We start from the raw sequence: 45669 nt of genomic DNA, 5'->3' as shown, positions 1-45669 counted from the left end.
CCTCCCGCGTCATCGGTGACGCTGTGCGCCAGTATCTTGCGGAGAGCAGCGGCGAGACGGCCTTCCGTGCGCCCATCGTGCGGTCTTTCACCCGGGCGATCCGGCTACGTGGGGCGGCCGACCTCGTCGCTGCCGGACTCCCCCGCCGCGCCGATGCGGCCGGTCAGCGAGGGGCAGCGCCGGCTGCCCGACGACGGCACCGACCGCACCTACATCCAGAGCCTGCACTGGCGCTGGCTCAACGACATCCTGCACAGCGAGCGGGCCGAGTGCTGGGCCACCCCGCTGGTCGATCTCGTCGCCGGCGAGGAGATGACCCCGGCACAGCGGTTGTTCGCCGTCGCCGACATCGCCAACGGCATGGGCAGCCGGCTCGACACCGACAGGTACACGTTCCTCAACACCGACCTGGCCGTGCACATCAATCGGCTGCCGGTGGGCCCGTGGATCGGTGTCCGGGCCGAGAACCATTACGGCGCCGACGGAGTGGGCGTGTCGCGGGGCATGTTGTTCGACGAGACCGGGCCCGTGGCGGCGGTTCAGCAGGCACAACTGGTGCGGCGGCGCCCGTAACACCTCACCGATATCCTCCGAAAGGACTCTCACCATGCACGACGTCGCGATCATCGGGGTCGGACTGCACCCGTTCGGCCGGTTCGAGGGCAAGACCGCGATGCAGATGGGTGTCGACGCGATCACCGCCGCGGTTTCCGACGCCGGCGTGTCGTGGAACGACATCCAGTTCGGGGTCGGCGGCAGCTGGACCGTGGCGAATCCCGACGCGATCGTCGGCATGGTCGGGTTGTCCGGCATCCCGTTCACCAACGTGTTCAACGCCTGCGCCACCGCGGCCAGCGCGACGAAGGCGTGTGCCGACGGAATCCGGTTGGGCGACTACGAGATCGGCATCGCCGTCGGCCTGGACAAGCATCCCCGTGGCGCGTTCACCGAAGACCCCGGCCTGGTCGGCATGCCGAGCTGGTACGCCGAGAACGGTCAGTACCTGACCACGCAGTTCTTCGGCATGAAGGCCAACCGCTATCTGCACGAACACGGCATCGGCCACCGGACGCTGGCCAAGGTGGTCAACAAGAACCTGCGCAACGGGGCGCTGAACCCCAACGCCTTCCGTCGCAAGCCGATGGACGAGGACGCGATCCTGAACTCACCGATGCTGAACTACCCGCTGACGCAGTACATGTTCTGCTCGCCCGACGAAGGCGCCGCCGCGGTGGTGATGTGCCGGGCCGACCTCGCGCACCGCTACACCGACAAACCGGTCTTCGTGCGCGCGGTGGAGGTCCGCACCCGCCGCTACGGCGCCTACGAGGTGAACACGACGTTCGCGCCGGTAGACGAGGACGTCGCCCCCACCGTGTACGCGTCGCGCGCGGCGTTCGAGAAGGCCGGCATCGAACCGGCCGACGTCGACGTGATCCAGTTGCAGGACACCGACGCCGGCGCCGAGATCATCCACATGGCCGAGGCCGGGTTCTGCGCCGACGGGGACCAGGAGAAGCTGATCGCCGACGGTGCGACCGAGATCGGTGGGGCGATGCCGGTCAACACCGACGGCGGGCTGCTGGCCAACGGCGAGCCGATCGGTGCGTCCGGGTTGCGCCAGATCCACGAGATCGTCCGCCAGTTGCGCGGCCAGGCCGGTGACCGGCAGATCCCCGGTGAACCGAAGGTCGGCTTCGCCCAGCTCTACGGAGCGCCGGGCACCGCGGGCGCCACCATCCTCACCACGTAGCGATTTCGGCGTAATTCGTCAACACCTGCGTGACCAACTACGCCGAAATCGCTAGGACTTCGGCGGCGAGTAGCTCGGTTTGCCGAGACCCAGCACGTACTGCGCGATCATGTTGCGGAACACCTCAAGGGTGCCGCCGTAGATGCCGACCAGCGGAGCGAACCGGTAGACGTACTCGGAGGCGCCGTCGTCGGCGGCGCCGTCGGTACCCAGCGGCAGCGCCGAGGCAGTGCCCATGATGTCCATCAGATCCGGCGAGATGTCGCGCATGGTCTGCGCGATCGCGACCCGGCCGAAGATCGACGGCGCCGAAAGCGACGCCTCCAGCCGGGCCACGCTGCGGCCCAGCCGGCAGCCGACCGATCCGTCGTCGATCAGCCTGTGCCCGTTGGGGTCCGGGATCGTCGACTTCTCCGCGGCCTTGTCCACCGCGGCCGCCATGAACATGGCCTGATGCGTCATGATCGCCACGTCGGCCAGTCCGTCGTCGGCTGCTTCGACCGCGCCGTGTTCGGCGTTGAGCGGTTCCCGCACCACCGTCCAACCGTCGTTGACCTCGCCGAGCCGATAGCGGTCGTCGACGCGGACGTCGCTGTAGTACACGATGTTGGTGCGGTCGCCGTCGACGGTGCGGATGCCCTGGATCTCGATGCCCGGGGAGTCCAGCGGCACCAGGAACATGGTGAGGCTCTTGTGTTTCGGCGCGCTCGGATCGGTGTTGGTGATCAGGAAGACGTACTGGCAGTTGTGCGCGCCCGTGGTGAACATCTTCGAGCCGTTGATGATCCAGCTCGACCCGTCCGCTTCCCGTACCGCCCTCGTCTTGCAGGTCGCGACGTCGGATCCGCCCTCGGGCTCGGTGTAACCGAGGCAGAGCCGCACGTGCCCGCTGTAGACCCGGGGCAGCACTTCCTCTTTGAGTTCCGGCGACCCGAACTTCGCGACCGACTTCGCGATCATCGCCGTCGTCCCCGACGTCACCCACGGCACGTGGGCGCGCCGCTTCTCCAGTTCCCAGATCCGTCGCTGCACCCGGGTGAACGCCCGCCCGGAATCGGGGTTCCAGTCCCGGTCCAGATAGCCGGCCGCGCCGAGCGCCAGATGCACGCCCTCGTCGAAGTTGTCACCGGTCTCGCGGTCGCGGCGGATGACGTCCTCGGTGACGATCTCGCCGAGGAACGTCCGGACCTCGTCGAGGAACTTCTGGTCCTCGTCGGACAGCTCCACCCGTGAGAAGTCCATGTTCAGTTCCGTCCTTCGCGGTCGGCGACGATCCCGGCGATGTACTTGGCGGTCGCGCCCGGGTCTCCGCCGGCGATCGCCCAGCCCCGGGCCCGCACCAGGTACGCCGTCGCGGCGGCCTCCGCCGACACCCCGAGCCCGCCCTGCACGTGGACGGCCATCGTGGCCGCCTTGGCCGCCTCCTCGGCCATGAACACGAACGCCGACGGCGCCAGCTCGCGGCGTTCGTCGGGCTCGTTGTCGAGAAACCAGGCTGCCCGGCGCGCCAGGTTACGACCACCCTGCACGGTGATCGCGATGTTGGCCAGCGGATGTGAGATCGCCTGCAACGTCGCGATCGGCACGCCCAGGGTGTAGCGGGTCTTGGAGAACTCGGCGGCGATCGTCATGGTCTCCTCGACCAGACCGACCAGCGCGGCCCCCGTCAACAGCCGCCACTCGTCGAGCGCGCGTTGATATTCCGCCAGTGCCGCGGCGCCGCCGGCCAGCACGGTGCGACTGTCCGCGGCCGCGGGGTCGACCCACGCCATCGGCAGCTTCCCGATGTTGTCCACCCGCGCCGGGCGCGTCGAGAACCCGAGCAGCACCACGTCGTCGCCGTCGCGGACGACGATGTGGTCGGCGACGGACCCCGCCGGGATCAACCTGACGCCGGAGGTGTCGTCCTGCTCGGGATCCAGCGCGACGACCTGTTGCCCGCTGACGATGTCGGCATCGATCGACCCGAGCCGGGCCAGCAACCGGGCGGCCACCACGTGGTCGATCCACGGCACCGGCGCCAGCGACCGGCCGATCTCCTCGGCGACGAGCGTCAGGTCGACCAGGGTCGCCCCGTCACCACCGACGGACTCGGGCAGCGCCATCGTCGTGGCCCCCATGGCGCACAACCGTTCCCACAGGTTCTTGTCGAACCCGGTCTCCTCGGCGGCGCGCACCGTCTCGATGGTGCAGCGCGTGGCGAAGAAGTCCTTGTAGGCGGCCTGCAGAGCCTGATGATCCTCGGACAGGCTGTAGTCCAGCCTGCGCAGTTCGTACCGGTCCACGGTCAGGTCTCCTGTTCTGCGGGTCCGAAGAAGAAGTCGTCGGCGTTGTTGTACAGGTAGTTGTCGAGTACGTCGGGTGGCAGATCCAGCGCCAGCGCCTCCGGCACAACCCGGCTCTGGCGCAGCACCGGCCAGTCCGACGCGAAGATCACCTTGTTCTTGCCGCGGGTGCGCATGAAGTGCAGCAGGCTGTCGGGCAGGCGTTTCGGTGACCAGGCCGACGTCATGATCCGCAGGTTGGCGTACTTGATCAACATCCGGATGGCGACGTCCCACCAGGGGTCGGCGCCGTGGATCATGCACAACTTCAGTTCGGGGAACCGGACGCAGACCCGGTCGAGGTGGATCGGGTTCTGCACTTCACCGGGGATCGGCGGGCCGGGCAGTCCGGTGTTGACACACAGCGGCAGGCCGAGTTCGGCGCACTTGGTGTAGAGCGGGTAGTAGACGGCGTCGCTGGGCGGATACATGCCGTCGCCCCAGAAGCTGGGCCCCACAGCGGCATAGGCGACGGGCAGGTCAGCGGTGACCGCGGCGAGTTCACGCAACGACGGCATCGGGCGAAGGAGGTTGACCCCGCCGATGGCGAGGGCGAACTTGTCCGGCCGTTCCTCGACGAACTTGCGGGCGGTGACCGACGGTTTGGCGAGGTTGTCCATCAGGATGGCCTTCTCGACACCGTGCTCGGCCATCTCGTCGAGCAGCGCCGGCAGCTCGACCTGGTCGTAGAGGGACTGCGGCCCCTTGAAGTAGTCGTCGCGGACCTTGAGCATGAATTCCGGTTGCTTGGCGGTCTCACCGAAGTGCACGTTGACCAGACAGTCGATGACTCGGTGGGTCACGGCTGACCCACCACGGTGTCGCGCTGTGTCGCTTGGCTTTTGGCCCACCGGTAATCCGCCTTGCCGTTACCCAGCCGACGTACCTTGTCGACGAACAGGAAGTCCTTGGGCGCCTTGAACCCGGCCAGCACAGCGGTGCACGCGAGCCGCAACGCCTCGGGACCGACGTCGGCATCGGGCGCCTTCTCGATCAACGCGACCACCTCCTGCCCCCAGCGCTCGCTGTCGCGGCCCACCACCAGCGCGTCGACGACACCGGGCTGGGCGCGCAGCACCTCCTCGACCTCCTCGACGAACACCTTCTCGCCGCCGGTGTTGATCACCAGCGAGTCCCGGCCGTGGAGACGCAGCGTGCCGTCGGCCTCCAGCGAGGCGCGGTCCCCGGAGATCACCACCCGCCGCCCGTCGACCTCGGGGAAGGTGCGCCGGGTGGCGTCGGCATCGTCGAAGTAGCCCAACGGGATCCGACCTTCGCGCGCCACCCAGCCGACCTCGTCGTCCCCGGGCTCCAGGAACCGGGTGCGGTCCGCGGACAGCAGCACCACCCCGTCGCGCCGCTCGAAGGTGTCTTTGCGGTCGTCGCGCAGGCTGCGGCCGAACGCCATGTTGCCGGTCTCCGACGACCCGTAGCCGTTGATCAGCGTGATCTGCGGCAGCAGCTCCAACAGCGCGTCCTGGTGGCGCTGGTTGGTCGCCGCCCCGCCGGTGCCGATCGCGAACAGCGACGACAGCTCGTAGGGCCGCCTCCGCAGCTCGGCGATCAACGGTCCGGCGTAGGCGTCGCCGACCATCGTCATCAGCCCGACCTTCTCCCGCTCGGCGGTCTCCAGCACCGCCGCCGCGTCGAGGGTCGGTTTGTCGTACAGAATCACGGTCTGCCCGTTGAGCAGCGCGGCGAACGCGGTCCACATGCCGGCCGCGTGCATCAGCGGGGACACCGCGAACCAGGGCGGCCCCGCATGCTGCACCTTGGCGTGGATCTCGGCGACGGACTCGTGGTCGGCGCCGTTCATCGACACCACGTACGTGTCGGACTGGCGCCACATCACACCTTTGGGTCGACCGGTGGTGCCGCCGGTGCAGATCATCATCACGTCGTCGGGCGACGGCGTGATCGGCTGGTCGACGTCACCTGCGGCAAGCGCGTCGTCCAGCGTGACGGCGCCCGTCAACTCCGGTACGTCACTGCCGTCGTCGATCGAGATCATCACGTCCACCCCGTCCCGGGGCAACACGTCGGCGAACTTCGCGCCGAGGCAGCGGTGGAAGACGACCGCCCGCGGCCGCAGGTAGGTCAGCAGTTCGTCGACCTCACGCGGTGTGTAGTTGAAATTCACGTTGACCGGCACCGCGCGTGCCTTCAGCGCGCCGATCACCATGTCCGGGTACAGATCGTTGTGCATGATCAGCGCGACCCTGTCCTGGCCGCACTCCCAGCCCTGCAGCGTGTCCCGCTCCCGGTGGGCGCCGATCCCGCCGGCGCACAGGAAGTTCGCCAGGCGCCGGGTGCGGTCGGCGGTCTGCGCGTAGGTGCTGCGGCGGTCCCCGCACACCGTCATCAGCCGGTCGGGTACGGCCTCGGCGATGGCGTCGACGACACCGCCGATGGTCCACTGCCCCATGTCAGGCCGAGACGCCGTGGACGAGGGTAAGAGCGTTGTCGCGCATCACCTTCCGGGTGTCCTCGTGGCTGAACTCGGGGAACTGCGGGATGTCGGCGGTGAACGACGTCGGATCGGCCAGGCCCTCACCGTGCGGCCAGTCGGAGCCGAACAGGATCTTGTCCACACCGATGGTCTCGGCCAGCTGCTTCACGTCGTCCTCGTAGTACGGCGCGATCCACACGTTGTCGCGCAGCTGCTCGACCGGATCCTGCTTGTAGTGGTACGGCGCGTTGTTGGCGGACTTCTTGAGCCGCTTGATCAGCCGGTACACGAAGTAGGAGCCGTTCTCGATGCTGGCGACCTTGAGCTTGGGGTGCCGGGTGAACACCTGGTGGACGATCATCGCGGCGATGGTGTCGTGGATGGCGCGGTCGTCCATGATCACCATGTCGAGCGGGTCGCGCTTCCCGAAGCCCTTGAACACTCCGCTGCCGCCCCACAGCGCGGGGATGGCCATGTAACCGGAGTCGGACAGGTGGAAGACCACCGGGACGCCGGCCTCGGCCAGCCGCGCCCACACGGGGTCGTGCGCCGGGTCGCCGAGCGAGCGGGGCCGGACCTCGCCGGGCACCGGCGCGGGCCGCACACACACGATCTTGGCGCCCCGGCTCAGGACAAAATCGACCTCCTCGACGGCCTTCTGCACGTCGGCGAGCGAGATGATCGGCGCGGCGAGGATGCGATGATCCGGCCGGTCGAACCCCCAGTCCTCGTCGAGCCACAGGTTGAAGGCGTGGACCGAGGCCATGGTGGCCGGGATGTCGTGCTTGAGCCCCTCCTCGACGCCGCAGGCGAAGGTGGGCAGCATGAACACCGTCTCCAGGTTCTGCTTGTCGAGGATCTTCACCCGGGCGTCGCGGTTCTGGTACTCGGGATGGTCGGCGAGCCGGTCGACCTTCATCAGCGACGCCGGGTCCACACCCTCGGGGATCTCCCCCCGGAACAGCAGGTCGAGGCAGCCGGGCTCGATGATCGGGTCGAACGTGGGATTCGGGATGAAGTGGTTGATCACCCCGCCGAACACCGCGTAGGTGCGCTTGCCGTCGGTGAGCATCTGCACCCCGCGGCTGCGGAACTCCTTGGGCAGATGCCGGGTGAACGCGTCCAGCGGCTCGTAGTAGTGGTTGTCGACGTCGATCGCCCGGTAGTCCAGGGGCTGTGGCGCAGTCCGCTGCACTTCATCCTGGATCGTCATGGCGTCTCCTCCTTCAGCGGCGGAAAGCTGGGCTGTCTCTTCTCGAAGAAGGCGGTGATGCCTTCGATGAAATCGGGCCGGAGCATGGACTCGTGCATCAGTTTCTCTGCTCCGGCGCTGGTGTCGGGCAGGTTTCGCAAAGCGTCCCGGTAGACCTGCTGCTTGATCACCGCGAGCGCACTGGGCGCACAGTTGCGGGCGATGTCCTCGGCGTAGGCCAGCGTGTGCGCCATCAGGTCCTCCGGGGCGAGGACGTCCTTGACCAGGCCCAGCTCCTTGGCCTCCTCGGCGTGGAAGGTGCGCCCGGACAGCAGCAGATCCAGCGCCGCGCCCCAGCCGACGACCCGTGGCAGGATCCACGAGATCCCGCACTCGGCGATCAGGCCGCGCCGGGCGAACGCGGTGGTGAACTTTGCACCGGCCGCGGCGAACCGGACGTCGCACATCAGCGCCTGCGTCAGCCCGATACCGGCGCACGCCCCGTTGATCGCCGCGATCAGCGGTTTGCGCAACTCGGTGACGAAGTGCGGATGCCGCTCCCCCACGAGCAGGGACACATCAGTGTCACCGGCGGATTCGTCGGCGCCGCTGATCGAGTCCAGGTCCCCCATGTCGGCGCCGGCGCAGAACGCCCGTCCGTTGCCGGTGAGCACGATGACGCGGACGTCCGGGTCGGCCTCGGCCCGGTCGATGCACCGGTAGAACGCGTGGGCCAGCCCTCCTCCCCACGAGTTCATCCGCTCGGGACGGTTCAGCGTCAGAACCGCGACGCCGCTGTCCCGCAGCTCGAACAGCACCGGCTCGGCGGTTTCGGCGGCCGGCTCCGCGGCGCGGTCGACAGCGCTCACCCACGGACCTCCTCGCTCAGTAGATGCACATACTGTACACCTATCGGTAGTGGCGTCCGCAACCGTCGGCGGGCCCCGTCAGCCGACCACCCCCGGGTTCTGGTACGCGGCGCGAATCTCGTTCTGCGACAAGGCTGGCCGCTCAGACCGAGGGCTTCGCGAGTGCGGATACGCGCCGATCGGGAGGCCCGGCACCGAGGCCCCGAACGTGAGGGCCCAGCCCCAGTGCGTCGCATGGCTGACCAGCTCCGGTGCGAGCTGGTGCAGCATCCGCCCGGCGGACCTCCGTCAGGTGAAGTCGCTACCGCCGTCGACGTTGATGTCGGCGCCGGTCATGTATGAGTTGCGCCGCGACGCCAAAAACGCGACGACAGGCCCGATCTCGGCCGGCAGGCCGGCGCGCGGCAGGTGTGCCGGATGTCCGAAATGCTCGTCGATGGCGGCCATCAACGCATAGGGGTCGGTGCCGTCGACACCGACCGACTCGGCCCACCCGACAAGCGCCTCGGACGCGATGCTGCCGGGCGAGACCACGTTGACCAGGATCTCGTCGCGGGCCAGCAGCAGCGACAGGTTCTTCGAGATGCTGGTGACCATCGCCTTGGCGGCGGTGTAGGCCGGCAGGATGACGCTCTGCCGCTGCGTCGAGTGCGCCGAGAAGTTCACGATGCGCGCCCACGGCGCCGCCCGCAGCATCGGCAACGCGGCGCGGACACACCGCACCATGCCCATCGCACCCTGGTCGACGGCCCGGCGCCAGTGGTCGTCGGTGAGTTCGTCGAACGTGCCACGCACGTCGGGTCCGACAGCGTTGACCAGGATGTTGAGCTCACCGTTCCACCGGTCACCCAACTCGGCGAAGGCGCGCCGGACGGCCGCCTCGTCGCCGGTGTCTGCGACCACCCCGACGGCGTCGGGGCTTCCCCGGTCCCGCAACCGGTCCGCGGCGGCGTCGAGCACGTCTCGGGTCCGGCCGATCAGCGCCACGCGCGCTCCGTCGTCGGCGAAGCAGTCTGCGGCGGCCCGCCCCATACCGCGGCCTCCGCCGACGACGACGGCGGTGGCGTCCCTCAGGCCCAGGTCCATTCGCGGGTGCCGGGCCCGGTCAGGTCCCCGTCCAGTTCGGCTTGCGCTTCTCGGCGAACGCGGTCGCGCCCTCCATCGCGTCCTTGGACGAGAACACCGGCATGACGAGTTCGCCCTGCTTCTTCCACATCTCGGCTTCGGTCCAGTCGGCGGATCTCATGATGACCTCTTTGGTCACCGCGACCGCGAGCGGACCGTTGGCGGTGATGCGTTCGGCCAGTGCCAGTGCACCCTCGAGCGCTCCGCCCGGTTCGGTCAGCACGTTGACGAAACCCCACTGTGAGGCTTCCTCAGCGGTGAAGCTGTCGCCGGTGAGCGCCAGCTCGAGTGCCTTCTGGTACGGGATGCGCTTCTGCAGGCGCAGCAGACCACCGCCGGCGGCGACGAGGCCGCGCTTGACCTCGGGGATGCCGAACTTCGCGTTCTTGGCGGCCACGATCAGATCGGTGGCCAGCACGATCTCTGTGCCGCCGGCCAGCGCGTAGCCCTCGACCGCGGCGATCACCGGCTTGCGCGGCGGCCGCTCGGTGAAGCCGACCCCGCGGCCTTCGATCGCGGGCACCTCACCGGCCATGAACGCCTTCAGGTCCATGCCCGCGCAGAAATTGCCGCCGGCACCGGTGATGATCGCCACGGACAACTCGGGAGTGCCGTCGAGTTCGTCCATCGCATCCGCCAGCCCCTGCGCCACCGCGAGGTTGAAGGCGTTGCGCGCCTCCGGACGGTTGATGGTGATGATCAGCACCCGGTCCCGGCGTTCCAGAAGAACCTCGTCAGCCACTTGTCGCCCTTCACCTTTCGAGTGGGATGTCGCCGCGTATCGCTGGAAAAGCTTACTATAGGACTTACAGTAATAAGGTGGAACAGCGGCGCCCGGCTGCGGTCCGGGCACAGGCGGTAAGGTCGCCCACACGGCGATACCGCTACCCGGCTGCAAAGACGCAGGCCAGCGTACCCACCGCCGGTGAATTCCCGACGACCGCCACGCTGTGAACACAGCATGGAAACGATGGAGGTGCCCTGAGTGGCCAAGCAGGCGACCGCGCAGAAACGTCAACGGCGCGAGCGCGGATCCATCAACCCCGACGACATCATCAAGGGCGCCTTCGAACTCGCCGAACAGGTCGGCATCGACAATCTGAGCATGCCGCTGCTCGGCAAGCACCTCGGCGTCGGCGTCACGAGCATCTACTGGTACTTCCGCAAGAAAGACGACCTGCTCAACGCGATGACCGATCGGGCGTTGCGCCAGTACGCGTTCGCCACTCCTTATGTGGAGGCCAAGGATTGGCGCGAGACGCTGGCCAACCATGCCCGCTCGATGCGGCAGACGTTCAACGGCAACCCGATCCTGTGTGATCTGATCCTGATCCGCTCGGCGTTGAGCCCGCGGGCGGCGAAGGTGGGTGTCCAGGAGGTGGAGCGCGCGATCGGCAGCCTCGTCGAGGCCGGCCTGTCCCCCGAGGACGCGTTCGACACCTACTCCGCGATGTCGGTCCACGTCCGCGGATCGGTGGTGCTGCAGCGTCTCCGCGAGAAGAACCTGGCCGGCGAGGACGGCCACGGCGACATCGACGACACGATGACCATCGATCCGGAAACCGCCCCGCTGCTGGCCGCCGTCACGCAGAAGGGCCATCACCTGAGCGCGTCAGACGACCGCAACTTCGAGTTCGGTCTGCAGTGCATCCTCGACCACGCCGAGCGGCTCATCGAGCAGAACGCCAAGCCGGCCCGCAAGGCGACGGCGACCAAGGCCACCACGCGCAAGCGCTGACCCGCACGCCATGCGCCGACCTCCCGCCGAAATGGCATTCCAGCAGGCCGCTACTCGCACTTTGCCTGCTGGAATGCAAGTTCGGCGGAGGGGTTGAAGAGGGTCAGACCTCGATGACGACGCCGCCACCCTGGCCGCCGCCGGCGCACATCGCCGCGACACCGATGCCGCCGCCGCGGCGCTGCAGCTCGTAGATCAGCGTGGTGACCATCCGCGCGCCCGAGGCCGCGATCGGATGTCCGAGGCTGCAGCCGCTGCCGGAGAAGTTGACCAGTTCCTCGTCGATGCCGTACTCGCGGACCGCGGCGATCGGCACGGACGCGAACGCCTCGTTGATCTCCCACAACGTCACGTCGGACGGCTTCAGCCCGGCCCGGTCCAGCACCTTGCCGATGACCCGGACCCCGCCCAGCCCGGTGTCGCGCGGGGCCACGCCGACCGCGCCCCAGGCCCTGACCTTGGCCATCACGGTGAGCCCGTTCGAGGCGGCGTAGTCGGCCTCGACGAGGGCCACGCCCGCGGCGGCGTCGTTGGTGCCGCTGCTGTTGCCCGCGGTGATCGAGAAGCCCTCGATCTCGGGGTGCAGCACCTTCAGCCCGGCCAGCTTCTCGACCGTGGTGTCGCGGCGCGGGTGCTCGTCGACGCTGAAGTCGATCACCGAACCGTCGAACTGCTCGACCTTCAGCGGCACGATCTCGTCGACGAACTTGCCGGCGTCGATCGCGGCGACGGCCCGCTGGTGCGACCGGGCGGCCCACGCGTCCATCTCCTCGCGGCTGATGCCCGCGGCCTGCGCGGTGTTCCATCCGACGGTGATCGACATGTCCTTGGTCGGGGCGTCGGGGGTCTCGACGTGCGTGGGCGGCATCCACCGTTCTTCGAACTTCAGCTCGGGGCCGGGGATGCGCCAGTTGGTCAGCGGGGTCATCGACAGGGACTGCACGCCGCCGGCGATCAGCACCCGTTCCATACCGGAACCGATCTGCGCCGACGCGTTGCCGATCGCGGTGAGGCTGCCCGCGCAGTGCCGGTTCACCGACTGACCGGGCACGTGCTGCAACCCGGCGGCATCAGCGGCATAGCGCGCGAGATCGCCACCGCCGTAGTGGGATTCAGCGAAGATGACGTCGTCGATGTCAGCGGGGTCGACGCCGGAGCGGCGAATGACCTCGGGCAGCACCGTGGTGATCAGCGTTTCGGGCGGGGTGTTGACGAGTGTGCCCTTGAACGAGCGGCCGATGGCCGTCCTGGCAGCACCGACGATGACGGGTGTTGGCATGCTCTCGACCTCGGTTCCGTGACAGACAGACGTTACAAAACTAGCAGATAGTGTAGCGCCGGAAGAAGGTGAGGCGGGTCACTCCGGTTCAGGGACGTGGAAATGCTCGTCACGCAGCCGGAACGCCTCCTTGGTGCCGTGCTGCGCGCGGGTCTTGACGAAGTTGAACTCGCCGTCGGCGAACTGCAGGTTCGTCCCGTACGCGTGGAACAGATAGCTGGCCACCTCTTCGCCCTGGTAGGCCTGGCTCTGCTCGACGAGCCGGAACGCCTCCTTGGCGATGACGACGCCGTCGGCGGGCATCTTCGCGGCCTTCTCCGCCCAGTACCGCGCCCTGGCCGGCACGGAGTCAGCGTCGCAGGTGTCGGTGAAGACACCCAGGTGCTCGACGTCGCCGGCCCGGATGATGTCCCCGGTCAGCAGCAGCCGCCTGGCCAGCACCGGACCGAGGCGGTGGAAGAACATGTGCAGGCTGCCCAGCGCCGGGCCCAGGAAACGGGTCGCGGGCATCCCGATCCGGGTGTCGCGGGCGATCACCGAGATGTCGGTCATCAGCGCCATCTCGAAGCCACCGCCGAGCGCGTAACCGCTGATCTCGCCCACGGTGACCTTCGGGAAACCCATCAGGTTGTGGTAGAAGCCGAACGACTTACGGTCGACGGTGAGCCGCCTGCGCTGGCTGGGCCTGCTCTTCGCCTGTGCTTTCTGGCCCGCCCCGTACCAGCCGTAGGCGTTGTTCATGTCCGCGCCGGTGCTGAACACCCCGTCGGCCCCCCGCAACACCACCACGGTGATGTCGTCGTCCTCGGCGACCTCGTCGAGGTAACGCGCCATCAGGTCCCGCATCGACGCGTCGTAGGAGTTGCGCTGCCCGGGATTGTTCAGCGTGATGGTGGCGATGCGCTTGTCGCGCTCGACCTCGAACAGCACGCGGTTGTCTTCGGTGGTGGTCATGGCGCTTTCCTGTCGGTTGCCGGGGGTGTCAACGATCGTGGTTGGTGATCAGCTTGGCTTCGATGGTTCTGTCCGAGCCCGCGGACAGGGTGTTGCGGCGCGCGGCGGCGAGGTGGTCGTGCGCCAATCGCATTGCACGCGTGGCGTTTCCGTCGGCGATGGCCTCGACGATACGGTGGTGGTCGCGCAGTGCGGCCCGCATCGTCCTCGGCCGCATCAGATCGTCGGGGTGGTACTCGTCGCTCCACACCGAGGACTCGTGGGCCGACCAGATGACCTCGAGCGACCCGATCAGCAGGATCATCGGCTCGTTGCCGCACCGGGACACGATCGCCTCGTGGAACCGGCGCGCGTCGGGGACGTAGCGCGACGGGGTGTCGAGCTGTTCGACCTGCGCATCGATCGCCGCCCGCAGGTGCGGCACCACCTCGGTCAGCCGGTCCTCGCGCGCCGCGCACATCCCGGCGCACACCGGTTCCAGATGCAGCAGCGCCTCGCTGACGTCGGCCGGGGTCGCCGACCGCGTCTGCAGCACCATCCCGATCATCTGCGCCGTGCGTTCGGCCGAGGGCAGGTGCACCACCGCGCCCCCGATGTTGCCGCGCCGCACCGAGATCAGGCCGTCGGACTCCAGGATGTGGATCGCCTCGCGCACCGCCGGCGGACTCACCCCGAACTCGGCGAAAAGGGTTTCCTGCGAAGGCAGTACATCCCCTTCCCGGAGGCGTCCGGTCAGGATGTCCTCGCGCAGCCGGGACGCCACGAGCTCTGCGACCCGCGGCTGACGAATGCGCTGTGCCGGCACTGTTCCCTCGACGGCCTTTCCTTGCTAAGTTGTACAGGATAGTAATCGTAGTGCCAACTGTATGGCTATCTGTATAGCCCTGTCCGCAGTGCCCGAAAGGACGGTGCCTGGTGCACGACGACGCCGGCGCGGTGCGAACCGATCGGGACGACGCCGTCCTGCGGATCACCTTGGATCGCCCGCAACGGCGGAACTCGTTGAGCCACCGGATGATCGACGACCTCATAGGCACCCTGACCAGCGCCGCGTCGGACGATTCGCTGCGCGCGATCCACCTCAGCGGTGCCGGTGACGACTTCTGCTCCGGCGCCGACTGGGTGGCCACCAACAGCAGCGACCGCAAACCCAGGCCCGGCAACCTCGTCCGGCGCGTCCCGCACGCCGCCAACCGGGTGGTCGAACTGATCGCGACGATCCAGCTGCCGGTCATCTGCACGGTGCGCGGCTGGGCGGTCGGACTCGGCGCCAACCTCGCGCTCGCCGCGGATTTCACCCTGGCCACCCCGGAGGCGAACCTGTGGGAGCCGTTCATCGACCGCGGGTTCAGCCCCGATTCCGGCTCCACGTGGCTGCTCCCCCGCCTGGCCGGGGTGGCGCGCGCCCGGCGCATGCTGCTGCTCGGCGAGAAGGTGACCGGCGCCGAAGCGGCGGACTGGGGACTGATCCATCAGGCCGTACCGGCCGACGCGATCGACGCGGCCGCCGACGAGTTGGTGACCAGACTGGCGGCCGGGCCGACCGTCGCGATCGGACTGGCCAAGCAGGCGATCGGCTACGGGCTGCACGCGACCCTGCCCCAGTCGATGGCCCACGAGTTGGCGAGCTTGGAACTGGCCTGCCGGACAACGGATTTCAAGGAGGGGCTGGCCGCGTTCCGGGCCCGCCGCGCCCCCGATTTCAAGGGCAGATGAGGAAAGAAGGCACGTGAGTTCCCACAGCTACGACACCATCGGCTACGACGTCGACGGGCACAAGGCCACCATCACGCTGAACCGGCCGGAAGCGCTCAACGCGCTGTCGCCGCACATGATCTCCGAACTGCGGGCCGCCTACGACGAGGCCGAGAACGACGACGACATCTGGCTGATGATCGTCACCGGGACCGGGCGGGCGTTCTGCACCGGCGCGGACGTCAAGGAGATCCCCGAGGACGGCAGGGTGATCTACGAGCGGCCCTACCTGTCGACCTACGACCAGTGGGAGGCGCCGCAGGAAGGCACTCCCCCGTTCCGCAGGATGGCCAAACCGGTGCTGGCCGCCGTCAACGGCATCTGCTGCGGCGCCGGCCTGGACTGGGTCACCACCGGGGACATCGTGATCGCCTCCGACAGGGCGACCTTCTTCGACCCCCACGTCAGCATCGGCCTGGTCGCCGCCCGCGAGATGGTGCGGCTGGCCCGCGCCCTGCCGCGGTCGGTCGCGCTGCGGATGGCGTTGACGGGCAAGCACGAACGGATGAGCGCCGAACGCGCCTACGAGCTCGGGATGGTGACCGAGGTGGTGCCGCACGACAAGCTCCTCGAGCGGGCCCACGAGATCGCCGACATCGTCAACTCCAACGCACCCCTGGCCGTGCGCGGTACCCGATTGGCCATCCACAAGACCCTCGATCTGCCGCTGCTCGAAGGCGAAATCCTCGCCGAGACGTTCCGCGAACGGGTGGTGCGCACCGAGGACGCCCAGGAGGGACCGCTGGCCTTCGTCGAGAAGCGCACCCCGAACTGGCAGTGCCGATGACCTTCGAGACGGTCCTGCTCGACCTCGACCACGTCGCCCGCGTCGCGACGGTCACCCTGAACCGGCCCGAGGCGCTGAACTCGTTCAACCGCCCGATGTGCGAGGAGATGCGGGACGTCTGGCGGCTGGTCAAGGCCGACGAGGGCATCAACGCGGTGGTGCTGCGCGCCGCGGGTGAGCGGGCCTTCAGCGCCGGGCTGGACGTCAAGTCCCGGTACGGTCAGCCCGAAATCGTGTGGAATCACGAGGATCCCGGCGAACTGCTGAGCCCGAAATGGCAGAAGATGTGGAAGCCTGTGGTGTGCGCCGTGCAGGGCATGTGCACCGCCGGGGCGTTGTACTTCGTCAACGAGGCCGACATCGTGATCTGCGCACAGGGTGCGACGTTCTTCGACTCGCACGTGAGCGCGGGGCTGGTGTCCGCGCTCGAGCCGGTCGGCCTGATGCGGCGCGTCGGTCTCGGGGACACGCTGCGGATGGCGTTGATGGGCAACGACGAACGCGTCGGCGCGCAGACCGCGCTGCGGATCGGACTGGTCACCGAGGTGGTCGACGAGGCCGAGTTGTGGGGCCGGGCGCACGAGATCGCCGCGACGATCGCCGCCAAGCCACCAACCGCCACCCAGGGCACGGTGAAGGCCATCTGGGAGTCACTGGACAAGCCCTACCGCGCCGCGATGGACCAGGGCCTGATCTACACCCGGCTCGGCAACCCGATCGCCAAGGCCGAGCTCGCCGAACGCCCCGTCCCGAAGAGCCCGCCGCGGATCCGGTGATGCGCCACCGGCTTTCGCAGCGGATCACCGACGTCCTCGACCTGGAGCCGTCGGCGCGGGCCGTCCAGTTCGACGGCCACTGGTACACCTGGGCACAGATCGGCACGGTCGCCCGCCACATCGGCGACCTGGTCGGCACCGGACGCGCCGGGATCATGCTGCGCAACCGGCCTGCGCACGTCGCCGCCCTGCTCGGCGTGCTGGCCGGCGGCGGCACCGTCGTGGCCATCAACCCGTCCCGGGGCGACGACCGCACCAGGGCGGACATCCGGGCACTCCGGTTGTCGACGCTCATCGGGTGCTCCGAAGACCTGGCGGCGCTCGCCCCGGACACGACGGCGACGACGGTGGCCGTCGACGGATTCGAGAAGCCGCCGGCGGTGCGGCTCGGCAGCGTTCCCGACGATGCAGGCCGACCGGGCGTGGCGGTGTGGATGCTGACCAGCGGCACCACCGGCCCGCCGAAGCGGGTCGACCTCACCTACGACATGCTGGCCCGCAGCGTGATGGGTCCCGACGACGACGCGGGCGCCCCGACCGAGGTGCGCAGCGGCGTCGCGATCGTGAACTCGCCCCTGGTTCACGTCGGCGGGGTGTACCGGGTGTTGCTGTGCGTGGCCGAGGCGCGGCCGTTCGTGCTGTTGCCGAAGTTCGACCTGAAGCAGTGGGCCGACGCCGTGCGCGCGCATCGGCCCCGCGCCGTGTCGCTGGTGCCCGCGGCACTGCGGATGGTGCTGCACTCCGACCTGACCCGGGAGGATCTCGCCGGCATCCGCGTCGTGACGTCCGGGACCGCGCCGCTGTCGGCCGATGACGCGGATGCGTTCACCGAGAAGTTCGGAATCCCGGTGCTGACCTCCTACGCCGCAACGGAATTCGGCGGCGGCGTGGCGGGCTGGACGCTGCAGGACCACCGGATGTTCTGGCGGGACAAACGCGGCAGCGTCGGTAGGGCCGATCCGGGCGCACAGCTGCGCGTCGTCGACGACGACGGCGCACCGGTGCCGCCCGGGCAGCCGGGTCTGCTGGAGGTCATCCCGGCCCAGATGCGGGGACAGACCGAGTGGATGCGGACCACCGATCTGGCCCGCATCGACGAAGACGGCTTCGTGTGGATCCTCGGGCGTGCCGACCAGGCGATCATCCGGGGCGGCTTCAAAGTGATCCCCGACGACGTCAGGACCGCGCTGGAGGGACATCCCGCGGTGGCCGGGGCCGCGGTGGTCGGCCTGCCGGATCCGCGGCTCGGCGAAACCCCGGTCGCGCTGGTCGAACTGCGCCCCGGCGTCAGCGCCGACCCCGGCGAGCTGCTGGCCCACCTGCAGAGCCGCCTGGCACGCTACGAGATGCCGAGCGAGCTGATGATCACCGACGCCATCCCCCGCACCCCGTCGGGCAAACCCGACCTGACCGCCGTCCGCTCCCACTTCACCCGGCCGTGAACACCGTCGCGGAAGTGCCTCACCGGCAACGCCGATGGGCCGGCAAGCCACTGCTGATCTGTGACCACACCCGGTTGGCCTACGCCGAGGCGGCCGAGAGGTCGGCCGTGGTGGCCCAGCGGCTCGTCGGGCTCGGCGCCGGCAAGGGCACCCACGTCGGGCTGCTGTATCCCAACGGCGCCGAGTTCGTCGTCGCGATGCTGGCCGCGACGCGGATCGGCGCAGTGGTGGTCCCGTTCTCGACGTTCAGCACCGCCCCCGAGCTGCGCCGGCAACTGGTCGACAGCGATGTCGGGGTGCTGTTGGCGGCCCGCGGCTTCCGGTCCCACGACTACGTGGCGGCGCTCACCGCGGCCGTCGGCGCACCCTGCGGGACACCGCGGTCTTCAGTGCCACCACGCCGGTACTGCGCCACGTCGTGTTCGACGACGAGCTGGGGACCGGGCCGGTCGACGACGCGCCGATCCGCGCCCTGGAGGACGATGTCGACGCCTGCGACCCGATCGCGATCATCTACACCTCCGGATCGACGAGTGAACCCAAAGGTGTGGTGCACACCCACGGGGCACTGCTGGGACATCAGCACAGCCTGAACGGGATTCGTGGGCTGACCGCCGACGATCGGCTGTTCTGCAACTCGCCGTTCTTCTGGATCGGCGGGTTCGCATTCGGTCTGCTCGCCACGCTGGTCGCCGGTGCCACGCTGATCTGCTCGAACGCCGCTGACGCCGCAACCACCCTCGACCTCCTCGAGGCGGAGAAGCCCACCGTCACCAACGGTTTCGTCGCCGGTATCGCGCACCTGACCCGTCATCCCAGCTTCGCCGGCCGCGACCTGTCGTCGATGCGCCGCGGCAACCTCTACCCCGTCATGGCGGCCGAGGCGCGGCCGGCCGATCCCGAACTGCGGCACAACATGCTCGGAATGACCGAGGCGGGCAGCGTCGTGCTGCTCAGCGGCGACGACACCGACCAGCCGGAACACCGCCGGGGCTCCTTCGGTTTCCTGGCACCCGGTTTCGAGGCCCGTGTCGTGGATCCCGACACGGGTCGCGACGCCGGAGTGGACGGTATCGGCAGGCTGCTGCTGCGCGGACGGTTCCTGATGCAGGGGTACCACGGTCGCCCCCGGGAGGAATGCTTCGACGACGACGGCTGGTTCGACACCGGAGACCTCGTGCGCCGCGACGGGGACGGCGTCTTCTACTTCATCGGCCGCGCCGGTGCGATGATCAAGACCGCCGGCGCCAACGTCGCCCCCGCCGAGGTGGAGAAGGCGATCACCGCGGTGATCGGGCGGACGGACACCGCAGTGCACGTCGTCGGACTCCCCGACGCCGACCGTGGCGAGGTCGTCGCCGCCGTGATCGCGACCGACGGCGACGCGCCGATCGACCTGCAGGGCCTGCGCAGCGCACTGCGTACGCGACTGTCGGCGTACAAGATCCCCCGGCGGATGATCGCCGTCAGGCACGCCGACATCCCGGTGTTGTCCAGCGGGAAGGTCGACCTCCCGGCGCTGCGGGGGCTGTTCGAATGACTGACACCGTCGACGCGCTGCTCCGCGAACAGGCGGCCCGGCACGGGGGCAAGGACGCGATCGTCGACCCCGCGGAGCGGGCGTCCTACGCCGACCTCGACAGCACGACACTCGAGCTCGCCGCCGCGTTCGTCGCCGCCGGCATCGGCATGGGGTCACGGGTCGGGCTGCTGATGCCCAACGGCGTGGCATGGGCACGAATCGGGTTGGCGCTGATGCGGATCGGCGTGGTGGTGGTTCCGCTGAGCACTTTGCTCACCGCCCGGGAACTGTCGGCGCAGTTGCAGACCGCGTCGGTGCAGCACCTGATCGCCGTCGAGGAGTTCCGGGGGCATCGCTACCTCGACGACCTGGCCGCACCGCCGGCACTGCGCACCGTGCGCACCCCCGCGCAGGTGTTCGCGCTACCGAGCCATCCGGCGGCGGCCGGGGTGGCCGAGGCGATGTCGCGGGGTGTGCGGCCCGCCGATCCGCTGACGATCGTGTTCACCTCGGGAAGCAGCGGCGCGCCCAAGGGCGTGCGCCACTCGCACGGCAACGCGATCCGCGCGGTGCGGGCCGGGCAGGTCGCGCGCTGCATCGACGCCGACACCCGCCTGTACCTGCCCATGCCGCTCTTCTGGATCGGCGGCCTCGGCGGCGGGTTGTTCTCCGCGCTGATCGCCGGCGCGACGCTGATCACCGAACCGGTGCCGCAACCCGATTCGACACTGCGCATGCTGGCCGACGAGCGGGTCACCCTGTTTCGGGGGTGGCCCGACCAGGCGGAGGCGCTGGCGCGTCACCTGCCGGCATCCGGTGTCGAGCTGACCGATCTGCGGCCCGGGAGCCTCGACGCGCTGCTGCCGCCGCAGTCACGATCCCGACCCGGCGCCCGCGCCAGATTGTTCGGCATGACCGAGTCGTTCGGTCCGTACTGCGGGTACCCGGCCGACACCGACATGCCCGAGACGGCGTGGGGCAGCTGCGGGCGACCGTTCGACGGAATGCAGGTCCGGATCGCCGACACCGATTCCGGCAGGGAGTTGCCCGCGGGTTCGCTCGGGATGATCCAGATCCGCGGCCCGCACGTGATGCGCGGCATCTGCCGCCGCGGCCGGGAGGACGTGTTCACCGCCGACGGCTGGTACCCGACAGGCGATCTCGGCCGCTTCGACGCGGACGGCTTCATGTACTACCACGGCCGTTCCGACGACATGTTCAAGGTCCGTGGTGCCACCGTGTATCCGTCGGAGGTGGAGCAGGCGCTGCGCGGGCTCGACGGGGTCGGCATGGCGTTCGTGACCAAGGTGCCGGGGCCCGGCGGTGATCGCGTCGGCGCGGCGGTGGTGTGCGCCCCCGAGTACACCGTCGACGGCCTCCGGTCGGCGGCGCGCGAGATCCTCAGCAGCTTCAAGGTGCCGACCGTGTGGAAGCTGCTCGACAGTGCGGACGACGTGCCCCGCGGCGCCACCGGCAAGGTCGACGTGGCGCGGCTTCGCGCTCTGCTCGAACAGCGGTGACGGGTCAGACCACCCGCTGCTCGCGTCACCGGGCGACCTGCTGCTCGGTGTATCCGATCTCGCCGAGGATCTCGTCGGTGTGTTCGCCGCGCAGCGGTGCGCGCCTGCGGATCTCACCGGGCGTGGCGGACAACCGGAACGGGGTCTCGATGATCGGCACGTCGCGTGGGGCACCGGGGAACGGCACCCGCTGCAGGAACCCCATCGCCTGCACATGCGGATTGTCGAGCACCTCCTGGGTCGAATGCATCGGCGCGGCGGGCAGTTTCGCATCCTCGAGCTTCTCGAGCACCTCGGCCTTGGTCTTGTCGGCGCACCACTGCGCCATGATGTCGTTGAGCACGTCTCCGTTGCGCCACCGCAGGTCGTCGTCGGCGAAGCGCGGGTCGTCGAACAGCTCGGGCCGGCCGACGAGCCGGCACCAGCGCTTGAACATCGGCGGGCCCGCGATCTGCAGCAGCACCCAGCCGTCGTCGCGCGTGCGGTAGAGGTCGCACGGGGCCACCGAGGTGCCCCGGTTACCCATGCGGGGCTTGTCGGCACCCAGCAGATCACGTTCGATGAGGAACGCGTTCGACAGCATCATCGCGGTCGGAAGCAGTGCGCCCTCGACGAGCTGGCCCTCCCCGGTGCGGTCGCGGTGGAACAGTGCCATCATCACGCCGATGGTCAGCGTCAGCGCCGTGCCGAAATCCGCGTACGGCACGACGGTCCGGATCGGCAGCTCGGGCAGCCCCTGCCGGTACACAGCGCCCGACATCACCTGCCCCGCACCGTCGAATCCGATGCGGTCACTGTAGGGACCGCCCTCGCCGTAGGCCGTGGCACTGGCCAGGATGATGTCGGGCCTGACCGCGCGCAGCGTGTCGTAATCAAGGCCGCTGGCCCGCATCCCGGCCGCGGGCATGTTGGCGACCACGATGTCTGCGCCTGCCACCAGCTTTCGGGTGATCTCCCTGCCCTCGTCGCTGGTCGAGTCGAGCGTGAGCGAGCGCTTGTTGCGGTTGCACTGCAGGAACGTGCCGCCTTCACCACCCTCGGTGACCGACTGGACCCAGCGGTCCTCCCCGCCCTCGCGCTTCTCCACGCGGATCACGTCGGCGCCCATGTCGGCCAGCAGGGCCGAGCACCAGGGCGCGGCGATGAAACGGCCATAGTCGAGTACCCGTACGCCGTCGAGGACGGCGGCCGAGCCGCCGATGGCACCGCTGCCCATGACCCGCCTTTGCAGAGAAGCAGACTGTAAGACTTACGGTATGCTACCCGTGCGGCCGGGGGCCCGACGAGCCGGCCGGTGCTCGACGCGCCACCCCCATGTTCTGGCCAGGAACGCGATCTGGTCGGTGACCGTCTTGTCGAACCAGTCGTTGCCGGGCCAGACGTCGAAATGGTCACACGGGTAGTGGTGCACCTGGGCTCTGCCGTGTGCGGCGGTGGCGGCGACCGCGGCCGCGGGCACGTACTGGTCGAAGTCGGCGATCTGCACCAGCAACGGGCAGCGCAGCTTCTTGGCCGCCGCCCTCGTGCGCACGCCGAGCACCTCCAGGCCGACGGAACAGTCGATCTCGTTGCGCCAGGTCGGTCCCGCCAGCGCGGTGTAACTCTCGTAGGCCCCGTCGAGGGCCAGCGCGCCCGGCTCTCCCACCGGCGAGACCAGCGGCATCAGGGTCGGCGCCCCGCCGCGCCGCACGGCGAACCGGCTCTTGACGCCGGTGAGGGTCCAGCGCAGTGACGTCAGCACATCCCGGGACGCGGCCGCGGCGCGACTCACCGCCAGCCCGCTCGTCAGCGGTGTCAACGCGATCACGGCACCGATGTCGTCCCGCTCGGCGGCCACGCGCAGCACGTGCCCGCCGGAGAACGACGCTCCCCACAACGCGACCCGGTCCGGGTCCACCCCGTCGAGCCCGCGCGCGGCCCCGACCGCGGCGTGGTAGTCGTCGATCTGCCGGCGCACCGAGAGCGATTGCCGCGGAACGCCTCCCGACGCACCGAAGCCGCGGTAGTCGAACGCGACCACGTCGATGCCGGCCGCGGCGAACCGTCGCGCGAACGGTTCCAATCCGGAGTCCTTCGTCCCGCCGAAACCGTGCGCCATTACGACGACCGGCCGGCGCGCGCCGTCGGCCGGGAAATGCCATGCGCTGCAGGCGTCCGCACCGCTGCGGAAGCTGATCTCGGTCCGCGTCATCGGGCCACCACCGGGACACGCCGTGCCCGTTTCATGCCCGCCGGGATCTCCCGCTTGAGCAGGTCGTGCTCGTAGACGAAGTAGTCGACCTGCTGGGTGTGCCGCGGCCGGTCGGTGCAATGGCCGGCGTGCAGCTGTTGATCGGCGTCGATGGTCCGCTCCATCTCCGCGACCGGCGGCAGTGCGTAGCGTCCGACGGCGTAGGCGGCGAGCAGCCGGGACTGGCACTCGACGAACGGGAACAGGGTGGGCACCGATTGGGCGAACCCGATGAAGACCAGGTTGTCGATTCCCGGCTTGAACATCCGCTTGTAGAGCCGGATGTGGTTGCCCGGAGCGCTGATGAAGTCGGGGTCGAAGAACGGGAAGGTGATGTTGTATCCGGTGGCGTAGATGATGACGTCGAAGTCGTCGCTGGTGCCGTCCACGAAGTGGACCGTGTGCCCGTCGAGGCGCGCGACGTTCGGTTTCGGCGTCACGTCGCCCGACCCCAGCCGCAGCGGCAGCTCCACGGACTGGGTCGGATGGGCCTCGAACAGTTTGTGGTCGGCGGGCGGCAACCCGTACATCGTCGGGTCGGTGCCCAGCATCGGCGCCACCAGCTGGACGGCCTTGCGCTGCCACGACAGCGGAAGGTGCGGCGACGTGCGCCAGAAGGTGTCCCCCGGCCGTCCCGCGATGTACTTGGGCACGATCCACGCCGAGGAGCGCGTCGACAGCGTCACCTCGTTGCGCAACGTCTTCGACGACAGCTCGACGGTGATGTCGGCGGCGCTGTTGCCGATCCCGACCACCAGGATGCGCTTGCCGGTCAGGTCCAACGGCGTCGACGGATCGATGTAGGAGTGCGAATGGATCGACGCGCCGGCGAAGGAGCCGGGGAAATCCGGCAGCCGGGGATCCCAGTGATGACCGTTGGCGACCACCAACAGGTCGAAACCGCGCTCGGCGCCGGCCTGGTCCCGGATCCGCCAACCGCCGTCCTCGCCTCTGGCCGCGCGCACCACCCCGTTGCCGAACTCGATGTGCTCGAGCAGCCCGAAGGCATCGGCGTACTTATCGAGATAGGCCTTGACCTGCGAATGGTGCGGGAACGACGGGTAGTCCTCGGGCATCGGGAAGTCCCGGAACGACAGCCGGTCCTTGGACGTGTCGATGTGCAGTGACCGGTAGGCGCTGCTGTGGCCGTTCGGGTTGCCGAAGGCCCAGTTGCCGCCGATGCGGTCACTCGTCTCGAAGGTGGTGTAGTCGACGCCGTAGTCCTTGAGCATCTTGCCTGCGGTCAGCCCGCTGATACCCGCACCGATCACCGCGACACGGGGGTGTCTCTGGTCCACCGCACTCCTCACGCCAACGGGCAAACCCACGTTTTTGACGTACGTCAGATCATTCTGACGCTTGTCTACCACGGTGACCGCCGCAGCGGCGGAGTTCAGCCGATGAAGCGCACGATCGACTCCGCGACCGCGGCGGGCTTGTCCGAGCCTTCGATCTCGACCGTCGTGCTCACCGTCGCCTGCACCGCGTTGTCGAGTTTCTTGACCGCGGTGAGCTCCGCCCGCGCCCGCAGCTTCGCGCCGACCCGCACCGGCGTGATGAAACGGACCTTGTTGTACCCGTAGTTGATGGCCATCGCGACGTTGTCGACGGAGTACAGCTGATGGGTGAAGTGCGGCAACAACGACAGCGTCAGAAGTCCGTGCGCGATGGTTCCGCCGAACGGCCCGGTGGCCGCACGCTCCGGATCGACGTGAATCCATTGGTGGTCTTCGGTGGCGTCAGCGAACAAATTGACCCGCTCCTGGGTGACCTGCAGCCATTCGGTCGGACCGAGCTGAGTGCCTTCCGCGGCGACGAACTCGGCGAGATCCTTGAACTTCTTCACTGTTGTCTCCTTTGACCCGGGTGCCGACAAAACCGACATCTGGTTGTGCCGCATGCAAGTTTTGCAGCACTCACAGTGCCACAGCGGGCGTATGCCGCCACAGCACTGCCGGCGCCCGCCGCCCGGGCCGACACCGTCGCCGATATCCGGCCGAGGTTGCACACCGCATGCCCAGCTAACAACTTGCGTTCGCAAATTCACCAACGCGCCGGTCCGCTTTCACCGAGCCGTAACATCCCGGTGAAACTTCACCCGGCCGGATTCGGTGTCCGGTCCCCGAGTTAGCGGGCGACCGGACGGAAACTGACCATCGTGCAGAAAAGACAGTTTGCGCGGCCGCAGATGTTCGCCAACTCTGAATTGTCACGGCGCCGGCCGGCCGAATCGACGGAATTCGTCTTGCCATTGGGGCTGCTGGGGTATCGGTTATGGCGATGTTTTTCATCCAGAAATCGAAAAGGAGAAAATACTTGCCGGCTAGCTAGAAATGGAGTGACCGGCAGCGACATACTTGATGTGCTCGCATTACCACCGACACCGGATCAGATAGTTGGCAGCCGGTGTCAACGATTTTCTACGTCGCCAACCCCACCGATAGGAATAGCTATGTCAATTGCTTCTCTCGAATCCCCTCGCGCGGACGATTTCGAACTCGCGAGTAACCACAGCTGGTGGGATGCCGACGCAGAATGCACGTTGGTGATGTCGCAGCCGCGTCTCGATCCCGACCTGTGGATGGAGTACCTGCGCGGCGCCGAGCGGAGCTACCGCAAGCACGGAGTCGAGCGCGCGCTCGACGTGGACGAGATCAGCGACGGACACGACACCGTGATGTTCTGGGCAGCGCTCGACGCGACGGGACGCGTGATCGGCGGGGTACGGGCCAAAGGGCCGCTGACCGGCGCCGATGACTCGCATGCGGTCGTGGAATGGGCCGGTCAACCGGGTCTGGCCGCGGTGCGGAAGATGATCGACGACCGCGCACCGTTCGGCATCCTGGAGATGAAGTCCGCCTTCGTGACCGACGATCCGGCGCGCAACAAAGGGGTCACGCGCGCGCTGGCGCGCAGCGGCTTCCATGCGCTGGCGGCGATGGACCTCCAGTTCTGCATGGCCACCTCGGCGCCGCACGTGCTCGACAAGTGGCGTTCGTCCGGAGGGGTCGTCGCGTCGATCCCTGCCACGCCCTATCCGGACCCCCGGTACCGCACCAAGATGATGTGGTGGGACCGCAGGACGTTCATCCAGCACGCGGAGCCGACCCAGGTGTCGAAGATCTTCAACGAGATCATGGCGATGGAACGCTCGCGCGTCGTAACCGGCGGAATCGAACGGCTGCGTGATAATGCGCTGTGAGTTTCGAGAACTTTCGTGCGCATACCGATGAAGGTGCCGAACACGCCACGGCCGAAGGCGCCGCCTGCGCCACGGTCCTCGACCCCGCCGATGCGGTCGACCGGCAAGTCCTGCGATCTCTGCGCGAGGATCCGGCGATCGCCTTCATCGACCGCGGTGCACAGCAGGCCGGCACGCTGGCCGGTCTGCTGCCGGCACCGTCGCCGGAGCTGATCGACGAGCCGCGACGCTGGGCGTACTACCCATGGCGCCGGGCGGTCGTCGGCATCCTGGGTCCGCGCTCGTTCGCACGCGTGCGCTCCGACCGCAACCGCAACCTGATCACGACGCCGGAACAGGAGAAGCTCGGCGCTCTGCGCATCGGGGTGGTGGGTCTGAGTGTCGGGCACGCGGTCGCGCACACCCTGGCGATGCAGGGCCTGTGCGGTGAGCTGCGCCTGGCCGACTTCGACGAACTGGAGTTGTCCAATCTGAACCGGGTGCCGGCGACGGTGTTCGACCTCGGCGTGAACAAGGCGCTCATCGCCGCCCGCAGGATCGCCGAAGTCGATCCGTATATCGCTGTGCGAGTGTGGGATTCGGGTCTGACGGAGGACACCGTGGACGAGTTCCTCGACGGCCTCGACATCGTGGTCGAGGAGTGTGACTCGCTCGACGTCAAAGCACTCGTCCGCGAGGGCGCACGCCGTCGGCGGCAGCCGGTGGTGATGGCCACCAGCGACCGCGGTCTGATCGACGTCGAGAGATTCGACCTCGAGCCCGACCGGCCGATCTTTCACGGCCTGCTCGGTGACGTCGACGCGGAGGCGCTCGCGGGCCTCGACAGCCGGGAGAAGATCCCGCACGTGCTGCGGATCGTCGACGGCGCCAACCTGTCCGCACGAGGGGCGGCGTCGCTCGTCGAGGTCGGGCAGAGCCTGTCGACCTGGCCGCAGCTGGTCGGCGACGTGCTCGTCGGGGCCGCGGCGGTCGCCGAGGCCGTCCGCAGGATCGGCCTCGGCGAGGCCCTCTCCTCGGGCCAGGTTCGACTGGACACCGCGGCGGCTCTGGACGGCTTGACGGACCCGGCGGACCTCGCGCCGCAACCCGAGCGGGAGCCGCCCGCGCCCGTCGACGAGCCGCCGATCCGGGACGCGGTGCACGCGGTGGCCGTCGCCGCCAATCGGGCGCCGTCGGGCGGTAACGTGCAGCCCTGGCACATCGAATCCGCGCAGAACGTCGTCACGATCCGGCTCGCCCCGGAATACCAGTCGACGATCGACGTGGGGTTGCGCGGCAGCGCGGTGGCCGTCGGCGCGGCGGCGTTCAACGCCCGCGTCGCCGCCGCCGCGCACCGGATGACCGCTGCGGTGAGGTACGTCGAGGGCGGCGACCGTGAACCGCTGAACGCCGTGGTGGAGCTCACCGAGGGCACCGACGACGCGCTCGCGTCGCTGTATCCGGCGCTGTCGGTGCGGGAGACGAACCGCAGGCACGGAACCGCCTCGGGGTTGGAGCCGGCAACGGTCGACGCGCTGCACGCGGCGGCACGACGCGAAGGCTCGCGGTTGGAGTTGCTCGTCGACCGCGACGTGATCGACCAGCTCGGCGTGCTGCTGGCCGAGACCGACCGCATCCGCTACCTGACCCCGCGCCTGCACGCCGACATGGCCTCCGAGATGCGCTGGCCCGGCGACGAGCCGCCCGACTCCGGGATCGACGTGCGCAGCCTGGAACTCGGCGCGGCCGAGCTGGTCACGCTTGACATCCTGCGCAGACCCGACGTGATGTCGTTGCTGAACGCCTGGGATGCCGGAGCCGTGCTCGGCGCCGACACCCGGGTCCGCATCGCCCACAGCTCCGCGCTCGCGCTGATCCTGACCGACGATCTGTCCCTCACCGGTTATGCGCGGGGAGGTTCGGCGGCAGAGGCCGTGTGGCTCGCGGCACAGCAGCACGGTCTCTCGGTGCAACCGATATCGCCGGTCTTTCTCTACGCCCACCGTCGCGACGAACTCGACGAGCTCTCACCGCAATTCGCGACCCGACTGGCTGATCTGCAATCGCAGTTCCACCGCCTGACAGGCGAAGGCCCCGAGGAGGCGACGGTGCTCATCCTCAGACTCACCTCGGCACCACCGGCATCGGTGCGTAGCCGGAGACGGCCGCTCGCAAATACTGACGCGCCCGTATCCTGACTGCACGATGTCTGACAGCGACACTCTCCGCAGCCTCGATCTGGTGGTGACCTCGGTGGCCACCAAGTTGATGGCCGCCAACGCGGCAACCTCGGTCGAGGTGAGTCAGCAGGTACTGGCCGAACTCGTCGCCTATCTGGGCGTCGATGTCAGCTTCCTGCGCTACAACGACCACAAGATCCGCGCCTCGCGCCTTGTCGCCGAATGGCCGGTGCGCCCTGGCGTTCCCGATCCGGATCCGCTCGCGCTCGTGTACTTCGCCGACGCGGACCCGGTGTTCGCCCATTCCGAGCACGGCAAGAAGCCGATGGTGTTCCGGCCCGAACCGGCAACCGACGACTACCAGAAGCGCATCGAGGAGACCCGCGACGTGCCGGCCACCTCGATGGCGGCGGCTCCGCTGGTCTCCGGCGAACTCACCACCGGTGTGCTCGGGTTCATCAAGTTCGGTGACAGGGAATGGAGCGCCGAGGAACTCAACGGCCTCGAAGCGATCGCGTCACTGTTCGCCCAGGTCCAGGCGCGGGTACAGGCCGAGGAAAAACTGCGCTATCTGGCCGAGCACGATGACCTGACCGGGCTGCACAACCGGCGCGCGTTGCTCGCCCACCTCGACGAGCGCCTGGCGGAGGGCCAACCGGGCCCGGTGTCCGCGTTGTTCTTCGACCTCGACCGCCTCAAGGCGATCAACGACTACCTCGGGCACACCGCGGGAGACTGGTTCATCCGGGTGCTGGCCGAAAGGCTGCGCCGGGGTGCGGACTGTCCGAACATGATCGCCCGGCTGGGCGGTGACGAGTTCGTCCTCGTGCCCGCGGCACCAATGGGCGCCCAGGAGGCCGAGGCACTCGCGAACCGCCTGCAGGCGGCGTTGCGCGAACGGGTCTCCATCGACGGCGAGATGCTGACCCGCACGGTGAGTATCGGTGTGGCCCAAGGCCTCCCGGGCCGCGACACCACCTCGGATCTGCTTCGCCGCGCAGATCAGGCGGTGCTGGCCGCGAAGAACTCCGGGGGCAACAACGTCGTCACCTTCACCGACGACATGTCGATGAAGAACGAGTTCGACAACGACATCGAGTTGCACCTGCAGAGCGTCATCGAGAACGGGGCCCTGCTGCTGCACTACCTGCCCGAGGTCGACATGCGGACCGGCGAGATCCTGGCTGCCGAAGCGCTGGTCCGGTGGCAGCACCCGACCCGTGGCCTGTTGTCCCCGGAATCGTTCATCGGTGTCGCCGAATCGATCAATTTGGCGGGTGAGTTGGGCCGCTGGGTGATGCGGGCAGCGTGCGCGGACTTCGCGGCGTGGCGGTCCCGGGGTATCGGCAAGGACGCGGTGATGCGCATCAACGTCTCACCGGTGCAGCTGGTCACCGACGGCTTCGTGGAGGCCGTGGCGGCCATCGTCGACGAGTTCGGCCTGGAAAAGGGGTCGATCTGCCTGGAGATCACCGAGAGCGTGGTCGTACAGGACATCGAGACGACGCGCGTCACGCTCAACGGCCTGCAGGCGGCCGGTGTCCGCATCGCCATCGATGACTTCGGCACCGGGTACAGCGCGCTGTCGCATCTGAAGTCCCTGCCCGTCGACACCCTCAAGATCGACAAGGGCTTCGTGCGGGAACTCGGTTCGGATCCGGGTGATCTGGCGATCGTCAGGGCGATCATCGCGCTCGCCGAGGCGTTCGGCCTCGAGCTGGTGGCCGAGGGAGTGGAGACCGAGGCCGCCGCGCTGACATTGCTCCGGCACGGATGTCACCGCGCCCAGGGGTTCCTGCTGTCGCGCCCGATCCCCGGCGCGGCGATGGAGAAGCTGCTGGCCAACGGGCGGATTCCGGTCAGTTTCGCGAAGTCTTGAGCTACGCCACCGCCGGATCAGACGTCAGCAGTTCCACCCGTCCGAACCGGCTCGCGTCCTTACCGACCAACGCGACCCGAAACGACGTCTCCCCCGGCAGCCGGGACCCGGATGCGCTGCGTCCGGTGACGTCATCGCCGCAGATCAGCACACCGTGGCGGGCCCGGACGGTCAGCGCACCCGTGTCGGTGGTGAAGACCGCCCCGACCACCCTGCCGTCCTCGAACACCAGTCGGTCGAATCGCTCGACCGGGTAGGGCGACAGGCCGCGATCGTCGGCTTCGTCGCTCAACCACCGGTGCACGGACCCGACCGGATCCTCGGGTTCGGGCGTCATGACGCCCAGTTCGGTGATCTCGAACCACTCACCGGCCTCGCCGGGCATCGTCGTCGACGGCCAGTCGGTGACCTGGGTGTAGAGGTAACCCGACGGGGACGCGATACAGACCGCCGCCCAGTCGCGTAGCCGCCACCCCTCGAACGGCGGTACGGTACGTCCGCGTGCCGGTGCGGTGTCGGTCATCAGACGCACGGGCAGATCGGGATCTTGCTGGGTCAGGGCGGCCAGGTCGAGGTCTTCGGTCAACGCCGCGAAGTATTCGACGGTCGCTTCGTCGCCGACACGGGCAAAACACCCGCGAAGCCCATAGGGTTCGCCGGCGAGGGCAGCGTCGGCAATACCGGCGAGAAATACCTGTCCGTCGTGTTCCACCGTCGAAATGGCCGTCGCCAGCCCGGCCGTCCCGGTAGCGGTGCACACCACGTCGACTTCATCGTCCCAATCGGGCTCATCGAACAAAGTTATTCGCCTCTTATTTGCCACGGTCGAGTATTACCGGCCTGTTAAAGGCTATGGCATCCGCGATATGGACACCAAACTGAATTGGATGCCGGGGTTGCCACAGCCGTGATGGGTCTTGAGGGGATTTGCCATCACGGACTGTGGCAACCAACAAAAGCTACCACCCGACGGCCGGTCGCCCCCCAGCGCCACCCAGAGTCCCCCCACTTAACTAACTAGGTTTACTGTGTCCCTAGCGCCAGCGGAAAGGGAGACAGCGATGGACCTACAGTGGTCGGCGGCCGACCTGGCATTCCGCGACGAGGTGCGCGCCTTCCTCGACGACAACCTCACCCCGGAACTGCGCCGCGCCGGACGTCTGATGACCAGCGTGTACGCCGATCACGACGCGAGCATGCGGTGGCAGCAGATCCTGCACGAACGCGGGTGGGCCGCACCGGCGTGGCCGGTCGCCCACGGCGGGTGCGACTGGAGCCTGACCCAGCACTACATCTTCAGCCGCGAATCCACGCTCGCCGGCGCCCCGTCGCTGTCCCCGATGGGGATCAGGATGGTCGCCCACGCGATCATCAAGTTCGGCACCGACGAGCAAAAGAACTACTTCTTGCCCCGCATTCTCACCGGCGAGGTCTTCTTCTGTCAGGGTTACTCCGAGCCCGAGGCCGGCTCGGATCTGGCCGCGCTGTCGATGGCCGCCCGCGACGACGGCGATCACCTGGTGTGCACCGGCAGCAAGATCTGGACCACGCACGCGCGGGAAGCCAACTGGATGTTCGCCCTCGTGCGCACCACGCGCTCGGACAAGAAGCAGCGCGGGATCACCTTCGTCCTGATCGACTTGTCGACGCCGGGCATCGAGATCCGGCCACTGGTGATGACCTCCGGTGAAGAGGTGCAGAACCAGGTCTTCTTCGACGAGGTGCGCGTGCCGAAGAGCAACGTCATCGGCCAGATCGACGACGGCTGGACGGTGGCCAAGTACCTGCTGGAGTTCGAGCGTGGTGGCGGCGCCACCGCGCCGGCGCTGCAGGTGATGGTCGAGGAGATCACCGACGCGGCCGCCGGACAGCCCGGTCCCGCAGGGGGCCGGCTGCTCGACGACCCGGCCTTCGCCCGCAAGCTCGCCGAGGCCCGCATCCGCACCGAGGTGCTGGAGATCCTCGAATACCAGGTGCTCGCCGTCGTCGCCGACGGCGGCAACCCGGGCGCGAAGTCCTCGATGCTCAAGGTGCTCAGCACCGAGTTGAGCCAGGCGATCTCCGAGCTCGCGATGGAGGCCGCCGGACCTCGCGGCCGCGTGTATCAACCACACGCCACCTGCCCCGGCGGACCGATCGCCGAATTCGAGCCGCCGGCAGACGGTTACGTCAGCGGTGAGCCGTGGCAGGCCGTGGCTCCGCTGCGGTACTTCAACGACCGGGCCGGTTCGATCTACGCCGGTAGCAACGAAATTCAGCGCAACATCCTGGCCAAGGCTGCATTGGGGCTGTAAATGGACTTCACACTGACCGACGAACAGGAACTGCTGCGCGGCGGCCTGACCAGGTTCCTCGCCACCCGCTACGACCTGGAGAAGAGCCGGACCGCGGCGAAGACCGGCCCCGGCTGGCAGCCCGAGATCTGGCGCGCGTTCGCCGAGGAACTCGGGATCCTCGGCGCGGCGCTGCCGGAGGAAGCCGGCGGCATCGGCGGCGGCCCGGTCGAGATGATGCTGATCGCCGAAGCGCTCGGCCACGCCCTGGTGATCGAACCCTACGTCGACACCGCCGTCGTCGCGGCCGGACTGCTGCACCGCGCCGGTGGCGACACCGCGGCAGCGCTCGTGGAGGAGATCGTCGCCGGCAGCGCCGTCGTCGCCGTGGCGGCCGCCGAACCGACCTCCGGGGAGAACTGGCAGGACGTCACCACCACCGCCCGGCGCGACGGTGACGACTGGGTGCTGACCGGGTCCAAGATCGTCTCGACCGGCACCCCGCTGGCCGGCCACGTGCTGGTCACCGCGAGGACGGCGGGCGAGCGCGCCGACGCCGACGGCATCTCCCTGTTCCTTGTCGAACTCCGCTCCGCCGCAACAGGTATCGAACTGCACAACTACCGCACGATCGACGATCGACGGGCCTCCGACATCGTCCTGGACGGTCTGCGGCTACCCTCGGCCGCACTGCTCGGCGAGGAAGGGCGCGCCTGGGCGTCGATCGCCCTGGCCCGCGACGAAGGTGCCGCCGCGATCTGCGCGGAGGCGGTCGGATGCATGCGCAAGGTGCTGGCCGACACCGTCGAATACTGCAAGCAGCGCCAGCAGTTCGGTCAGCCCATCGGCAGTTTCCAGGTGCTGCAGCACCGGATGGTGGACATGTACATGGAGGTCGAACAGGCCGCGGCCGCAACGTTGTTGGCAGTCCTCAAGCTCGACGCCGACGACGCCACCCGGGCCAGGGCGGTGTCCGCGGCCAAGGGCACGGTGGGGCGGGCCGCCCGGTTCGTCGGGCAGCAGGCCGTGCAGCTGCACGGCGGTATGGGCATGACCGAGGAGCTGGCGATCGGCCACTACTTCAAGCGGTTGACCGCACTGCAGTACGAGTTCGGGTCCACCGATCACCACGTCACGCGGTACGCGCAGCTGACCACGCGATAGCCCGCCCCGGCTTCACGACTTGCGGGCCACGATCACCGGGCCGCGCGCCGACTGCACGACTTGGGAGGCCACCGAGCCGAGCAGCATCCCGACGAAGCCGCCGCGCCCGTGACTGCCGACGACCAGCAGTTGAGCGTTCGCCGACTCCTCCAGGAGCCGATGCGCGGGCTGGTCGCGGCACACCACTCGACGTACGTCGACGTCGGGATAGCGTTCCTGCCACCCGGCCAGCCGCTCCGCGAGCAGCATGTCCTCCTCCGGCTGGACCTCCGACCAGCCGGCACCGGGCAGCTCGTAACCGGCGTCGCTCCAGGTGTGCACCGCGACCAGGCCGACTCCCCGCCGTGACGCCTCGTCGAACGCGATGGCGGTGGCCCGCTCGGACGCCGGCGAGCCGTCCACCCCGACCACCACCGGGGCCTGGGCGGGATGGGGGATCACCGGGTCCTCGTCGTGAATCACCGCCACGGGGCAGTGGGCGTGCTGCACGAGGCCGGTGCTGACCGAACCGAGCAGCCGGCGCTCCCATTTGCCTTTACCGCGGCTGCCGGCCACCAGCATGTCGGCTTCCCTGGCCACATCGACGAGCGCGGCCACCGGTTGACCGGCGAGCACCGCTTCGCCGATCTCGATGGGATGGGCGGCGGCGGCCTCGGCGACAGTACGTGCGTCGGCGAGGATCCGGCGCGCCTCCTCCTGTTCGTCCTCGAAGTACGCCTGAGGAAGCGGGGCCTGGATCCACGACTGCATCACCGCGCCGGGCAGGACATGCGCCAGCGTCAACGGCACTCGCCGCATGGAGGCGCTGCGGGCGGCCCAGTCGACCGCGACGCGGGACGCCGCCGAGCCGTCGACCGCGACGACGATTCCTCGGGGAGCTTCCTGGTTGGACATCCGGTGTGCCTCCTCACTGGGGCGACGCCGCCGCCCCGACACCCCGACGGTATCGCCACGGCAGGGCTGCAGGTAAGTGGTAAGCCGTCACCATCCGGGTGGGACCAAAGTCCTTCCTCGGCGGGCTCAGCTCACCGCCGCCGGCGCGTCGGCGATGTTCACCAACTCCACCACGGGGCGGGCGGGCACCTGATCGGCCAGGAACCAGCGGAAGGCGAGATTGCCACGCGGATAGTCGAGGGTGGTCAGCGAGTTCGGATGACGGGTCATCCCGCGCGACACCACCACGGTCACCGTGCCGTCGGTGTTGGGCACTGCCGTGGCCCCGTTGACCGAGCTGCGCGCGTCGGGGACTCCGGGCACCGCCATGAACTGGTTCCAGACCACGAGGTTCCAGAACCGGCAGTCCGGGGGCCGATGCGTGATCACCAGGGCCTCGTCCTCGGCGAGATCGAAACTGCCGTAGGCGTAGCACGCGTCGCGCGCCGACCAGCCGAAGTTCGCGTCGGGTACCTGGTACGGTTCCGCGAAGTCATTTGCGGCCATTGCGGTTTCATGGCCGAGGCGGTGAGCGTCGGTGGTCCTGACACCCACCGTCAGCGGCAGGATCGCGAACATGGTACGAAGCCATGCCGCGCTGGCCCGCAGCGCCGCGGCGGTCTCGGCCTCGCCGTGGCGGAACGGGTCAGGCGGTTCGAGAGCCTCGATGTTCCATGTCACCGGCCGGCCGACGAGCGGATCGGCCTGGTAGTCGCGCGTCATCAGCACCGCGGCATCGGGCTCGGGCCCGAAGTCGAAGGTGAAATCGCCGTTGTCGTCGATGTCGAGGTCGTCGTCGCGCAGCATCGCGACGATCCGGTCCGACCACGCGCCGGGCGACGGCTCGTTGTAGGCGGTGACCGAGAAGTACACGCTGTCACCGCGATTCCCGCTGATCCGATAGCGACGCGCAGGGTCGACCGGGCACATGTGATAGATGGCGTCGGTGTTGTCCCCGCCCCAGCGCCGGTCCGGCCGGAACGGTGAGTTCACCTCAAGCCACCGTGGCCGGCTGCGGTCGGCGAACAGATACGTGTCGAAGGCAACCCCGAGGGTGGTCGCGATCATCCGGTAGCCGTCGGCGATGTGGCGATCGTCGGTCACGGCTTTCGGACCGGCCATGAACGATTCGTCCAGAGTGCGCAGCGTGTCCAGCAGTTCGCGCCACGCCGTGGTCGCCTCGTGCGTTTCGGGGCTCATGAACCGATTCCTTTCGTGATCAGTCGCGCGGTCCGATCGATCCACTCGGCGTCGACGTCGCCTCCGCGAGTGATCAAGGCCAGCAAGGTCATTCCCGCCACCGCCTCGGCGAGCTCGGTGGCCGTGACGTCCCGGCGCACCTCGCCCCGCTCCACAGCGGATCGCAGGAAAGCGTTCAGTCCGTCGACCAGAACACCGGAGAAGCGCTCCACCAGCGCCGAGTGCAGGGTCGGATCGGAGGCCATCTCCCCGACCAGCCCGGGCAGGGCAGCACGTGCTGCCGGAGCACTGAGCACCGCGAGCGTCCGGGCCAGCATCTCGCGCACGTCCCCGTCGAGGGACCCGGTCGCAGGGATCTCGGTGGACGCGTCGACCGGGAAGACCGCCTCGTGCACCAGATGGGCTTTTCCCCGCCAGCGCCGGTAGATGGCCGGCTTGCTGGTACCGGCCCGCGCCGCGATCGCGTCGAGCGAGATCTCGGCGTACGAGGACTCGCCGATCAGTTCCACGGTCGCCCGCAGCACCGCCTCGTCGATAGCACGATCCCTGGGCCGTCCCACCTCTGTCGTCATTACGATACTGACAGTAACATAATTCGGTGTGACGGACGCCACAGAAGACCTCGTGCACCTCGACGATCTCGCCGAACCGCGCTACAGCCCTGCTGCACAACAGCTTCGCGAGATGATGGCGACGCTCGCGGCCGACTGCCCGCTCGATGTCGACGTGCTGCACACGCGGGCGCGGGAAGCCACCGGACTGTCCGACTTCGGTCCGGACGACTATCGGGAGCGTCTGGACCGGTACGTGTCGGAACTCCGCGAGATCGACATGCACCCGCCGGGGATCGTGAACTTCCACGCCCAGCTCGTGCAGTGGCTGAAGAACCGCCTGCTGCTGACCGACCTCCTCGCCCGTCATCCCGAGGTCGCCGACATCGAACTGGTGCCGCCGGTGGTGATCGCCGGGCTCCCCCGGTCCGGCACCACCCATCTGCACAACATGCTGGCCTCGGCGCCGACCTTCCGCAGCCTGCCCTACTGGGAGAGCGTCGAGCCGTTCCCGCTGCCCGCCGAGGCGGGCATCGAGCCCGACCCGCGCATCGCCCGGATGGATGTGGCGGTGCAGACCATGGACGTGTTGATGCCGCACTTCGCCCTGATGCACGAGATGACCACCGATCACGTGCACGAGGAGATCCAGCTGCTGGCCAACGACTTCTCGACGATGCTGATGGACACCCTCGCCCACGTGCCGCGCTGGACCGACTTCTTCTGGAGCAGCGATCAGACGTCGTCCTACCGGTATCTGGTCACCCAGCTCAGGGCCCTCCAGTTCCTTCGTGGCGGACGGCGCTGGGTGCTCAAGTCCCCGCAACACCTGGGGCAGCTGCGGGTGCTCGAGAAGGTGATGCCCGGTGTCGTCGTGGTGTTCACCCATCGCGATCCGGTGCCGGTGGCGTTGTCGATGATCGCGATGGTCACCTATTCCGAACGGATGCACCGTGACAGGGTCGACGTCGAAACGGTCGCCCGGGCGTGGATCGACCGCCTGGAACGGCTGCTGGGCACCTGCGTGCGCGATCGGGACGTCATTGCGGCCGACCGCTCCGTCGACGTCGCCTTCGACGACTTCATGGCTGACGAGGTGGGAACCGCCGAACGGGTGTACACCGTTGCGCGAGAACGGTTCACCGATGACGTCCGGGCTGCGGTCACACGGTATCTGGAAGGCCATCGGCGCGGCCGCCACGGCCGGGTCCACACGTCGCCCGAGATGTTCGGACTCGACGCCGATGAGCTCAGGGAACGCTTCGCGCCCTACACCCGACGGTTCCTGTCCTGAGCACGCCGGTGTGGCCGGCGTAATACGCTCGCACCCAAGGCTTTCCAACGAAGCCACACCGGACCCATGTCGCAGGATGCGCTCACGGCCCGTGTGCCCGCGAGTCCGCCTGGTGCACATCGGATCCGGAGTGCCGCAGGTCGACGACCAGGGGCCGATGATCGGAGATCGGCACCTGGGGTGTCGCGCATGCCGTGGCGGTCAGCGCCGGATCGTCGGTCAGAACGTGATCGAGCTGCTGAGTGGGTTTGTCGGCGGGAAAGGTCGGCGCCGAGGCCAGGTGCCGCAGTCCCGACCACCGTCGCGCCGCGGCCGCCGACATGTTGAGGTCACCGGTCACGATCCGCGGCCAGGGCAGGCCTCGGACATCACGCAGCAGCCGGTGCAACTGGACCCGGTTCCACCCGGGCACGAACGACAGGTGGGTGTTGACCACGGTCAGGTCACCCAACGGGGTGTCGAACTGTCCGATCACGGCCGCGCGGGGTTCCTCGTGGATGACCTGAACCTGCCGGGGGGTGCTGAGATACATCGGAAATCGGAACGGTATCCGCGGCAGCCGCACGACCTGCCAGTTCAGTGCGGGATACCGCGACAACAGCGCGACCCCGTAAGCGGCGGTGCCGGGCTGCTCTTCACCGGTCGCGGCCATCCATGTGGCCCCGGGTGTGCCGGCGATCGCCGCGACGAAGCGGTGGCTCTGCGCGCCCATCGCCTCGGCGGCGAGCGCCGTGAGGTCGGCATGCCCGGACCTGGCCTGGATCGAATCCACCTCTTGCAGCGCCAGGATGTCGGCGTCCAGTCCGGCCACACACTCGGTGAAGCGGTCCAGATCCACGCCGTCGCCGACGGTGCGGCCGTGCAGGATGTTGAACGTCACCAACTTCATGGGTACCCAACTACCCACCCTGCAACGGAAACCAACGGCGGTGCCACATGTCCAACGATGATCTGCGTGAGTCGCTGCGGCGCGCCGCCTCGGCTCTCAAGGCCGACGGTCCGCCGTTCGCGCTGGCCGGAAGCTACGCGCTGTGGGTGCACGGCGGCCCCGAACCCACCCATGACGTCGATTTCGTGGTCGTCGAGGATGACGTCGAGGCGGCGGCGGCCACGCTGTCCAAAGCCGGCTTCGACATCCGCAGGCCACCCGAGGACTGGCTGTTCAAGGCCGCCCTGGGGGTGGACCAACCCGCCCTGGTCGACGTCCTTCATCGCATCAACGGGGTACCGGTCGACATGGCGCTGATCGACCGGGCCGAAGTACACGACGTCCTCGCGCTGGCCATACCGGTCCTGTCCGCCACCGAGGTCGTCACACAGAGACTGCGTGCCCTGCACGAGCACCACTGCGACTTCGCCCGCCTGATCCCGTCGGTCCGCGCCGTGCGTGAACAACTCGACTGGCCTCAACTGCGGCTGAGCACCTCGCAGAACCCGTTCGCGGCGGCGTTCCTGTTCCTGTGCGACGAACTGGACATCGCCGTCGACTGACCAACCGCCTTGCGTCAACGCGGTTTTCGACCGCGACACAGCCCGGGTGCGGGCCGTCGCGCTCGCGGAGATCACACCGCGCCTGCTACGTTACACGTGCTCTCGCTCCCGTAAGGCGTGCTCGGCGCGCCCGGACCGGGGGGCCGCAGGAGCGGGAAAGGGACAGCGTGGACGAAGTTCTGGCGCGGGCCGCCATCTTCCAGGGTGTGGACCGGAGCGCGGTGGCGGCGTTGTGCAGCCAGTTGCAGGAGGTGTCCTTTCCGCGTGGCCACCGGATCTTCACCGAGGGCGAGCTGGGTGACCGGCTCTACATCATCACCTCGGGGACGGTGAAGGTCGGATGCGCCACCCCCGACGGGCGCGAGAGCCTGCTGACGTTGATGGGCCCGGCCGACATGTTCGGGGAACTGGCCATTTTCGATCCGGGACCGAGGACATCCTCGGTCACCACTCTGAGCGCGGTGCACGCGGTCACCATGGACCGGGACGCATTGCGTCACTGGATCGCCGAGCGTCCGGAGATCGCCGACCAGTTGCTGCGCGTGCTGGCCCGCAGGCTGCGGCGCACCAACGACGCGTTGTGCGACCTGATCTTCACCGACGTCCCGGGCCGGGTCGCCAAGCAGCTGCTCGACCTCGCCCGCCGTTTCGGCACCCAACAGAACGGTGCCCTGCGGGTCGAGCACGGGCTCACCCAGGAGGAGCTCGCACAGCTGGCCGGGTCCTCCCGGGAGACGGTCAACAAGGCGCTGTCCGATTTCGGGCAGCGCGGCTGGATCGAACAGCGGGGCAAGACCACGGTCATCCACGACCCCGCGCGGCTGGCCCGCCGCGCGCAGCGCTGACCGGCGAACCGCACGTCCGCGGGACCTCCTGCAGTACAGCCGGTTTGACGGCACGCGGCGTCGAGAGTGATTTGGGCCACGCGGACGGGACGTGGAACCCACAGGACGAAGCCGTTTGACTAATGTTCGCTTCGATCGGCAGCCGCGGGCCTGTCCAGCGGCGGACTCCGCCCGTTCACGCTCTTTCGTCCTGTGCGTGCGGGCGGCTAACGCCATTTCCAGTTAACTTTTCGGCAGTAGCCATCGAGGGGTAGGTATTGTCACTCAGGATAGGCACAGCTAACCTTCAGTAAGCCTTATGGCTAGACGTCCCCCGTAATTTCAGGAGTTACCGTGCAATTGGCCCGCCGTGCCGACTCAGCTCACAGCCTATGGCCCGAGCTCTCGCCTTCTTCCCCACGTCCTACCAAGTTGCTAGGTGCAGCTGTGGCTATCGCCGGGGCGTCGGTCATCGCCATCAACCCCGTGGCGCCCACCCTGCCGGTCGTGCAGGACCGCGCGGTAGAGCTCTCCGGATGGATCGACCCGATCGGCGTCGTAGGCGACACGATCACCACGACCGTGCAGAACCTGGGCACCCAGGGCGCCGGCATCCTGACCGAAGGACTCCCCGCCGCGTGGCAGATCATCACCACGTCCTCGCTGTACAGCGAGATCACCTCGGCCGTCTTCAACCCGTTCCCGGGCCTGGAGCGCTTCTTCGGCAACCTGTCGACCTACGCCACCACGCTCAACACGGGCTTGCAGGAGTCGGCCACGGGCTATGCGGAGCACTTCGGTGAGCTCCCCGAGACGCTGCAGACCGCCTGGGACTTCGTGCTGCAGGGACAGTTCACCCAGGCGTTCGCGACCATCACCAGCTGGAGCATCTTCGGGTTGGGTGAGCTCGGCTGGCCGCTCGAGCCGGTCTTCGCGCTTCCCGGGGAGATCGCCCGCGACTTCGGCCTGACGGCCGTCGGCGCGGTCCTCGACACACTGTTGGTCGCCAACAACGCGACCACCGGCTACGCCTACTCGCTGTTGAGCCCGCCGATCACCGCGATCTACCAGCTGACCGACATCATGAACGTCGTCTCCGCCTCGATCTACGACGGCGACTGGGTCACCGCGGTCAGCGAGGTCATCAACGCTCCGGCCAAGGTGTTGAACGCGTTCCTGAACGGATACCAGCCCAGCGTGGCGGCCGAATGGGAGTTCTTCCCGGGCGTGTTCAGCAAGGACGGCCCGATCGACGCGTTCTTCGTCCAGCTCCCCAAGGCGATCGCCGCGGCACTGGCCGGGCTGTCGGAGGATGACGAAGAAGGCGAAGGCGCCGAGAGCGGCACGGCCGCAGACGAATTGACTCAGGTGTCGTCGACCGAGGTTGCCGGTGAGGACAGTCTGGTGACGGTGCCGGTCAGCACGGGTACCGACGAGGACGAGGACGCCGAGACCACCACACCGACTGAGCCGGCCGATGAGACGGTTCCGGTGGAGGGCGACGAAGAAGGCGGAGAAGACGAGACCGTCACCGAGCCGGCCGACGAGGTCACCGAGGAACCCGTCGACGAGGTCACCGAGGACGTCGACGAGATCACCGACGAGGAGCCGGCCGACGAGGATGTGACCGACGAGGACGAGGACGCCGACGAACCGGCCGACGAATCCGAGGACGTCACCGAGGACGACGCCGACGACGCCGACGCCGACTCCGACTCCGACGATGCCGCTGACAGCGATTCGGACAGCGATTCGGACAGCGACAAGTCCGATTCCGGCGACAACGACAAGTCCGGCAGCGACGAGTAAGAGCACGGAAGTGACAGGAACGGCCCTCTCGGCGACGAGGGGGCCGTTCCCGTCAGCGGCGCGACGGAACGCGGGCAACGTTTTCCCGGCATCTGGGCGGGTAAGCCACGGCCATGTCGAGATCGCTCACCCGTGACCCGTCCGTCGGATCGGGCCGGCCCAGCATCGCGCCGGCGCTGTTGCTGGGCCTCGGTCTCGGAGGCTTCGTCGACGGCATCGTGCTCCACGAGATCCTGCAATGGCATCACATGGTCAGCCACGTGGACGACTATCCGACTGACACCGTGGCCGGGCTCGAGGTCAATGTGATGGCGGACGGCTTCTTCCATGTCGGTACCTGGGTAATGGTGTGGGCAGGCACCTTGCTGACCGTCGTGGCGTGGCGCAAGGGTCGACTGGCGCCGACGTGGTCGTTCCACTTCGGTCTCCTACTGGCGGGCTGGGGCATCTTCAATGTGGTCGAGGGGTTGATCAACCACCAGATCCTGGGGATTCACCATGTGCGCGACGACCTGGGTTCCCCGCTGTCATGGGACATCGGATTCTTGATCTTCGGCGTGCTACTCGTGGCCGGCGGTTGGGCCTTGTATCGCCGGGGCGCTCGCGTGTTGGAACGGGAGGCCCGCCCTGTGCTCGCAGATCATGCAACGGAAGGACCGCGATGACCTTGCTCGGCGATGACACCTATGACGTCGTGGTCGGCGACATCCACGACCGCGGCAATGAAGCCGGCGATACGAAGAACATCGTCGTCGCGGAGGGCAGGACGCTGGCGGAGGCGGAAGCCGACTTCGAAGAGCACGCCAGGCTTGTCCCCGGCGAGCACCGCTATGTGCAACTGCGGCACAGCGGTGAGGGCGGGACGGTCGTGAAGACCTATCCTGCGACGGGATAGTTCTCCTTACCCGCGGCAACGACGTCGCGCGGGGACGAGCCGGACGACAACATGCCGCCGCCGAACATGCCGCTGCGTGAGTAACGACTGGCGTTCTCCCCCAAGGTATTCGACCGCTCCGGCAGCTGAGAGGCTGCCACGGGATGTCCACTGCTGGGGATCAGGGTCTCGTATCGGTTTGGTCCCTGTGTCGGCGGAAGAACGTCAGAAAGTACGCCTGCATCACGGCGAAGAGAAACGCTGTGCTGATGCCGAACAACAGGACGCCGTTCGCCGCCTCCAGCGCGCTTATCAAGCGCAGCCGGTCGGGCAACTCCAGCCCGGGTACGTCGAACGAGACCATCGTGCCGAGGGAATAGATAGAGGCGTCGGTGAACGAATCGAATGCGCCGAGCCACCTGTACGCCGACGCCCAAAGCACACTTTCCACCCCATGCAGAACCGCGAGCAGCAAGGCGACGACTCCGATGCTGCCGCTCACGATGGGGATGGTTCGCCGCGGACCGAGATCGTTCCCGGCTCGGCCCCGGATTCGCGCCTCCAAACGAAACGCCATGGCCACCACCCCGGTCGTGTGAATCGCGATGGTGAGCACGATGAGCAACAGACCCACGATCCAACTCGCCAGATCCACGTCTCCTTCTTTCGTCAGCGCGGAGATCTGCGCAGCACGGCCCCGGTGCCACCACCGGCCGGACGCGGCAACCGGGTGGGAGCGCCGCGGTAGTTGCGGTGCGGCGCCCACGACGGGCCGGATCGGATCCGGGTACTACTTACACCGGTCCAGGAAATCGACCGCGGGTTTCCTGATGGCCTCCATTTCGGCCCGAACCTGCGGGTTGGCGTCCATGTACTGCTGCACCTGGGGCCGCATCTCTTCCCTCGACAGGCCCTTGAGGGTTGCGAAGAAATCGTTCACGGGCGGATGCGTGAACAGATAGGCCGAGACCGCAGCGGCAACTCCCGCCCTCACACCGGCCCAATCCGCGGGCGAACAATTCGGCGGAGCGGGTGGAGGCGGGGCCGGCGGTTGTGCCCCGGCCGCGGCCCCGCCCAAAAGCGTTGCGCCGCCGAAGACGACGGCGCTGACGGCGCTTACTAGTGTCCGGCGCCCAAGACGTCGTAACGGCAACGTCATCGCAGCTTCTCCTTCAGTGTTTGTGTGGGATCTTCGCCGCGCTACCGGTCGAGCCGACAGGTCGATCGGACATCGAGATCGGTGGGATAGCGGCCCGTTGGGCTGATCCCGGTCTCGTGTAGCACTGACGTCATTCGCACGGCTACTTCCGCGATTCAGAGGGTGCGGCATCCCGCACCTATGAAGCTCACGATATGTCCGTCGACGGAGTTACGTGGGTGAATTCGTCATCGCAGAACCATGAAGGTGCATCGGATTTCCGTGTTGATTCGGACACCCCGGGCGGCACGCCGTCCTTAGAATCCCCCTAGAGGCGACCGAGAGAAGACGTCATGAAGCCTTGGGTCCACCACATCGCCGTGTCAGCCGTCGTTCTGACAACTCTGCCATTGATCGAACTGACCGCGTCACCGGTCGGCCGCGCCCAACCGCCACCGCCGCAGTGTCCGCCCGGCATGTACTGGAATTTCACCACGCTCATCTGTGAATTCCCGCCTCCTCCCGCGGTATACGTGGATCCGTGGTTGCCGGTCTACGTCCCCGATCTCGTCGATGTAGATCTCGATCTAGACATCCCGGTTCCCGGCCCTCCGGGGCCACCAGGAGTCGGGGGTCCGGGATCACCCGGAATCGGGGCCCCTGGACGACCGGGAGCCGCGCCTCCGAGGCCGGGCGCCGGCCGCCCCGGACCGGCACCGCGACCTCCCGCGCCCAGACGCGGCGGTGGACGACGTCGCTGATATCGATTGGCTGTGAACCCTTTTCGCTCAAGTGCGTGTCGGATCGAGGGCGGATCCCGCTTCGTGCGGTGAGGCAGTCGGGCGAATCTTGTTGTCTTCGAAAAAATCTGACTTGGCGGTGGCCGCTGCCGGCCGGGCTTGCGCAGTACTACTGCGGCCTGCCTCCCACCTCGCCGCCGGGTGTCCGCCCCCACCACCACTCGAGGTGTCACCGATGTCCTGATGCAGAACGGTCACCGATTTCCGGACGCCGAAATTTGTCGGTGCTCGAATGTATGTACTGCTTATCTGCTTAAGTGGACTAGCAGCGATCAGAATTCGCCGTAGGTATCGCTGGTGATGAATTCGGTGGCATCGTCGTTGGACGAGAACGGCTCTGACGTGCGGCTGACAAGCTCACTC

Annotated in this window: 41 protein-coding genes and 1 pseudogene; 20 read left to right on the top strand and 22 right to left on the bottom strand. The window is 68.1% G+C overall.

Annotated elements, in window-relative coordinates; translation table 11 throughout:
- Nucleotides 1–108: 108 nt before the first annotated feature.
- Both ASJ79_RS02820 and ASJ79_RS02815 read left to right on the top strand, forming a co-directional pair.
- Nucleotides 109–573, top strand: a complete 465-nt coding sequence (locus ASJ79_RS02820; RefSeq protein ID WP_231750694.1) for an acyl-CoA thioesterase domain-containing protein — start codon at nucleotides 109–111, stop codon at nucleotides 571–573.
- Between the two features lie 34 nt (nucleotides 574–607).
- Nucleotides 608–1753: a thiolase family protein gene (locus ASJ79_RS02815; protein WP_067952990.1), complete on the top strand. Its 1146-nt coding sequence runs from the start codon at nucleotides 608–610 to the stop codon at nucleotides 1751–1753.
- 51 nt (nucleotides 1754–1804) lie between these two features.
- On the opposite strand, the gene ASJ79_RS02810 is transcribed toward ASJ79_RS02815, so the two are convergent.
- The 8 genes from ASJ79_RS02810 to ASJ79_RS02770 form a co-directional block, all read right to left on the bottom strand.
- Nucleotides 1805–2995, bottom strand: coding sequence for an acyl-CoA dehydrogenase family protein (locus ASJ79_RS02810; protein WP_067952989.1), 1191 nt, complete (start codon nucleotides 2993–2995; stop codon nucleotides 1805–1807).
- 2 nt (nucleotides 2996–2997) lie between these two features.
- A complete protein-coding gene (locus ASJ79_RS02805) occupies nucleotides 2998–4038 on the bottom strand; it encodes an acyl-CoA dehydrogenase family protein (protein WP_067952987.1) in 1041 nt (346 codons plus the stop codon).
- Between the two features lie 2 nt (nucleotides 4039–4040).
- On the bottom strand, nucleotides 4041–4880 hold the full coding sequence (locus ASJ79_RS02800) for an amidohydrolase family protein (protein ID WP_067952984.1): 840 nt from the start codon (nucleotides 4878–4880) through the stop codon (nucleotides 4041–4043).
- Nucleotides 4877–6502 carry an acyl-CoA synthetase gene (locus ASJ79_RS02795; RefSeq protein ID WP_067952982.1) on the bottom strand — a complete coding sequence of 542 codons (1626 nt, stop codon included), beginning with the start codon at nucleotides 6500–6502 and terminating at the stop codon, nucleotides 4877–4879. Before ASJ79_RS02795 ends, ASJ79_RS02800 begins: the two co-directional genes overlap by 4 nt.
- A gap of 1 nt (nucleotide 6503) precedes the next feature.
- Entirely contained in the window at nucleotides 6504–7739 is a 1236-nt protein-coding gene (locus ASJ79_RS02790) for an amidohydrolase family protein (RefSeq protein ID WP_067952980.1), read from the bottom strand.
- Nucleotides 7736–8587 (bottom strand): enoyl-CoA hydratase, encoded by an 852-nt coding sequence (locus ASJ79_RS02785; RefSeq protein ID WP_067952979.1) that lies wholly within the window; start codon nucleotides 8585–8587, stop codon nucleotides 7736–7738. The genes ASJ79_RS02790 and ASJ79_RS02785 overlap by 4 nt, the downstream gene beginning before the upstream one ends.
- Nucleotides 8588–8875: 288 nt before the next feature.
- Nucleotides 8876–9673 carry an SDR family NAD(P)-dependent oxidoreductase gene (locus ASJ79_RS02775; protein ID WP_067952975.1) on the bottom strand — a complete coding sequence of 266 codons (798 nt, stop codon included), beginning with the start codon at nucleotides 9671–9673 and terminating at the stop codon, nucleotides 8876–8878.
- 19 nt (nucleotides 9674–9692) lie between these two features.
- The gene (locus ASJ79_RS02770; RefSeq protein WP_067952973.1) at nucleotides 9693–10454 is read right to left on the bottom strand and encodes a crotonase/enoyl-CoA hydratase family protein; all 762 of its coding nucleotides are present in this window, start codon (nucleotides 10452–10454) and stop codon (nucleotides 9693–9695) included.
- A 243-nt stretch (nucleotides 10455–10697) separates the two neighbouring features.
- Here ASJ79_RS02770 and ASJ79_RS02765 point away from each other — a divergent pair, with 243 nt between their 5' ends.
- Complete coding sequence (locus ASJ79_RS02765; protein ID WP_067952970.1) at nucleotides 10698–11450, top strand: TetR/AcrR family transcriptional regulator; 753 nt, start codon at nucleotides 10698–10700, stop codon at nucleotides 11448–11450.
- Nucleotides 11451–11553: 103 nt separating this feature from the next.
- Here ASJ79_RS02765 and ASJ79_RS02760 read toward each other — a convergent pair whose 3' ends face one another.
- From ASJ79_RS02760 to ASJ79_RS02750, 3 genes are all read right to left on the bottom strand, one after another.
- Nucleotides 11554–12729 (bottom strand): thiolase family protein, encoded by a 1176-nt coding sequence (locus tag ASJ79_RS02760; RefSeq protein WP_067952968.1) that lies wholly within the window; start codon nucleotides 12727–12729, stop codon nucleotides 11554–11556.
- A 78-nt stretch (nucleotides 12730–12807) separates the two neighbouring features.
- Nucleotides 12808–13683 (bottom strand): enoyl-CoA hydratase/isomerase family protein, encoded by an 876-nt coding sequence (locus ASJ79_RS02755; RefSeq protein WP_067952967.1) that lies wholly within the window; start codon nucleotides 13681–13683, stop codon nucleotides 12808–12810.
- Between the two features lie 28 nt (nucleotides 13684–13711).
- A complete protein-coding gene (locus tag ASJ79_RS02750; RefSeq protein WP_067952965.1) occupies nucleotides 13712–14488 on the bottom strand; it encodes a FadR/GntR family transcriptional regulator in 777 nt (258 codons plus the stop codon).
- A 110-nt stretch (nucleotides 14489–14598) separates the two neighbouring features.
- Here ASJ79_RS02750 and ASJ79_RS02745 point away from each other — a divergent pair, with 110 nt between their 5' ends.
- The 6 genes and pseudogenes from ASJ79_RS02745 (at nucleotide 14599) to ASJ79_RS02720 (ending at nucleotide 21485) form a co-directional block, all read left to right on the top strand.
- Complete coding sequence (locus ASJ79_RS02745; protein ID WP_067952963.1) at nucleotides 14599–15399, top strand: enoyl-CoA hydratase/isomerase family protein; 801 nt, start codon at nucleotides 14599–14601, stop codon at nucleotides 15397–15399.
- Between the two features lie 13 nt (nucleotides 15400–15412).
- Nucleotides 15413–16225 (top strand): enoyl-CoA hydratase/isomerase family protein, encoded by an 813-nt coding sequence (locus ASJ79_RS02740; RefSeq protein WP_067952961.1) that lies wholly within the window; start codon nucleotides 15413–15415, stop codon nucleotides 16223–16225.
- Complete coding sequence (locus tag ASJ79_RS02735) at nucleotides 16222–17001, top strand: enoyl-CoA hydratase/isomerase family protein (RefSeq protein WP_067952992.1); 780 nt, start codon at nucleotides 16222–16224, stop codon at nucleotides 16999–17001. The genes ASJ79_RS02740 and ASJ79_RS02735 overlap by 4 nt, the downstream gene beginning before the upstream one ends.
- A complete protein-coding gene (locus ASJ79_RS02730; RefSeq protein ID WP_067952994.1) occupies nucleotides 17001–18443 on the top strand; it encodes a class I adenylate-forming enzyme family protein in 1443 nt (480 codons plus the stop codon). The genes ASJ79_RS02735 and ASJ79_RS02730 overlap by 1 nt, the downstream gene beginning before the upstream one ends.
- A pseudogene (locus tag ASJ79_RS02725) lies at nucleotides 18440–19983 on the top strand (class I adenylate-forming enzyme family protein). The gene ASJ79_RS02730 and the pseudogene ASJ79_RS02725 overlap by 4 nt, the downstream one beginning before the upstream one ends.
- Nucleotides 19980–21485 carry a class I adenylate-forming enzyme family protein gene (locus tag ASJ79_RS02720; RefSeq protein WP_067952959.1) on the top strand — a complete coding sequence of 502 codons (1506 nt, stop codon included), beginning with the start codon at nucleotides 19980–19982 and terminating at the stop codon, nucleotides 21483–21485. Before ASJ79_RS02725 ends, ASJ79_RS02720 begins: the two are co-directional and overlap by 4 nt.
- A gap of 25 nt (nucleotides 21486–21510) precedes the next feature.
- Here the strand turns inward: ASJ79_RS02720 and ASJ79_RS02715 are convergent, their stop codons facing one another.
- From ASJ79_RS02715 to ASJ79_RS02700, 4 genes are all read right to left on the bottom strand, one after another.
- Nucleotides 21511–22701 carry a CaiB/BaiF CoA-transferase family protein gene (locus ASJ79_RS02715; protein WP_067952957.1) on the bottom strand — a complete coding sequence of 397 codons (1191 nt, stop codon included), beginning with the start codon at nucleotides 22699–22701 and terminating at the stop codon, nucleotides 21511–21513.
- A gap of 33 nt (nucleotides 22702–22734) precedes the next feature.
- Complete coding sequence (locus ASJ79_RS02710; protein WP_067952955.1) at nucleotides 22735–23676, bottom strand: alpha/beta hydrolase; 942 nt, start codon at nucleotides 23674–23676, stop codon at nucleotides 22735–22737.
- On the bottom strand, nucleotides 23673–25013 hold the full coding sequence (locus ASJ79_RS02705) for an NAD(P)/FAD-dependent oxidoreductase (protein ID WP_067952954.1): 1341 nt from the start codon (nucleotides 25011–25013) through the stop codon (nucleotides 23673–23675). Before ASJ79_RS02705 ends, ASJ79_RS02710 begins: the two co-directional genes overlap by 4 nt.
- A gap of 95 nt (nucleotides 25014–25108) precedes the next feature.
- Nucleotides 25109–25561 (bottom strand): MaoC family dehydratase, encoded by a 453-nt coding sequence (locus tag ASJ79_RS02700; RefSeq protein WP_067952952.1) that lies wholly within the window; start codon nucleotides 25559–25561, stop codon nucleotides 25109–25111.
- A 606-nt stretch (nucleotides 25562–26167) separates the two neighbouring features.
- On the opposite strand from ASJ79_RS02700, the gene ASJ79_RS02695 reads away from it, so the two are divergent.
- Genes ASJ79_RS02695 through ASJ79_RS02685 form a run of 3 tightly spaced genes read left to right on the top strand, consistent with a single transcriptional unit; the run spans nucleotide 26168 to nucleotide 30955 of the window.
- Entirely contained in the window at nucleotides 26168–26917 is a 750-nt protein-coding gene (locus ASJ79_RS02695) for a hypothetical protein (RefSeq protein WP_067952950.1), read from the top strand.
- Nucleotides 26914–29094, top strand: a complete 2181-nt coding sequence (locus ASJ79_RS02690) for an Rv1355c family protein (protein WP_067952948.1) — start codon at nucleotides 26914–26916, stop codon at nucleotides 29092–29094. Before ASJ79_RS02695 ends, ASJ79_RS02690 begins: the two co-directional genes overlap by 4 nt.
- Before the next feature lie 7 nt (nucleotides 29095–29101).
- Nucleotides 29102–30955 carry a bifunctional diguanylate cyclase/phosphodiesterase gene (locus ASJ79_RS02685; RefSeq protein ID WP_067952946.1) on the top strand — a complete coding sequence of 618 codons (1854 nt, stop codon included), beginning with the start codon at nucleotides 29102–29104 and terminating at the stop codon, nucleotides 30953–30955.
- Nucleotide 30956: 1 nt separating this feature from the next.
- Here ASJ79_RS02685 and ASJ79_RS02680 read toward each other — a convergent pair whose 3' ends face one another.
- Nucleotides 30957–31718 carry a hypothetical protein gene (locus ASJ79_RS02680; protein ID WP_231750692.1) on the bottom strand — a complete coding sequence of 254 codons (762 nt, stop codon included), beginning with the start codon at nucleotides 31716–31718 and terminating at the stop codon, nucleotides 30957–30959.
- Nucleotides 31719–32016: 298 nt separating this feature from the next.
- Here ASJ79_RS02680 and ASJ79_RS02675 point away from each other — a divergent pair, with 298 nt between their 5' ends.
- Together ASJ79_RS02675 and ASJ79_RS02670 are read left to right on the top strand one after the other, a co-directional pair.
- Nucleotides 32017–33249, top strand: a complete 1233-nt coding sequence (locus ASJ79_RS02675) for an acyl-CoA dehydrogenase family protein (RefSeq protein WP_067952942.1) — start codon at nucleotides 32017–32019, stop codon at nucleotides 33247–33249.
- Nucleotides 33250–34392, top strand: a complete 1143-nt coding sequence (locus tag ASJ79_RS02670; protein WP_067952941.1) for an acyl-CoA dehydrogenase family protein — start codon at nucleotides 33250–33252, stop codon at nucleotides 34390–34392.
- Between the two features lie 12 nt (nucleotides 34393–34404).
- Here the strand turns inward: ASJ79_RS02670 and ASJ79_RS02665 are convergent, their stop codons facing one another.
- The 3 genes from ASJ79_RS02665 to ASJ79_RS02655 form a co-directional block, all read right to left on the bottom strand.
- Nucleotides 34405–35286 carry a universal stress protein gene (locus ASJ79_RS02665; RefSeq protein ID WP_067952939.1) on the bottom strand — a complete coding sequence of 294 codons (882 nt, stop codon included), beginning with the start codon at nucleotides 35284–35286 and terminating at the stop codon, nucleotides 34405–34407.
- Between the two features lie 126 nt (nucleotides 35287–35412).
- Nucleotides 35413–36525, bottom strand: coding sequence for a DUF1214 domain-containing protein (locus ASJ79_RS02660; protein ID WP_067952937.1), 1113 nt, complete (start codon nucleotides 36523–36525; stop codon nucleotides 35413–35415).
- Nucleotides 36522–37097, bottom strand: coding sequence for a TetR/AcrR family transcriptional regulator (locus ASJ79_RS02655; protein ID WP_067952935.1), 576 nt, complete (start codon nucleotides 37095–37097; stop codon nucleotides 36522–36524). The genes ASJ79_RS02660 and ASJ79_RS02655 overlap by 4 nt, the downstream gene beginning before the upstream one ends.
- 112 nt (nucleotides 37098–37209) lie before the next feature.
- On the opposite strand from ASJ79_RS02655, the gene ASJ79_RS02650 reads away from it, so the two are divergent.
- The gene (locus tag ASJ79_RS02650; RefSeq protein WP_197420049.1) at nucleotides 37210–38370 is read left to right on the top strand and encodes a sulfotransferase; all 1161 of its coding nucleotides are present in this window, start codon (nucleotides 37210–37212) and stop codon (nucleotides 38368–38370) included.
- An 82-nt stretch (nucleotides 38371–38452) separates the two neighbouring features.
- Here the strand turns inward: ASJ79_RS02650 and ASJ79_RS02645 are convergent, their stop codons facing one another.
- Entirely contained in the window at nucleotides 38453–39259 is an 807-nt protein-coding gene (locus tag ASJ79_RS02645) for an endonuclease/exonuclease/phosphatase family protein (RefSeq protein ID WP_067952931.1), read from the bottom strand.
- Between the two features lie 47 nt (nucleotides 39260–39306).
- Here ASJ79_RS02645 and ASJ79_RS02640 point away from each other — a divergent pair, with 47 nt between their 5' ends.
- The 5 genes from ASJ79_RS02640 to ASJ79_RS02620 all read left to right on the top strand — a co-directional run bounded on the left by ASJ79_RS02640 (nucleotide 39307) and on the right by ASJ79_RS02620 (nucleotide 43389).
- Nucleotides 39307–39861, top strand: a complete 555-nt coding sequence (locus tag ASJ79_RS02640; protein ID WP_067952929.1) for a hypothetical protein — start codon at nucleotides 39307–39309, stop codon at nucleotides 39859–39861.
- Nucleotides 39862–40028: 167 nt separating this feature from the next.
- Entirely contained in the window at nucleotides 40029–40706 is a 678-nt protein-coding gene (locus tag ASJ79_RS02635) for a Crp/Fnr family transcriptional regulator (RefSeq protein WP_067952927.1), read from the top strand.
- 426 nt (nucleotides 40707–41132) lie between these two features.
- Nucleotides 41133–42494 carry a hypothetical protein gene (locus tag ASJ79_RS02630; protein ID WP_231750691.1) on the top strand — a complete coding sequence of 454 codons (1362 nt, stop codon included), beginning with the start codon at nucleotides 41133–41135 and terminating at the stop codon, nucleotides 42492–42494.
- A 113-nt stretch (nucleotides 42495–42607) separates the two neighbouring features.
- Complete coding sequence (locus ASJ79_RS02625) at nucleotides 42608–43159, top strand: DUF2243 domain-containing protein (RefSeq protein WP_067952923.1); 552 nt, start codon at nucleotides 42608–42610, stop codon at nucleotides 43157–43159.
- Nucleotides 43156–43389, top strand: a complete 234-nt coding sequence (locus ASJ79_RS02620) for a hypothetical protein (protein WP_067952921.1) — start codon at nucleotides 43156–43158, stop codon at nucleotides 43387–43389. Before ASJ79_RS02625 ends, ASJ79_RS02620 begins: the two co-directional genes overlap by 4 nt.
- Nucleotides 43390–43549: 160 nt before the next feature.
- On the opposite strand, the gene ASJ79_RS02615 is transcribed toward ASJ79_RS02620, so the two are convergent.
- Nucleotides 43550–44023: a hypothetical protein gene (locus tag ASJ79_RS02615; RefSeq protein WP_067952919.1), complete on the bottom strand. Its 474-nt coding sequence runs from the start codon at nucleotides 44021–44023 to the stop codon at nucleotides 43550–43552.
- Nucleotides 44024–44158: 135 nt separating this feature from the next.
- Nucleotides 44159–44527 (bottom strand): heme-binding protein, encoded by a 369-nt coding sequence (locus ASJ79_RS02610; RefSeq protein ID WP_067952917.1) that lies wholly within the window; start codon nucleotides 44525–44527, stop codon nucleotides 44159–44161.
- Nucleotides 44528–45669: the final 1142 nt, after the last annotated feature.

The sequence above is a fragment of the Mycobacterium sp. NAZ190054 genome, from assembly GCF_001545925.1.
Classification (GTDB): domain Bacteria; phylum Actinomycetota; class Actinomycetes; order Mycobacteriales; family Mycobacteriaceae; genus Mycobacterium.
Note: the sequence above shows the minus strand (reverse complement) of the source record. Positions and strands in the feature narration are given on the sequence as shown.

What these genes read in the sequence shown, in the direction of transcription:
- ASJ79_RS02815 (WP_067952990.1), top strand. Translation starts at nt 608, where the DNA reads ATGCACGACGTCGCGATCATCGGGGTCGGACTGCACCCGTTCGGCCGG.
- ASJ79_RS02810 (WP_067952989.1), bottom strand. Translation starts at nt 2,995, where the DNA reads ATGGACTTCTCACGGGTGGAGCTGTCCGACGAGGACCAGAAGTTCCTC.
- ASJ79_RS02795 (WP_067952982.1), bottom strand. Translation starts at nt 6,502, where the DNA reads ATGGGGCAGTGGACCATCGGCGGTGTCGTCGACGCCATCGCCGAGGCC.
- ASJ79_RS02790 (WP_067952980.1), bottom strand. Translation starts at nt 7,739, where the DNA reads ATGACGATCCAGGATGAAGTGCAGCGGACTGCGCCACAGCCCCTGGAC.
- ASJ79_RS02775 (WP_067952975.1), bottom strand. Translation starts at nt 9,673, where the DNA reads ATGGACCTGGGCCTGAGGGACGCCACCGCCGTCGTCGTCGGCGGAGGC.
- ASJ79_RS02760 (WP_067952968.1), bottom strand. Translation starts at nt 12,729, where the DNA reads ATGCCAACACCCGTCATCGTCGGTGCTGCCAGGACGGCCATCGGCCGC.
- ASJ79_RS02755 (WP_067952967.1), bottom strand. Translation starts at nt 13,683, where the DNA reads ATGACCACCACCGAAGACAACCGCGTGCTGTTCGAGGTCGAGCGCGAC.
- ASJ79_RS02735 (WP_067952992.1), top strand. Translation starts at nt 16,222, where the DNA reads ATGACCTTCGAGACGGTCCTGCTCGACCTCGACCACGTCGCCCGCGTC.
- ASJ79_RS02730 (WP_067952994.1), top strand. Translation starts at nt 17,001, where the DNA reads ATGCGCCACCGGCTTTCGCAGCGGATCACCGACGTCCTCGACCTGGAG.
- ASJ79_RS02720 (WP_067952959.1), top strand. Translation starts at nt 19,980, where the DNA reads ATGACTGACACCGTCGACGCGCTGCTCCGCGAACAGGCGGCCCGGCAC.
- ASJ79_RS02715 (WP_067952957.1), bottom strand. Translation starts at nt 22,701, where the DNA reads ATGGGCAGCGGTGCCATCGGCGGCTCGGCCGCCGTCCTCGACGGCGTA.
- ASJ79_RS02710 (WP_067952955.1), bottom strand. Translation starts at nt 23,676, where the DNA reads ATGACGCGGACCGAGATCAGCTTCCGCAGCGGTGCGGACGCCTGCAGC.
- ASJ79_RS02695 (WP_067952950.1), top strand. Translation starts at nt 26,168, where the DNA reads ATGTCAATTGCTTCTCTCGAATCCCCTCGCGCGGACGATTTCGAACTC.
- ASJ79_RS02685 (WP_067952946.1), top strand. Translation starts at nt 29,102, where the DNA reads ATGTCTGACAGCGACACTCTCCGCAGCCTCGATCTGGTGGTGACCTCG.
- ASJ79_RS02675 (WP_067952942.1), top strand. Translation starts at nt 32,017, where the DNA reads ATGGACCTACAGTGGTCGGCGGCCGACCTGGCATTCCGCGACGAGGTG.
- ASJ79_RS02670 (WP_067952941.1), top strand. Translation starts at nt 33,250, where the DNA reads ATGGACTTCACACTGACCGACGAACAGGAACTGCTGCGCGGCGGCCTG.
- ASJ79_RS02665 (WP_067952939.1), bottom strand. Translation starts at nt 35,286, where the DNA reads ATGTCCAACCAGGAAGCTCCCCGAGGAATCGTCGTCGCGGTCGACGGC.
- ASJ79_RS02660 (WP_067952937.1), bottom strand. Translation starts at nt 36,525, where the DNA reads ATGAGCCCCGAAACGCACGAGGCGACCACGGCGTGGCGCGAACTGCTG.
- ASJ79_RS02655 (WP_067952935.1), bottom strand. Translation starts at nt 37,097, where the DNA reads ATGACGACAGAGGTGGGACGGCCCAGGGATCGTGCTATCGACGAGGCG.
- ASJ79_RS02650 (WP_197420049.1), top strand. Translation starts at nt 37,210, where the DNA reads ATGATGGCGACGCTCGCGGCCGACTGCCCGCTCGATGTCGACGTGCTG.
- ASJ79_RS02645 (WP_067952931.1), bottom strand. Translation starts at nt 39,259, where the DNA reads ATGAAGTTGGTGACGTTCAACATCCTGCACGGCCGCACCGTCGGCGAC.
- ASJ79_RS02640 (WP_067952929.1), top strand. Translation starts at nt 39,307, where the DNA reads ATGTCCAACGATGATCTGCGTGAGTCGCTGCGGCGCGCCGCCTCGGCT.
- ASJ79_RS02625 (WP_067952923.1), top strand. Translation starts at nt 42,608, where the DNA reads ATGTCGAGATCGCTCACCCGTGACCCGTCCGTCGGATCGGGCCGGCCC.
- ASJ79_RS02620 (WP_067952921.1), top strand. Translation starts at nt 43,156, where the DNA reads ATGACCTTGCTCGGCGATGACACCTATGACGTCGTGGTCGGCGACATC.
- ASJ79_RS02610 (WP_067952917.1), bottom strand. Translation starts at nt 44,527, where the DNA reads ATGACGTTGCCGTTACGACGTCTTGGGCGCCGGACACTAGTAAGCGCC.